Genomic DNA, 57671 nt, shown 5'->3' with positions numbered 1-57671 from the left:
TGTTTACACGCCCAGTCCACTAAAGCCCTAACAGGTGTTACAAGCCCGCGGCCTAAATCAGTCAGCGTATATTCTACCTTAGGAGGCACTACCGGGTATACCTTTCTATGGATCAGCCCATCTGCCTCCAGGGCCTTCAGGGTATTTGAAAGCACTTTCTGCGAAATGCCGTCTATCATGTTGTCAAACTCATGAAAACGAACCGTACCATGCTCGTCCAATAAAAGCAATACAATCATAGACCATTTCTCACCGATCCTTTCAAGCACAATACGGATAGATCGCTCGGATTTGTTATAACACTTTGCTAAATCTGTAATTGTGAATATCTTTTCTGTGTTCATAAGTGCTTTATTTTCAGTTAAACTAACCTGCCGGTAAGTGACTGATCTCCGGTTCAGTTCTTGTTAGAGGGTCATCCACCCGCTAATTTGCAGTAAAAATACAAATGAAAATAGGAATCATTGGATCCGGGAATATCGGAGGTATTCTCGCCAGAAAATTAAGAACACTCAATTACCCTGTGTTGCTGACAAACTCACGCGGGCCGCAGTCCTTAACTGCATTTGCGGAGGAAACAGGCGTATTACCTACTCCGCTGACTGAGTTAGTAGAACAAAGTGACCTGATCATTGTCACCATTCCTCAAAAAAGCATTCCTTTACTGCCTGCGGGGCTGTTTAAGGACTTAAAAGACAAAATTGTAATTGATACCTGCAATTACTATCCGGACTTAAGGGATGGACGTTTAAATGGGTTTTCTGAATATACAGTAGATAGTGAATGGGTGCAGGAGCAACTTGCTCATCCTGTAATAAAAGTGTTCAATAGTATTATGGCCCAAAGTCTGCAGGATAAAGGATTGCCCAATGGAGATCCCGGTCGTATCGGTTTACCGGTAGCAGGTGATGATCCACATGCAAAAAAAGTGGTCATGCAGTTAGTCGATGAACTAGGTTTTGACCCTGTAGATGCCGGGCCTGTCAAAGATTCATGGAAACAGCATCCTGGTTCACCTATCTATTGTGCCGACCTCCCGGCAACGGAGATTACGCGGATTCTGTCAGCGCTAACCATCGCTGACAGGCCCCGCTTAAATAAAGATCGGATCATTCGCGAAGAAGCCGCCATCGAAAAATATGGTCATTTATAATAATTGATTCCAGATCGATAAAACAGGAAAGGGACAATCATGCTGTTTGTGATAAGTCCCTTCCTTTTAATTCTCAACATGTACAAGGTTTTTGCAGCAATCACCTTTTGATCCGACCTGGTTTTTTAAATCTATTTGATAATAACCAGTTTACCTTTATAAACTTTCTTCCTCCCTTTCTCATTTACCTCAAGTATATAACTATACAAACCAGGACCGGCACCACGCCCATCCCAGCTATTATCATAGTTTTCCGACCTGTATACCAGTACACCTCCACGGAGCAGGTTGAAAATGGAAAGTCTCGATCCCGGGTAATTTTCCAGTCCCCGGATCACGAATAAATCATTCCTTCCGTCACCATTCGGTGTAAATACATTAGGTATACAAATTTTAGTATGAGTAGGATCATTATCCTCGATAGCAATAAGGACCACACTATCCGCACCCATAGGGTAACCATCTATCTGCAGGTTGATATATTCAGTAGACTCTGCCTGGTTATCATCTATAATGTTGATGGGAATGGTTGCGCTGTGCTGTCCCGCAGGAATGATCAATGGAGAAATAGTGTAATCAACACCCTCAGTCGCAGTAGTACCCGCCGCAAGGATATGATAATTCAACTGCAGATCTGTGGCTGATACGAGACTATCCGGATAAGATAATGTAAAACCTGCAGCCGGGCCGCCTTCTTTACCATTTGTCTTAGCTGAGATAGTAATCGACCTGTTATCGTAATCATCATCATAAAGCGGCACGCTGGCAGGGAAATTATTATACACAGTAATAGAGTCACCTGATGGTGTACTTGCACTTACGAGGATAGGATGAATAGATTCATCACCTTCAATGATGTTGTCGTCGATAGGATGGATAGGAACACTTACATAGCTGCCTACCCAAGGTACTATTGGAATCACCACACTATCCAACGGCAGGTAATCCACACCTTCAACTGCAGTTCCTTCCATTCTAATTTTAACAGTAATAGAATCCTCTACGGGATACGTACCGGCAGGTAAGGCTTCCACGTAAATGGAGCCGTCTAATTTGGGATTATTTTCCCTGGGGCTACCTACATAATGAATGTAAATATTGGCAGCCCTTAAAGGTTCAAGGGTGTCGTTATTATCATATATGTAAATGGGACCATAGGGGAGGGGATCGTAACGAAATTCAAAGTCGCCACTGACGATACTGGTAATTTCGTAGTATACCATTTCAGTATCTTCCCGGATTTTGTCGTCAAGGACATTGATATCGGCAACTACGCTATGTTGGCCGGAATCAATTCTTAAACTGGGATCATCAAGGTCACCATAACCTACCGTTGACTTATTGGTCATATTAGCACCAATCCAGATAGTTTTTCCTGCTATGTAGTCGCTGGACAGGCTGGCCGTGATAGTGGCATTCGGGCCGCCTTCTTTGCCGTTTGTTGAGCCGGTGAAACTTATAGATGCACTCTGATCGTCATCATAGATCCGGAGGGTAGTGGGTTCAGGGTCAAAATCAACAGTAGCTGACGAGGAGCTGCTGGCGCTTTGAATGATGAGGACGACGGCAGCATAGTCTTCTACGATTCTGTTTTGAACAGGAATGACAGGGAATGTAAAGCTGCCATTGCCTGCGTTGACGGGGATGCTGATCGTTTGTGGAAAGGCCTGGTAGTGTACACCAGGTACGGCGGTGCCGGTGGTTGAAAAATTCACGGTGATGGTATCGGTGCCGGTAGCTGTGCCGCTTACCGTGATAGTAAAACTGCCACCTGCAAGGCTTTCATTGGTGTTTGCATGGTTAGTGATGGCAACGTGATAGTCAGCGGCAGATACAGATGTGGCACCGACTACTAGCATAAGTAGTAATGGATTCATAATTGGGGATTTGGGTATATGAAAGAATTGCTTACAGTACGATATGGTTGCGTGCGAATTGTGCCTGTCTGATGAGGGGTAAGTTACAATATTAATAGGTGTTATGATAATGTTGGAGTCAAATAAACGGATGATTTTTTAGTGATTTAATTATTTGCCGTATAAGCTTATTATTAGATGTCTTCATATGCAATAATAATTCGGATCGAAAAAGGGCAAGGCTTATAAACGTTTCATTGTGAGATATGGTTTTTTCTTTTGTAAGTGTATGTAAATGTAAGTGAGTTTTAATATCACCAAAACCTAAAAAACAATAACTAATTAGTACATTTCATGTATCAAACAATTATCAGCGGATGACCGAAACCGAAATGCTTACTGCTTTTCATCTCCGAAGGGCGCATTACGATACCTACCTTCAGGCCAATGACCTTCAGCTATATACCTGCCCCGGCTGCGGCTTTCCTACCCTTACAGGCAGGAATGAATTCGATATCTGCGATCTCTGCAATTGGGAAGATGATGGTCAGGATGATAACGCAAACAGCATCCAGGATGTATTACAGGAACAGGGAATTTCCCTCGCCGGTCCGAATGGCCGCTTATCCCTGAAAGAAAACAGGATCAATATCGGTCGCATGCTGGAAAGCTACATGGAGTTGATAGATGGAGAGGTTGATTTTGATACAGCAAGGGTGCTGAAGACCATCGAATATTATCAGCAACGTAGAAGTGATATAAGAGATAGGATGACCGGAGATGAACTTCCCCAGGATCATATCTGGATAGAATGGAAGGAAGTTAGTAAAGATCTGCTGGCGGCACTTGTCGTACCTAAACTTCATTGACACCCTCATGAAAGAGGAAATTCACCAAAGGGGATGAAAACTATTTTCAGAAAAAAAGAGATGCTATCAACAGTAAATTGAATGCATAAGAATTACATTAACGCACATTCTCTACATTAACTACCGGTTTTGATCCCGGAATTTACTTTTTATAGCACCTCTTTTAAAATTATCTCCAGCCTAATCCTGGTGCCACATGCTCCAGAATAGACGACAGTACGTGTATATTGTATTCCACTCCCAGGGTATTAGGAATCGTCAAAAGCAGCGTATCTGCTTCCTGTATAGCCTCATCCTTCGCCAACTCCTTAATGAGCTGATCCGGCTCCCCTGCATAGCTTCTTCCAAAAATCGCACGTTTACCTTTTTCAATATTACCAATCTGGTCGGCTCCTTTCGTATCCTGACCAAAATAATACCTATCCTGGTCATTCATCAGGGCAAAGATGGACCGGCTCACAGAAACCCTTGGCACCCGCTGATGCCCTGCCTTCTTCCATGCCTCTTTATATAACCTGATCTGTTCCGCCTGTTGAACATGGAATGGCTTGCCGCTTTCATCCATTTTCAGGGTAGAACTCTGCAAATGCATACCGTTTTCCGCTGCCCATACAGCCGTGGCATTAGAAGCTGCGCCCCACCAGATGCGATCCCGCAATCCCTCGGAATGAGGTTCCAGTCTCAATAATCCTGGCGGATTAGGGAACATTGGGAACGGGTTAGGTTGTGCAAATCCTACCCCCTTGAGCTGATCCAGGAATTGCAGGGCTTTTTTACGCCCCATATCCGCATCCGTTTCTCCCTCATCAGGTGCATACCCAAAATAACGCCATCCATCTATTACCTGTTCTGGCGAACCCCTGCTGATTCCCAGTTGTAATCGCCCGCCCGAAATCAAATCGGCCGCTCCGGCATCTTCCACCATATAAAGGGGATTTTCATAACGCATGTCAATCACACCTGTTCCTATCTCAATTTTACTGGTTTTAGCACCAATGGCGGCCAGTAATGGAAATGGAGAGGCTAATTGAGCTGCAAAATGATGTACCCGAAAATATGCACCATCTAAGCCGATTTCTTCGGCAGCAACAGCCAGATCAATTGATTGAAGCAATGTGTCACTTGCCGTACGTGTCTTATAGGCTGGATGATTGGACCAATGTCCGAATGATAAAAATCCTATTTTCTTCATACGCCTGCAAAGATAGATATTATATTATTGTCCGGGTAGGGGAGGTGATTTTCACAAGCGGGAATAGCTTGCTATAACCGGTATAAGCAAATCGTCTCTTTTAACTTAGCACCCTGGCAAGGCTCACGAAATCCCCCTCAACACACCTGCTATCTCCCCTCAACACACCTGCAATCTCCCCTCAACACACCTGCAATCCCCCCTCAACACACCTGCAATCCCCACTTTCATTCAATCACCTGAGCACCGCCCACGCAATCACCGCAGCAGCTATCAGCAGTATGATCACCCACGTATAATTTATTTTCGGCTTAGCCTGCTCCTGGTATAAACTATCTATCCCCGTATTTCTACGACCAGCATACTGATCCAGTCGCTCCACATACTCCTTACTCTCAGCAAGACTTGCACCCGAATGATCTCTATACACCTTAATTGCCTCAATCTTATTGCCCTGTAATAACAACACACGTAGCTGATCATCGATATTCCCTGTAAAAGCAACCTTAGGCTGATCCAACTGATCAACATAATCCTTTGCCTCTTTCAGTGAGCAATTTGTCGCCCGCTTCACCAATGCTACTGCATGCACTTTTTTGTTTTGAGATAACAGGATTTCCACCTCTTGTAATATATCTGAAGGAATAATCATACAGTTAAGTTAAAGAAAAGATCCAAATCTGAAGGCCCTACCCCAATAATGTTTAGCATTCCCCCAAATCTGTTAAGTATCCCAAATCTGTGCATACGACCTTTGTTACATAAAGCGAATAACTCCAGACAATAAATTGATAATATGAAAAAAGTATTGATCACCGGTGCCAATAAAAGCATCGGCTTTGAAACAGCTCGCCAGTTATTACAACAAGGTTATTTTGTATTCCTCGGCTGTCGCGACCTGGCAAAAGGAAACCATGCTGTCGAAGAACTGAAGCATGAAGGCCTGAGCAATGTAGCAGCCGTCGAAATCGATGTAACCAGTGCTGATTCAGTAGCCGCTGCCCGCATAGAAATTGGTAAAAAGACAAACGTATTGGATGTGCTGATCAACAATGCCGGTATGAGCGGCGGTTTGCCACAAACAGCCCTGGGCGCTACTATGGATCAGTTCAAAACCGTGTATGATACCAATGTCTTTGGCGTAGTAAGAGTTACACAGGCTTTCATCGACCTCATGAAAAATGCTCCCGAACCGCGTATAGTAATTGTAAGTTCCAGCCAGGGCTCACTTACCCTGGCCAATGACCCAGGCAGTCAGTATTACCACTTCAAAGGTGCTGTATATCAGTCCTCAAAAGCAGCACTGAACATGTACACTACTGTACTGGCTTACGAATTACGCGATTCCGCCTTTAAAGTAAATGCGGTAGACCCCGGCTTTACCAAAACTGATTTCAACAATCATCGTGGCACAGGCACCGTTGAAGTAGCCGGCAATCGTATTGTAAAATATGCAGTACTGGGACAGGATGGTCCAACAGGCCTCTTTATAAGTGAAGAGCTTAATCCGGAGACAGGCATCATACCCTGGTAATTCATTTCCTTGCCGGGCATCTTCGGATGATCCCGGCATTTTAATCGTATCTTTCATAGATGGGAAAGTCTAATCAACCCGCTAAAATAAATTCAATTGCAGACGTTCATCGCCTATTCAGTCTGCCGAACCCGCAACACCCCTTGATCAGTCTGATCAATAATGTTGAGGGGCAACTGAATCTGCATCAATTACCTGATCCACATGTACTGCATTTCTATAAGATCTCCTACAAGAGCAAACTAAGTGGAAAAATGGGATATGGTCAGGGCTATTATGATTTTGACGAGGGAGGCCTGATGTTCGCTGCTCCTAACCAGGTCTTAAGTATGCCTGAAGATCCACAGGACCATGCTGGCTATACCTTATTGATCCATCCGGATTTTTTGCTCGGATTCCCGCTGTCAAGGAAGATCAAACAATACGGCTTCTTTTCTTACCAGGTAGCCGAGGCACTCTTTCTGTCAGACAAGGAAAGAGAAGTGATATTGTCCTTATTCAAAATAATGGAAGAAGAGTTGACAAGTCGCATTGACGATTTCAGCCAGACCGTCGTTATCGCCCAGATCGAATTGCTGCTCAGTTATGCAGAGCGTTTTTACAAACGGCAATTCATTACCAGGAAAGCTGTAAATAGTGAATTACTCGCCCGGCTGGAACAGATGATGGATGAATATTTCAATAGTGGCACAAGTATGGAAAATGGTATTCCCAGTGTGCAGTACTTTGCAGATCGTTTGAATTTATCGGCTAGTTATTTAAGTGATATGTTACGTTCATTGACAGGGCAGAATGCACAGCAACTCATACATCATAAGCTCATAGAAAAGGCGAAAGAGATGCTTTCAACATCGGAACTGTCAGTGGCGGAGGTTGCATTTCAATTGGGATTTGAGTATCCGCAGTCATTTAGTCGTTTGTTCAAAACCAAGACGGATTTTTCGCCGCTGGCGTTCCGGCGGAAATTCAATTAATATAAACACCATTCCTATTCTTAATTGAGCCTCCTTTGCCATATGCCTCCCTCAGTAAGGGAAACGTACCGGGAAGGATGAGCAGATTCGGCAACTCATCACGCAATTCAACGCCTTACATGATAATTACGATGATATGAATTTCACTGCACAAAGTCTATCCACTATCAAAGCCCGTACGCTCATCGTTCATGGCGACCGGGATAACTTTTTCCCGGTTGAAATTCCTGTGGATATGTACCGCGCCATCCCGGATTCAGCCTCGTGGATTATTCCCGGCGGTGATCATGTGCCAATTTATGATCGGAATGTACCTTTCACAGCCACAGCTCCGCGATTTCTCAAATAATATTATCAAAACAAATTTCCCCCTTCTTCCCTCCATTTCCACTAAAATAAAATCACTCCAGCCCAAAAATCCCAAAAACATTCAAAATTGACCTGAATTATTATAATCTTGGGGCGAAAATCATAAACTAAAAAATTCCGGTTATCTAATTTTAACCCGCTAAAATTCCAAACGATAATTACAAAAATCAAAAATGATTAAATTCAACAGGTTAAAAGGTCTCAGTGTACTAGCGTGCTTATTTTCCACCTGCCAGGTTCAGGCACAAAACAGAATAGCACCCTCATATCCACTCATCACTCACAATCCCAACTTTAGCATCTGGTCCAATACAGACGAATTAAACAATTCAACGACGACACACTGGACCGGAGCCGATCATTCCCTTCTTGGAATGATCAGTGTAGATGGAAAAGTCTATCGTTTTTTGGGAAAAGAGGAAACAAGATATAAAACCATCCTGGCTGCAGCCGATGAGCTTCCTTATAATGTAAATTATACCGAAACCCAGCCCGATGCCAACTGGTCCTCTCAAAATTACAAAGCCAGCAACTGGAAATCAGGCCCTGCACCATTTGGCGACGATGAGAAAAATGTAAAAACCTTATGGAAATCAGACAATATCTGGGTACGCAGAATTTTTACAATTAAAAACCCGGCCAGCATCAACGACTTATTACTAAAGCTCAACCACGACGACAATGTCGAAGTATTTTTAAATGGCAATAAGATTTATGAAGCTACCGGCTGGACCAATAATTTCAAATACCTGCCAGTAGATAAAAGTCTGCTGAAAACCGGAACCAATACAATTGCCATTCACCTGGCAAACACTGCCGGCGGCCGTTTCCTGGATTTCGGTTTAGTCGACAAACTAAAGGACGCTTCCGGCGAAACACAGCTCGCAAAGCAAACAAAAGTAGATATCACCGCTACACAAACCTCTTATGAGTTCACTGCCGGTGGTATCGATCTGCAACTCAAATTTACTTCACCACTCCTGCTGAATGACCTGAAGGTCCTGTCCCGGCCGGTATCCTACATTTCCTACGCCGTAAAAGCAAACGATGGTAAACAACACGCGGTGAAAGTTTTCTTAGGTGCCTCCTCAGACATTGCAGTGTACCAGCCTACTCAACCTGTCACTGCCCAACATTATGAAAAGGGCAACCTCTCTATATTAAAAGCAGGTACTGTAGAACAACCCGTACTCCAAAAAGGTGCGGATGATATGCGGATTGACTGGGGATACTTCTACGTAGCTGCGCAAAAGAATACCGGTGCCACCCAATTCATTACCAAAGGAGCGGATGCCGTAGATGCCTTTAAAAAAGGCCTCAATGTATCCTCTCCTGCAAAAGGGAAATCACTGTCTCTGAATACCGTGATCCCTTTCGGTACTGTAGGCAGCAATACGGTAGAACGCTTTGTAGAACTGGGATATGATGAAATCTATGCTATTCAGTACTTCAACACTAATTTAAGACCCTGGTGGAACGCTAATGGAAGCGAAACAATTGAAGGCCAGCTGACCAGTGCTGCCAATGAATACAGCACTATCATGCAAAGGTGCGCTGACCTGGACAAGGAAATCTATGCTACTGCATTAAAATCAGGCGGTGCAGAATACGCGCATATTTGTGTCCTGGCTTATCGCCAGAGCATTGCTGCACATACCCTGGTCAAAAGCCCTAATGGTGAAATCCTGTGGCTCTCAAAAGAAAACAACAGCGGTGGTTTCATCAACACTGTTGACGTAACCTATCCTTCAGCACCACTGTATCTGCTTTACAACCCTGAACTGATGCAGGGTATGTTAACCGGTATCTTCTACTTCAGTGAAAGCGGGAAATATCCTCACCCATGGGCCGCACATGACCTGGGTACATATCCTAAAGCAAATGGTCAGACCTACGGCGAACCGATGCCTGTAGAGGAATCAGGTAATATGATCATCTTATGTGCCGCTATTACCAGGGCACAGGGTAATACTGATTATGCTAAGAAACACTGGCAAACCCTGACTACCTGGGTCGATTACCTGACCAAAGAAGGTCTTGATCCAAAGACGCAATTGTGTACTGATGATTTTGCCGGACACCTGGCGCGCAATGCCAATTTATCCGTTAAAGCGATCGTTGGTATTGGTTGCTATGCCCAGATGGCCGAACAATTAGGTGATCATGAAACCGCTAAGAAATACCGTGCTATTGCAGAAAGCATGGTGCCTAAATGGATGGAAATGGCTGATGCAGGTGATCATTATGCACTTACATTCGATAATAAAAATACCTGGAGCCAGAAGTATAACCTGGTTTGGGACAAGGTATTAGACCTTCACCTCTTCCCACAAAAGGTATATGACACGGAAACAAAATACTACCTCACTAAGATCAATAAATTTGGTATACCACTGGATAGCCGTAAATCTTATACCAAGAATGACTGGATTGTGTGGACAGCATCCTTTGCTCCTGAGAAATCCCAGTTTGAAGCATTGATCCATCCGCTGTATATACACGCATTGGAAACACCTTCCCGTGTGCCGCTCAATGATTTTTACGATTCAGAAACCGGTATTCGTGAGAACTTCAAAGGCAGAAGCGTTGTCGGCGGTTTCTACATGAAAGTCCTGGAAGATAAATTGCATAGTAAATAAGGATATTAAACACAGGTCTATACAGCAACTGTCAATTGCACAATTGATAGTTGCTGTATTTCATTTTACAAGCGAACTGAATGAACAACAACGCTCTTCCTACGAAGCCTCACTACCAGATTTTAGATGGATTACGTGGAGTAGCGGCGCTAATAGTCGTATGGTTCCACCTCTGCGAGCCACATGCCAGCAGCCACCTTACCCAATATATCAATCATGGTTACCTTGCAGTAGATTTTTTCTTCCTGCTCTCCGGCTATGTCATAGGTTACGCTTATGATGACAGGTGGAATAAACTCAGCTTCGGCTCTTTTTTAATACGGCGTATTGAACGTTTGCAACCACTTGTTATCCTCGGTATGACATTGGGTGCACTGGGTTTCTATTGGACTGAATCAGCAATATGGCCACTCATTCATACCGTGCCGGTCTGGAAAATGCTGCTTGTTATGATCATAGGTTATACCATATTGCCAGTTCCCTTGTCCATGGATATCCGTGGCTGGCAGGAGATGCATCCCCTGAATAGTGTAGGATGGTCTTTATTCTTTGAATACATTGGGAATATCCTGTACGCAATAGGTATCAGAAGATTGTCAAATAAAGCATTAGCGGTATTGGTGGCCTTATCGGCAGCAGCCCTGGTGTATTTCGCAGTCACCAATTCAAATGGTGACGTGACCGGCGGCTGGACACTAACCCTTGAGCAGGTAAAGGTCGGTATGACCCGCATGATGTATCCATTCTTTGCAGGATTATTATTATCCCGCCTCGGGAAAAAGATCCATGTTAAAAATGCTTTCCGCTGGTGCTCTTTATTATTAGTGATCATTTTGTTTATGCCACGTATCGGTGGCGCTGATCATCTGTGGATGAATGGTCTGTATGAATCAATCAGTATCATCATTATTTTCCCAATAATAGTGTTAATGGGTGCTGGCGGACAAGTGAACAGCAGCAGCGGGCAGAAGGTCTGTAAGCTCCTGGGCGACATTTCCTATCCCCTCTACATGACCCATTATACCCTGGTTTATTTTTATGTAGGTTGGGTTAGCAACCATCCCGGAATAACACTCGCGCAATCCTGGCCATATGCCTTAAGTACCTTTATCGCGGCTATTATAGTAGCATATGCCAGCTTAAAACTCTTTGACGAACCGGTACGCGCCTGGCTGCGCAAAAAAATGAAAGCCTTTTGAACACAAAAACGCCTTCAGATCTTTTAATCTGAAGGCGTTCTGGTTACGAAAAATCCTATAATCTTATTAACCCATCATAGGTTAAGGAGTGCAAATGGCACCCTCACCGCTCTTGGCCGATAAATATCCGGATCAAACTTATTATTATTACATGGTGCTACACAAGGTTGATAAGTGTTAATACAATAAGTAAACAAGAACTCATTATTAGCATTGAATTCCGGATGAATGCAGGGGGTATAAAAGAATGGTGTATGGCCCTGCAACCTGTCCGGAATATTATAAATAACATTCGTAGCAATAGCATCCCAGCCGCTGGTTGGACTACTGCTGGCAGCTCCGTAAATAGCCGTTCCACCATCGCATTGCATGTTAAAATTAGTTGAGATCATTACATACTTTGTATTCACATAGCTGACGCTGATTCCGCCTGACGGAGCCGTGGTTATCACAGCAGCCGCTGCTGCGGAATTCCCCCAGGTAGAACCGTTCCAGAACGTCCAGTTACCAACACTATTCTGCGGGAACCGTGCTACATACACATCACATTGCCCAATAGTATTCGGCCTTAATTTACCACCCCAGATATACACATATCCATCCAGGTTCTTCACCATCCCTTTTGTAAAGTCAATGCCATTCAAATCAGGTATTGCGGTATAGGAGACAGTATTATCAGACTCATTCAAGCCTGCCATAATCTCATTGACCAGTTGCCCTGTGGAACTACTCATTTCCAGGCAAACGGTGTACACTGTATTACCGATTTCCACACCGGCAGAAGGCCAGTAATAATTACCTGGGGTAATAGACTGGAACAGGTCAGGGTTGCCATAAAGCAACAGGTTGCTTGTCTGCGCCGGATCCCAGCTATGGTTGGCGGGTTGTAACAATACGGTATTATGCTTGTTGAAAATACAGGGGACGGTGCCGTCTGCATTCATGTCATCATAAAAAGTGTCGTTAAAGAGCCATACGACTTTCCCATTGGACAGCGGTACAGACAGCGCGCCGTCAAAAGCAATAGAGCCGGTAGTCCGCCGGAAGAACGCGGTGGCATTAGCGTCCTGGTATGCCGCAGTGGCAGCATTTGAGATGGCGACACTGACTTTTTCAGTCTGTAGGGTAGAGGAAGATGTTTTAGTACATGCATGGAATAGCGGTAATGCTATTATTGCGGCAATACAAATTGGTAAGTGGGTTTTCATAATGTGGAATTTTATAGGTTAAACAATTATGTTTTTTCAAAACACACGTTTCTTACTTTTGGACTGCTAAATTTCAATTGAAGTACTTTTCCGTCAGCATTTTTTTCAAATACTACTTTGATCCTGGAATTTTCTATTTTAAATTCCTGGTCAGAAACAGGTTGCAGCGTAAAGATATCTCCTTTAATCCGCTTTATTTTTATGGTGGTTCCAGTCAATACTATTTCCAATGAACTTTCCACTTCAGAAGATCTGTAATTGCCCTCATACACCTGGAGTGCCTCCTTGTTCAGGACAATATTCTTCGCAGGCATTTCGGAACCGGAGGATTTGCCTTTTGAAATAACAGCCACCTTATTTTCTTTAGCAGGAGTTTTTTCACCCAGGAGCAGGCTTCTCAGTGCATCCAGACCATCGTCTTTTCCATCAAATTCCGAGGTGTTTGCCAGCCATGCAATTCCCAGATCAAGTTCAGGATAGTACTCTAATATGGATCGGTATGCCGCTGTTGCGCCGTCATGGACGATGGCGTTAAATCCTTTAATATTGACCAGGCGAAGTCCGGCAGCATAATTATTGGGTTGTCCATTATTCAACGGAATAGTGTCGAGCTGCTCTTTTAAAAAGCCTGGCCCGTCAAGATTAGCATGAGTATAATAATCGTTCCACTTTAGGAGATCTTCAGCGGTGGTCAGCAAGCCGCCATTACCATATACATTTTCGTAGGGCATATCAGTAAAGTACAAATCTCCTTCCTTCGAATATGCAATAGCCCTGCCAGGAACCACACGGCGGATATCGTTTCTCCATTGGGTGGAATTCATCTGTAGAGGGCGAAATATTTTCAGGCTGGTGAACTCAGCGAGGGATTGACCACTTACTCTTTGCACGATGATTGCCAACAGTACATAATTGGTATTGCTATAAAGAAATTCTTCGCCTGGGTTATGATTAAGTGATTTCTGCCTGATGATGATGCGTAGCACATCTTCATTCGAATAGATTTTAGTTCCCCGGGGCCAGTCAGAAAACGCCATCAGGCTTCCCCAATCTTTTAGTCCGCTCGTATGATGAATCATGTCTTTCAACGTTATTATTTTCCCATAGTCTGGTAGTTCAGGCAGGTACTTCCGGACATCGTCATTAAGGGAGAGTTTTCCTGCTGATTGTAAGAGCAATATGGCGGCGGCGGTGAACTGTTTTGACACTGATCCTGCTTCTATGATGCTGGATGTAGAGAGTGGTGTGGAGTGCTCCAGGTCGGAAAGGCCCCATGCCCTGGAATAGATTATTTTACCGTGACGGCTAATGGCTAGTTGACAGCCGGGATGCCCGGGTTGGTAACGGCTGAAAATTTCCCCGATTAGCTTCGTTGTATCCTGCCAATTCTGGGCCAACGAATGGATGGAGAAGATAAAAACAAAAGCCAGGGTAAGAGAGGTCTTCATAAGCTAAATCTTCCGGTTATATGTTTGGTTTCGGCGTTTATTACATGTTGGATTCTCTTATTACTTCAAAAAATACGTTAATTATTTTTTAAAGTAAAGCATACGGGAGGATTTTTGGAAGCTGCGAATGAGAGTTTGTTAAAAGGCGGGCTTCCGGCTGTTTTATAAATGGCATCAGCATTGAAAATGTCGCCACGGTATCTAAATTATACATTAAAGCTGGGGGCGGGAAAAAAAGGACTCATTATTATAGCTCATGAAAAACCTTCAGTTACGATGAAAATTGAACATAAAGGCTGATAGTTGCTTGTGCTATTTTCCAGGTGATAACTCAATTACTTGATTGAAATTCAATGTCTTATTACATTTTAAATCGTTTGACGAGATTTGTTATGTAGTAATTTTACATGCACTTATATATTCATCCGAAATTATCTCAGATTCTAAATAAGCATACTTATCGGTAATAAAAGCGATAATTTAAATTATCGCTTTTATTACCGATAAAATCAAAATAGGCTCAGAAAAGAGCACATTATGACGAAATATTGGATTTAGTCTCATTTTATGAGAAATGCATCATAGAAAAAATCAGTTGATATGATTCTGCTACTTCAATTCTTTTTAGCCCATATTCTTGGTGACTTTTTTTTCAAACCAGCAAATGGGTGGCCAATAAAGAGTTAAAGAAATGGCGCTCTCATTATTTATATATTCACGTATGCATCCACTTTATACTTATTCTATTAGTTACGTGGAACCTTGGTTTGTGGAGAGTAGCCTTAGTGATTAGCTTTTTACATCTACTTATTGATGCGATAAAATTGCAATATCAACGGCCTTCTACCCAAAGAGCATGGTTTTTTAGATCAAATCGCGCATTTAGTCGTTTTTATTTTGCGTATGGCCTTTCCATGTAAAAGTATCGTGGAGCTATATGGCAATAGCTAGCCCTAAAGCACTTTTTATTAGCACCGCTATTCTATTCATATTAAAACAGGCATCCCTCACAGGCATTCGGTAGAGCTGATCTGTTAGTACTAATACTGCATCCTTATTAGAGAAATTTATAATAATCTAATATCATTATAAATTAATCCCGTATTACCCAATTTATTGCTCTAACTTTAGCACGGTTGCATTTGGCCCCATCTGAATTGTTTTGGGTTTCTTTTTCTTCCTAAGTCGATGGTTTTTAGCATTATGTGTGTTTAATTAAAATTATAATTGTGAATATTTTTGTAGGTAATTTAAGTGACAGAACAACTGAAGATGAAATATGGTCTTTATTTGACCCATATGGAGTTGTATATAGTATAAATGTTGCTTATGATAAGTATAGTGGCCGTTCTAAGGGCTTTGCATTCGTTGAAATGCCAGACGATTCCAATGCAGGGCAGGCAATCCAGGAATTGAATAATTCAGTTGTTGCTGGCCAGACAATAGTAGTGTATGAGGCTCGTCCCAAACCTGAAAGACCAGAAAATAATCGTTTCTCCAGATCCGGCCCAAGACCAGGATTTAGACCCAGATACTAATAATTGGATGTTTTAAAAACGTCGATTACCTTTATCTGTTAAGGGAGCAGAAGAGCAAAGCCGCAAAATACGTTAAGTATTTTGAAGCTTTGCTTTTACTGTTCTATGTACCAAATAGTAGCAACCCAGGCTGAACTTCCCACTTAATTTTCTGATTATACCCTCAATAAACCTCCAGGGTGGGATATAGTAACTGGAACTGTCAGCAATTGCGTTCGGCCTATGAGGTGATGATGAGATTTTATTTTCTGCAACCATTATTTTTGCTTTATGACTCCGTTATCATCAACCTAACTGTTACTCCAAAAAGCAAAACTGAAGTGATCAGCAAAAAAGTACAGCTAAGATCCGGTCATATAGACAAACGTTCCTATAAAAAATGGACTATTGGTAACGATGACACCAGTCACTGCGTACGGTGATTTCTATCAGGCAGCGAATGCATTCCTGAAGCATGACAGATTACCAGAAAATAAGTACTTTAAACTGGTTTTCTAATTGTAAAAGATAACCCGCAAAATAAGATGAGCACTTCCCTGAGTTCCGTTATACAGCAATATAAAGCAGACAAAGAGTCTGTTTATAATACCTGGTTTGTAAATAATGAAGAGCGGTTAAAGGCGTTCCGTTCTATTCGCCGGGGTGTGCAACAGGTAGTGGATGATATTAAATGCGGGCGCTTCCCCAATGATTTTAAAGGCACATCCCTGGAGTTTGTACTAACCTGCATTACGGAACAAAAACAGGTTTTTGAAGGTGCGGCACATCCCTTTTACTGGAAACCCAAACTGCGTATTCCAGATATTTATGAACATGAAGGCAACAAACAGGCCTTCGGGCAATTTCTTGAAAATTGTTTGCATGCAAAATCGGAAGACCAGGTTATTAAAGAAATCATTAAGCTGGATGCGTATAAAATAAAAGGATTAGGACCTGCCGTTGCCAGTATTTTATATTTTCTGCACCCCACTATTATTCCTCCTTTCAATACAGCCATTATCAATGGATTCAATTTTTTGTTCAAAGACAAAAAGAAACTGGGCAGTTGGACTGAATACCTCAAACTAAGGGAGGTGGTGCTGGATGCCAATCTGCAATACCGCCAGGAACTGTCATCGGATTTAGGTGCTATCGCCGGGCTGCTGTTTGAAATTGGTGCACAAAAAATAATACTTGGCACGGATGAATACCTGTCGGAAGCAGAAAGACAGAAACTGGAGAAGGCCATTGAAAAACGCCATAAAGAAGTAAATGAAGAGCGGGCAGAAGAAAACCTTCATACCGAAATGCAATATCATTTATTAAAAATCGGCAGCGCCCTGGGATATGATGTGATAGCTGCCGCTAATGACCGGTCAAAGAGCTGTAACGGTCAAAATTTTTCTTTCATAAGTCTCCAGTCATTCCCTGCTATGAACTGTGAGAAGGACGTGCTGAATACCATCCGGCTCATTGATGTGCTTTGGTTTCAGAAAGGTACCAATAATGTAGTAGCCGCGTTTGAAGTGGAAAAAAGCACCAGTATTTATTCGGGCATATTGAGGTTAACGGATTTAAGCTATACGATTGCTGACGGCGATGAGGTGCTTTATCTGATTGTGCCGGATAGCAGGGAGAAGGATGTGAAGCTGCAACTGTCCAGGCCGGCCATCAAAGGCAGCAACATTCCGATTAAGTATATTCTTTTTTCCGAACTGCGGCAACACTGCGATGCGCTTTGCAGGTTTGGCGACAGCTATCGTATTATGGAGAAAATAGCCAGGGTGGTATAAATAAAAGCGTCATCTGCTATCTGCCGGTCCGGAACCCATGTTAAACAATCCGGAAATTATATAACGGTTCAACGCACTGTTCACAGTAAATTGCAACCAAAGCTTTCGTTATGGAACATCATCCCCATGAACATTCCCAGCATGAAATGAAAAAAGAAACTTCGGCTCATACTCATCATTAAATGCATGATGCAAACCCGCCAATGGGGCACGCCGGCCATGACCATCATGCGATGATGATTGAAGATTTCAGGAAAAGATTTTACGTGGTGCTGGTGTTAACTGTACCCACCATGCTGCTTTCTGAAATGATACAACACTGGCTGGGTATCCATATAAGCTTTCCGGGTTCAAAGTATGTGTTGCTTTTATTGTCGTCCGTTATTTTCTTTTATGGGGGTATGCCTTTTTTGAAGGGCTGGATCAATGAAATGAAAGCGAAGAACCCACGCATGATGACACTGATTGGTTTTCCCATAACTGTTGCTTACATCTACAGTGTGGCCACAGTATTTGGATTAACACTGTTAGGCGTTATTTGGGTCACCCGGACCTTTATTCCTTACTTCCGGGAAAGAGGGAAGGGACTATTTATACATCTCAGTTCTACTATAAGTCTGAATTTTATTCCCGGTAAAATGATCCGGCAGAGGGAGAGTTGTGCGGGTTATCGCCCCGCACAACTTAAATTTATCAGTTTTTCATCAGCTTAAAGGAGGATTCAGTATTACCTGTCCGCAGTTTAAGCAGATAAAGTCCTTTCCCATTATTATCGAGGTCAATAGAGATAACACCGGAGACGTTATTATAACTACGGTTATAGATCAGCTGTCCGGTGGAATTATAGATCGATATCAATGCCGAAGGCACATTTTCATTACCCAGGTTGAGGTATACTTTATCGTTAAACGGATTGGGGTAAGGTAATCTGTTTTTACCAATCACGATACTTTTAGTAATGGTTCCCTGGCATTCTTTATCCGTCATGACCACAATCGTGTTTACACCATCTTTCAACTTCAGGGACAATTTGTTTTCCGTAGTTGTAATGGTGGAATCATTCAGGAGAATATGATAGACGGCGGCACCGGTCAGCTGAATGTCCAGCTCAAGTCCTGACGGGTTCATTGCAATATAGGCTGACAATGGTGCAGGTTCAGTAATAATCACTGTATAGATCTGTTTATAATCCGGCTGACCATCTACGGATATCTCCAACTGGTAGGTGCCGGCAGGAAAACTGGTAATGTTCAGACTATCGGTAAAATGATACACAGAGCCTCCGTCGGAGATCAGTACTGCCGTATAGTTTCCGGGCTGATCTGCTTTTACTATCACAGACCCAATGCCCCCCTTGCAGTAAGCGCTTTGTACTGCCACTTTAAAATAATCTGCCGGTAAATAGAAGGAATAAGTAAATCCTGCCAGAGAAGCGGTGGTTTCAGGGGTGGTCACTGATACAGCACCACTGGCACCTTCGCCTACGACTGCCCTGATCACAGAGTCAGATAAAACCTGGAAGAATCCTGCCGGTTTGTGGCCGAAGCTAACAGCGGTGGCACCTGTAAAAGCCACGCCTTTAATAATAACGGTCATGCCTGTTCTGGCTGTATCAGGGAAGAACGAATTGATCTTGGGCAATTGGATACCAAAAGGAATGTTATACCTGTACAGGTTACCCTGAAGCGCCAGGTAAAACTCACCATTCACAAAATATACCTGGCCATGCGTACCAGAAACTGCCTTTCCAGTATTAACACTATCAGTATAGTATCTGGTATCGCCGGTGTAATAGAGCACACGGCTTCTGTCTCCCAGGCGTTCTATATTCCCGTTAGCTGTGAGCTGACTTACTTTCTGGATCTTTTTCTTATCAGGATAACGCAGGTATACTTGTTTCTGATTCTTGCCATCCATAATGGCGTATAGTATATATTGATCTTTCAATTGATAAAAGACAAATGGATATTCGCTATCAGTATTTACACCAAACTTCAGATCGTTGGTACCTTCCTTAATATGTATTTCTCCCTGGTGATTATATGCGATCGTATTGCCGTCTACCATCGAATAGAAGTTAGATCCGGTGGTGGTAATCTGACTATTCGTGCCACTTTCTACATCATAGGTGAACACTTCTGATGTGCCGGCAGACAGTGCACTGTATGAAATCTTTTTGCCGTCTGGCTGCAGATAGCCATCTATAATATTCCCGGTCCCTACTGTTGTAGTAGACAAAGAGGATAGGTTCGTCACGCCTAATCTGGCGTTAGAACCACCGTTCTGTTGCCATAACAGGGTATTCCCACTACTTAGCATACCAAAGGTACCCTGGAATGGAGTCGTATTTGTTGGCGCGGAAATGTCGGTGTAACTTGTCTCATTCCAATAGTAGAGATGATCCCGGAAAGGTGGGGAAGGTAGCCCCAAAGTGTATACGACAATTGCTGCGCCTGTATCACAAAGTATTGCCTGGGTAATCATGGTATTTGATGCCGTATCCGGGAGCATCACGCTTGTCGAGGAGTCCTGTATATTAATAATGCTATATACGGGCTTGATATCAGTGCCTGTGCGCACCAGCACCCGATGATCCCTGAAATCCACAATCCTGCCAGCTGTGGAAAATACAGGCATCAGGAAAGGACTGTTCTCGCGGTACACCATCACCTTCGCATTTGAGGTTTGGCCGGCGCTATCGATGGCCTGTACGATCAGGTTATTATCGGTATAGAGGACGCCTGGAGCGGGATCTATTAAAGTATCAATATTATTGACGAACGAAAAGGAATAACTACCAAAGCTCACCTTGCCGGCACAATTCGCGCTGCCAGGATCACTCACATGTGCTTTTACATGGAGCAGGTCCGAAAAAACAGTATTAGGGGATGGTGCATCAATTGTGACGAGGGGCAGCCTGTCATAAATAAATTGTTGTGTATCCTTTGCAACGTCTACGAGCTGTTTTCTGACGGTGATAATTACCTGCTGAGGCCCCTGTGTAAGACCTGTGAGATCAATGTATCCCTGGTAGCCAAAATAAATACTGCTGTATGAGAGTTGGGTGATGCGATCTCCCACAGCTGCCCATACTGTATCTATCGGTACGGTGGAATTGACGAAAGCAACAACTTCCATATTTTCCGACGCGACTCCATTTGCAGCGGGCTTATAGATCGATACAGAGGTCTGCGCATTTGCTTTGATGATGGCAAGCAAACATATAAAGAGGAGTATTGTAAAGTTTTTCACATAATAGGAGTTTATTGTACAAAAAATTGGAATTGATCAGACATAGAGGTATTGCCTTTAGCGTCATGTGTTACAATCTTCCAATAGTAAGTTGTATTTGCTACTATGGCCAGTCCGTTGAGGTACATATTGGTAACATTACTTTGCAATAAAGGAGGAGTGAGTGTTGTACCAAAATAGACATCATAACTACTGATGTCATTATCCGGGTCGTTACCTGTCCAGGTGAGGTCTACAGTTCCGGCATCCACTTTTGCACCGAATAGGGGTGCTGTTAATGCTGCGGGGTAAGGTGCATATGTGATTGCTCCTGGTCCTTCCATATAGAATTTCCACACATCGCTTTTGGTGGTTACAGGTGTCTCACTTGATTTTGATACTACATACCATGAGTAGGGCTGTCCTCTGCGAAGGAGTACAGCTGCCATGTTACTGTTGACTATTATAGATGTAGAGTCCCGCGAGATGAGATTTTTATAATGCAGCTCGTAATTGCTGGTATTTAGAGAGTTCTCCCACGTGAAGATCAGGGTGGTGGTGGAATCAGATTGCAGTATTCCGTTTGTACAGATCTTATCCTGTTCTGGAAATGTTAGTATGGCTCTTCCTGGAGCAGGCCCATTATGGTCTTTGGAGCAACCGAAGGCAGTTAACATACATAATAATGCGAATTTGCGTGTCATTGTCATTTAGGGATTAATCGTTTTTCATAATATTTACATGATACCTGTAAGTGCTGAATGCGGCAGTACTTATTTAAGAGACGACCCTGAAAGATTCACATGCATCAACTATTGAGTATTAAAATGGGGTAGGGGTCGTTTATTAAAGGTAGGGTTTAAAAATAGGATTCAGCCCAATGCTGTTATATATATTAAATATTCATTTGTTGGGAGTGGGGGAGTGGTGAGGGACGGTGGTTGGGCGATTGTGTTTCTTTTTTGGGGTAAAGAATGGATGAATTTAGTTTGATGGATGTGGACGTGTGAAAAATTGAATTTTATAATGATTTAAAACCTGACGGAAAAATTTGATCTGAAATTTCCAAAATGCAAAATCGATGGAAATAATTGAAATCTCTAAACTTGTTATTATAACATTAGATAGAAGAACAAATTAGCTGATAAAGCCAGATTTTGAATCATGAAATTCAATTCGAAAACCAATTAAATTGAAGAAAAACAGTTTATGCATTTATGAGTGTTCATATAAAGATTAAAACCCGTGCTTAGCGCGGGTTTAATTCCTTGCGGACCAGACGGGATTCGAACCCGCGACCGATGGATCGACAATCCACAATTCTACCAACTGAACTACCGGTCCGTTGAGAGATATCACCATATACCTCCCTGGGGAAACTAACAATACAATGGACGCTTCAGGGTCAACTTACATCCCAATGGATGCTTCGGGTGTCAACAACATCCAAATGGATGCTTCAGGGGCAACTTACATCCCAATGGATGCTTCGGGTGTCAACAACATCCAAATGGATGCTTCAGGGTCAACTTACATCCCAATGGATGCTTCGGGTGTCAACAACATCCAAATGGATGCTTCAAGGTCAACTTTCAACACAATGGACGCTTTGGGTGTCAACTCCAACACAATGGACACCTCAAGGTCAACAAATCACAACGGACGCTTTCCGGGTCTCAACATCACAATGAATACCATTGGGGCTAACAATAAACACAATGGATGCTTTCAGGGCTAACATTATCCAGTTATAGCCATCTGCGCCTTTTGCTACAAATGCTGTCCCTATAACTTTCAAAACTAAGGTTACAAACAAAAAAAAATAACTTAAACTTCAGGGTTAAATCCCCGGGAGATTCAATCTTTCATTCCCTCTCCCGTTGATAAAACAAAATTACTACCGTGCTGCGCAGTCTTTCTACGCAGTAAAAAAAGAACAAAAAAAAACTTCAGAAATTATCTGAAGTTCCTCATATCCAACACCTAAGACATCGAATCAAAATATTCCATCACCCGCTCTTCACTCTCCCTGCGCAATTCCACCTCACCCGTATACAACTCCCTCCGCAAATCCCTATACATCCTCACCACCTCCCTCAATGCCGCCAACATCGCCTCCCTGTCATACCCCGCCAAAGTCCTCTTCAATCCCATCACCTCCTCCGGTCTGCACAACATCTCCACCCTCCTCAACCTCCTCGGTTCATTCCCATTCCTAATATGCAACAAAGGCCCCAACACCACATTCCGCATAAACCCAATAGACTCCAACACCTCAAAATACTCTCCCCGCCCCACCTTCAGCAAGGTATAATGTACCCAAATCCAAAACCTGTCCTCTATCCATTGATACTCCGGATAAGGAAATTGCGCGGTAGTCCGATCCAGTATCTCCTGCAAGATCCCTCCCTTATCCAATAATAAAACCGGATTCTCCACCCGCTGCCCAAACTCCTCCACCGTTACAAACTTTATATCAACATGCAACAAAGGCTTATCATACAGACAAATCAATAACCTCGGCTCCCCCACATGCTCTCCCGTAAACGCATTGAGCAAATGCCCAAACCGTTCCGCATACCCCATCATCTTCCCCTTATCCCCTCCAATCCCCTTTCTTGTCACCATTACAAAATCAATATCAGAATATTCATCCAGCTGTCCGCCAATCCACGAACCACCAGCAGCCAACCCTACCACAAAATCGTCCGTCGATAATATACCTACTACCCGGTCAGCAAATTGTTGAAATGTTGTTTGTTTTTCCATAAGAGGAAGTTACAAACATATATCCAACTCCCGTCACTGCAAATACAATCCCACACACGATTAATTGTACTGGTGGCAACTCCTTCACAAATTCCGGATCCACCAAAGCCGTACCCGGAAAGAAATACGCCCCCACCTGTCCCAGCCAGTAAAAGCTCACTATCGCCACCGTTATCCTAAAATCAATGAGTGTTTTTACACGCTTACCCCATATCATCCACAAGCTCATTAAGCCCAGCATTGTCCCCAGCAACATCGTCTGCGCATTATGAAACTTTGCATGCGGTGGCCAATGCGCATTATAAATATGCGTATGATTCCAGTCAAAAATATAAGACCCAAATGCGGTATACAAACCTGCAAGCGTTAAAATAATCTTCCCCGTTTTCATCACTTATATATTTATAAACAATTCCTCTACCGGTTTCCTCACCTTAATAAATCGCTGAAAATGATCCTGCTCATGTCTATATCCAATACCCGCAATCACCACAGTATGCAGGTCTTTCAGGCCCAATACCTCATCATATTTTGCCGCTACAAATCCTTCCATCGGATTCGCATCAATCCCCAACTGCGCCGCGGCAAACAATAAATTACCCAAAGCGATATAAGCCTGGTTTGTAGCCCAATGTTGTTTTTCTACAGCCGTCATCATTTGTAGATTGGCTGCCACATTGTTTTTATGATGCAGTAAATTCCCTTCCAGCTGCATATTTCTTACCTTACACACATGATCAAAATAATGGTCCACATCTACCATTGTCTCAATGGCAAATACCACCAGCACGGCAGCATCCGTCACCTGCGACTGATTAAATGATACAGCCCGCAGTCGTTCCCTTACTACCGGGTCACTAATAAATAATACCTTATACGGCTGCAATCCATGTGAAGAAGGAGAGAGGCGAATCACCTCCTGTAACAATGCAATCTGTTCGTCATCCACTTTTTTCGACGAATCATATTTCTTTACGGCATAGCGCCATTTCAATTGTTCAATCATCACCCAAAAGTAAACCAGCCTTAAAATTGCAAAAAGGCAGAAAGACGGGCTTATTGTGCAAAAAGGCGGATTATGAAGTCTGCCGGTATTCCAATGGAGATAAGCCGGTCAGGTTCTTGAAGTACCTTCCAAATCTTGACTGGTCGGAGAAATAGAGCATATCTGCAATCTGTGCAATACTATAGGTGGGGTTTAATAATAATACCTTTGCTTCCAAAACGACGGTAGCATCTATCCACTCTCCGGCAGTTTTCCCGGTAATCTCTTTCACTGTCTCTGATAAATGTTTCCGGCTTACAAACAATTTCTCTGCATAAAAACGCACACTTCGTTCAGTATAAAAATACTGCTGTACGAGCTTTTTAAAATCAGCGCTTAGCAACTGACTCCGGCCAGGTGTATTTACAACAAAGCTTTGCTGATTATACAACACTGTCATCTCATACAATAAAACCTTTGCCAGGGATTGTAAAATCTCATTCCTAAACCCCGCAGCCTTCTCATATTTCTGCTGAATAAATTTCAATGAAGCAATAATTCCTTTCGCCTCCGCAGCACTCACCGCAAACACATGATTGGCTACGCGCTCAAAAAAAGGGAACTGTTCATTTCCTGCAAGGAACAGGTCTGTGAAGAATATCGTCAGGGTTGTAAAGTCTGCCGACATATAATGCCATTGCTTGATGACATGTGGAGACATCGTCACCACACAGCCCGATTGTATTTTATAACTCTCCAGGTTAGCATGCAGCAATGCCTCTCCCTGCACACAAATGCCTACACCATAATAGCTGCTCCTGTAAGGAAGATCAATTGGCACCTGGGGCGTTTCAATCTTCTGATGAACAAATAAAAAATCCAACTGATCAGCTGCATCCTGCTTCAGAATATTCAAGGGGTAAGTAGGAATGTTTTTGCTCATTGCATTCATTCTAAACAATTCATTCTAAACAATTCATTCTAAACAATTCATTCTAAACAATTCATTCTAAACAATTCATTCTAAACAATTCGTTCTAAACAATTCGTTCTAAACGATTCGTTCTAAACGATTCGTTCTAAACGATTCGTTCTAAACGATTCGTTCTAAACAATTCGTTCTAAACAATTCATTCTAAACAATTCATTCTAAACAATTCATTCTAAACAATTCATTCTAAACAATTCATTCTAAACAATTCGTTCTAAACAATTCGTTCTAAACGATTCGTTCTAAACGATTCGTTCTAAACGATTCGTTCTAAACAATTCGTTCTAAACAATTCATTCTAAACAATTCATTCTAAACAATTCATTCTAAACAATTCATTCTAAACAATTCATTCTAAACAATTCATTCTACAATTAAAAATAAATAAGCTATAGCAAAAACACAAAAATAGCGGGCTTTTTAGGGCCCGCTATTTGTATATTAATAAGCAATCGTATGCCTGGGTCTTATATTGCATAATCAAACAGCAATATATTATCTGCAAAGTCATTCCTTGCACGATCATTTACCTTAATGCAAAAGGAAATTACCTGGCCAGCATCAGCTTCTTACTTTCCACCACACGACCATCCAGCTCCAGGCTATACACATACGTACCCGCTGTAGCACCATCCAGTGACAGGTTTACGCTGTTACCACCATTTGTTTTCAAATCAACTCTCTTCACCTGCCTGCCATTCAGATCAGTTACAGTCAGGTAAGCATGCTCCACAGTACCAGGGTATGTATACCTGATAATCGTGCTGCCAGAAGTAGGATTCGGTGCGCTTGACAGTGAATAAGATGTAGTTGCATTGTTGTTGCCTGTCACCTGCAGACTCCCGCTTTTCAGCGCAGCCAGTTGTGCCTGTACATCTGCCAATGCCTGTTTTAATTCATTCACCTGCTGTTGCAGTGCATCATCTGTATCCGCTACACGAGCACTCTGCGTAGCACTTCTATACACGTTACCATTTGCATCCACTACAAGTACACTACCAGTACCAGTTGTCAGTCCCTGAAAACGTACCGTACCATTTACGTGCAACTTAGCAGTAGGTGCGGTCGTATTAATACCGAAATTACCGGCAGGAGAGAGCCGTGCTTTTTCCAGGCCATTTGTGCCAATAGAATCAACACCGGTACCTAACAATAAGCTACCTGTGGATGTCAATGCCTGCAGGACGAAGTCACCCGCAACAGAAGTAGTTACGAAAGCTCCGCTCCTGGAAGCAAGCCCGAATCTCGCAAACGGAGTGGAAATTTGTCCGCTCGCAGGTTGCGTTGGATTCTGTGAGAACCAGATAGAAGGAGATCGGCCGGAAATCATCATGGTATTGTCTTCAACAGAGGTGCTGGAACTGTGAATGTGCAATAATTTAATGGGCGTACTCAGACCTATACCTGTGTTGCCACTGGAGAGAATCGTTGCTTTCTCTACATTGTTAGTTCTGAAAACGAGTCTGGCAGTATCTTTAGTCCCCACGAAGTTGGATGCCGGGTTAGTACCTGCATTACCAGTTAACAACCAGTCATTGCTGCTGCCAATGGTAGCCGCATCTTTCCAGAAAACGCTGCCGCTGCTGTCTTGGACCAGAAAACGAGGTGCAGCATTGAACTGTGTGAGACCGGTGAAACGTACAGAACCTGTGGTGTGTAACTGGGAGGTAGGTGTGTTTGTGCCAATACCTACAAATAAACTACCGTACCTGAGGGAATCATTTACAGCGATCAGGCGCTGTCCGGGAGTGCCAACCCAGCCTTGGGCGTTGGCGAATTGAATGGTTAACATGCTGCAAAAACTGATAAGTATCAGCTTCCAGCTTTGGGTCTGTGTCATTTTTTATGATTAGGGTTTAAAAAAACATAGGTATTACTGTGGCGAATATGTGTCTTATTCCATGGGTTAATTTTATGGCGCTAATATAGGGGAAATTATAACATGCAAAAGTTAATGATTGAAAAAAATACCCGCTTTTGTTTTATGCAAAAACGGGTATTGATAAAAGGTATTATTATAGTTTGCATTCTGGTTATTGGCTATTATTATTACAAAATAATAGTGGCTGACAACTGTATGTAAAACCTTTAATCATTATTCGAAGCTACCGGCATTGTTGCAGTTCTCAATGCAGCCATCTGTGCCCGCAACTCTTCCAGTTCTTTCTTCAGTTCTTTTACCTCCGCTTCCAGACTGGCCACATCATTCGCTGTATTCACAGGCACTGCTACCAGACTATTACTCTTGCAGACGTATCCATTTTCATCCAGTACGAGTACTGTACCTGGCCTTGTAGGCAATCCCTGAAAACGTACGTCTCCATACACATGTAATTTGGCGGTAGGAGAAGTTACATTGATGCCAAGATTTCCTTTTGCAGATAAACGCATTCTTTCTACACCATTTGTACCTGCATCATCCATGCCGGTTCCAAACAGGATATTACCGCCTGTAGTAACATTATGAATGACAAAATCACCACTTTGTGCAGTCAGCAAAAAAGCCGCGGTTCTTGAAGCCAGGCCTATTCTACCAAAAGGATAACTGTAATTCTTCGGCAAAGTAGGAAGTTCGGTAAACCAGATAGAAGCAGAACGGCCTGATACGAGAATGTTATTGTCCTCTGTTCTGTTGTTGTGTACCTGAAACAGTTTTTTGGGGCTGCTTGTTCCAACGCCAAAACTGCCATCGGCCTGCCAGCCTTCACGATCCTGTGCAAATACAAATTGACCGATTAAAATACTGCATACTGTAAGTAGCATAGGTCTTAGGGAAAGGGTTTTCTTCATTGTTTCTTTGTATGTAAAAAATAATATACGTGAAGGTAGGTAAAAAAACTTCTTAGAAAGTGCAACCTTTTTTACTGAAACGGAACTAATATATGTAAACCATTTAGCCATGATCAGGATCATCATTATTACATTATTGTTATTGCAGCTGCAAAGTCTTGTTGCCCAGTCTTTACCGGATACTATTCCTTTTACTTTGGGTGGTTCAAAAGTATTCCTGAAAGGGAAGCTCAATGATACGAGTGATGTAACGATTGAATTAGATATGGGTGCTGGCACCCAGGCTGTGAATAAACATTCATCTGGCAGACTACAGCTGAATTTCGATGATAAGATAACGGTGAATAACACAGAGGGTGTGAATGAGGTGCGGAAGAGTAACCGGAATAAACTGGCAATCGGTCATTTGGAATGGGCAGATTTACCATTTGCAGAGGTAGGGAATATGCGGCCGGAGGAAGATTTGATTGTTGGTAATGGTTTGTTTTTGGATAAAGTCATTGAATTGGATTATGACCTGAAAATCCTGATCGTACGGGATCGTTTGCCTGCAAAAGCAAAGGATTATAAGGGCCAGCCCATAAGCTATGTGCAAAACAGACCAATACTGGAGGTGTCATTCTATCATGATGGACAGACGTTTACCTGGTGGACCTTGTTTGATACGGGAAGGGATGGTACGATGCTGATAGGAGAGGATTTTACCGGGAGGGATGGGAATTGGGGGAAACTACATGAATTGATGATGCTGAATGGGAAGAAGATTGTGAGGTTGGATGCGGAGCTGGCTGGTTATCGGTTTAAGGATATAGTGACGAATGCTGCAGATCCGGAAAAGCCGGGGGGTAGGGCGACTTTGTTGGGGAACCAGGTGTTGAATCATTTTAATATGATATTGGATAATCGGGAGAAGAGGATTTATTTGAAGTTGAATGGCAGGAGGGGGGAGAGGTATTCGGATTATAAGAGTTATGAGGAGCAGATGAGGCATTAGGACGCTTCTACTCCCTTACAAGGTAGGGGAGCTTTCCTACTCCCGTTTGAATTTTACGCTGTCGCCTACTTTAAATTTGCCAGCAATATTCAATCTGTCGTCCTGGTTTTTGCGGCTGTTCTCATTCATTTTGTCGTTCTCATTACCAGGCACGTCTATCTTGCCATCTTCGTCCATTTTACCATGCACGTCTATCTTGCCGTCCTCGTTTATCTTGCCATGCACGTCTATCTTACCGTCCTCGTCTATCTTGGTATGCACGTCTATCTTACCGTCCTCGTCTATCTTGCCACGCAGGTCTATCTTGCTATCCTCGTCCATTTTACCATGCAGATTCATCTTACCATGCACATCCATCCCATCACCCGCTTTCCACCCGTCATTCTTCACCAGCACCGTCACATATGTCTTATCACCTTCCTGCCTCACATCTACCACATCCCCTTTTTGCAAATCAAAAAACGCCGCAGGCGAATTATACTCAATACCTTTCCCATTCTCAATATGCACCACTTTATCCGACAATTTCACAATCTCCTCCACATCATGACTCACCATCACAGTCGTCAGGTGGTACCTCCGGTGCACTTCCTGCAAAGTTCCCTGCAAGGCTCTCCGCATCTCCCTGTCAATTGCCGACAATGGCTCATCTAATAACAACAATGCTGGCCGCTGTGCGATCGCCCTTGCCAGCGCAACCCTTTGCTTTTGTCCGCCGGAAAGGCCTTGTGGTTTTCTCAATGCCAGCTTCATCAAGCCCGTCACCTCCAGTAATTCATCTACTATTCCAGGCGGATCCTGCTTCTTCAAAGCAAATGCTATATTCTCCCGTACATTCATATTGGGGAACAATGCATAATCCTGGAATACCATTCCTACATTTCTCCGCTGCGGACTTACATTGATTTTTCTTTCACTGTCAAACCAGGATGATTCTTCTACTTTGATCCTCCCATTATCAGGTGACATAAATCCTGCCAGCATACGGAGGATGCTCGTCTTGCCAACACCTGAAGCCCCGTATAAGCTGATGAATTCTCCTTTATTTAATGTAAGATCAAGATGAAGGAGCATGTCCCCATCAGCAGTATGTAAATGCTTTTCTAATGATAACTGAATCATACAAGGAAATAATTAGACAGTTGGTTCTGTCCTGCAGAGGAAATACATTGATATCCTATTGATGAAGAACCCTCACCTATCTTCATAATTGAAATAATCAGACAGCTGGTTTTTTCCTACAAAGAAAATACATTGATATCCTATTGATAAAGAAACCTCAACTATCCTCATAATTGAAATAATTAGATTGTTGGTTCTGTCCTGCAGAGAAAATACATTGATATCCTATCGATAAAGACCCCTCAACTATTCTCATAATTGAAATAATCAGACAGCTGTGTTTATCCTACAAAGAAAATACATTGATATCCTATCTATAAAAGAAACATCTCCCATCCTCATACTAAAAATAATTATCCCGCTGGATCCGCCTGTTAATAAAATACATCGAAAACAACACCACAAATGAAATCCCTATCAACACCAATGCATACCTGTTAGCTATATCATAATGAAACTGATCATTCTCATCATAAATCGCAATCGCCGCCGTCCTTGTCTTCCCAGGAATATTCCCCCCTACCATCAGCACGATTCCAAACTCGCCCACAGTATGTGCAAAAGTCAAAATAATCCCCGTTAATAAAGAAGGCTTGATATTCGGCAACAACACTCTCACCAGGGTCTCCCATTTTGATTTCCCCAATGAATAAGAAGCCTCTTTCAAACTCCCCGGCAAGGAAGCCAGTCCTGATTGTATTGGGTGCACCATAAAAGGCAGGCTATATAATAAAGATCCTAACAATAGCCCTTCAAAAGTAAACGCTAACCTGATATGCATATACTTTGCTAAAAATGCTTCCGGCCGGAATGCCATTAATAGGTAAAACCCAATCACAGAAGGAGGCAATACCAATGGCATACTTACTATCACCTCCATAATTGTTTTAAAGATGGAGGGCTTTTGAGTAAGCCACCATGCTATTGGTATGGCGATCAGGAATAAGATCACTGTCGTGAACAGTGCCAGTTGTAAAGTAAGTAATATGGGAGCAGTCTCAATCATTTCAAAATAGATGTAACTAATAAAAGGTGGAAATAAGTAGTCGCATCACCTCACAATATATCCAAACTCCTCAAACACCCGCTTCGCCTGCGCGGAAAACAAAAATCCATAAAACTCATTCGCCGCCGCATTATCCTTCAACAAGACGGCCGCCTGCTTAATCGGCGCATAATCCTCCTGCCTGATCTCCACCCAATGCCCTTTCCCCTTCATCGCATCAGCTATCACAATAGACTTCGCAGTAAACCCGATCTCCGCATTCCCGGAAGCAATGTACTGACTCGCCTGGGTGATACTCTCCCCCCTCACCAGTTTCGCTGCCACTTTTTCATACAATTTATACTTCTTCATCACATTCACTGCCGCCGTTCCATAAGGAGCCGTAGCCGGATTGGCAATGGCAATATGACTAATCTTATTACCCGTTAATAACTGTATGTCAGGCTTTATATCCGCTCTTGCGGTCCATAAGACCAGGATGCCCTGTGCATAAGTCTTTGGTCCGGCCACTGCCATACCAGCAGCCTGTACCTTCGCCGGAAAAGCAGTATCTGCAGAAATAAAAATATCAAATGGTGCTCCTGCAATAATCTGCTGGGTCAATTTGCCAGAAGCTCCTAAAACAACATCAATCTGAACTTTATGCTGCTTATTAAAAGCCGACTTCAGCGCCTCAATGGCATACTGCATGTTAGCCGCTACAGCCACTGTAATCTTGTTTTGTGCATTCATCCCTATATACAGGAAGAGAGCGCAGACAAGTAGAAGCAATCTCTGTTTCATCCTTAAATTTACAAATACTTATCGCTTTTATCGATAAATACTATCGAAAATAACCTTATGACATTTTGTACTGTAGCATAACTTTTGTGCAGAGAAGGCAAAGAAACATCAGCAAAATGAAAACGTTAAAAATTGTTGCGAAGTTTAAAGTAACTCCCGATACCAGAGAGGAAGTATTGGCAAGTATCCTGAAATGTGCCGAACTCTCAAGGGCTGAGGAAGGGAATATATACTACGACGTGACAGCGAATGTGTCAAATCCTGATATTATTGTGATCCTTGAAGGATGGAAGTCACAGGCAGCTATTGATTTTCATAATTCTACTGCACATTTTAAGGAATTGGTGCAAAATGTAACGGGCAAGGCGGAAATTGAAATTGATGTGCTGAGCCAGATCAACTAACGGACAGGCTGACTAAAGCCACCTCGAACCCCGCAATCCCGTGGGGTTCAAAAATTCACTATTTTAGCAGAAATCCCTGTTATAATGGACAATCAAGCATACCCTAATGTGAAGGACCTCCTTATACTATTCCTGATACTATTACTCTTCATGATTGGAATAGGTGCAGTCGCCGGGCTTTACCAGCTTATTCCCAATGTTCCTACATCACCCCTGATACAATCATTTCAAAACCTGGTCGCTTATACGATATCCCTGCTGGCAACGATCTGGTATGCCTCCAGGAAAAGTAAGAAAAGTCAGCCAGACTCCTTTAGCCTGGGCTTCAATCCATTTCCCGCATGGCTGATTCCTGTATTAATCATTACCACCTTAGCAATGACAGTAGGTATGGATCGCCTTGCGTCATTGATTCCAATGCCCGATAGTATCGCCAGGTTTTTTGATAGCCTCTTTAATAATGATATCTTCTCAATCATCATGATTTCAGTGGCAGCGCCAATACTGGAAGAAATGCTTTGCAGAGGGATCGTATTGAAAGGATTGCTGCAACATTACCCGGCACGCAGGGCGATTATATATTCAGCATTGTTCTTTGCATTGATCCACCTTAATCCATGGCAGTCAATCCCTGCATTTTTTGCAGGATTGTTCCTTGGCTGGGTGTATTATAAAACAAAGTCAGTCATCCCCGGAATCATTGTACATGCCGTGAGTAATACAACTGCCGTATTGTTTATGTTTTTGCCGAAGGAGCAGCAGGATTATTTAGGCTGGCTGGGAATGCCGGTTTATATTGTGGTGTATATAATAGCGATGGTGGTGTTTATAGCAGGGTGCTGGTATATTGAAAAGAGAATGCCAGCTAATACCCGTTAAGTTTTTCATCGCTGTTGACAGCTTTGTCTAACTCATATAGTATTCTATCTGATTCTCTGAAAGGTATATTAAGCGCAAGGCATTTTTCCTTTAGCTTATCTATATAATCAAAGTATGTTCTAATTTTATCTTCAATTAATCTAGGCAATTTAAAGGTATCCCCAACAAGGATCCGGTAGGCCCTTTGATCGAGAATTTGCAACTCATCAGGAACTGCAAATCGGAGTATTGTGGAAGCCATTGGCAAGTCAATTCCCCGACAAGCCAATAATTTTCCCAATACTTCTTTTGCCTGCTCTGTAGAATATTCTTTCTTTAATTCATTAATAGCAGTAATTAAATCATGCTTTACATCCACATATCGGTTTAGTTTCCACAGCACGATCTTTAGAATATCCACTTCAGAGAAATCTCCAGTTAGTTGATCCAACTCGTCCGTAAGATCTTTTTGATAGTTATAACTTTTCTGCGCCATTTCAACTTTGGCCGCCAGATTTTCGATATCGTCTAATTTTTTCATAGTACGGGAATTTAATAAGTATTTAAGAGAATTCAAATCATCGGACCCTTATTCCTGGCTATCCATACATCAACTCCAGATTGTTTAGTATCTTCCATCTCTTTTACATGAAGAGATGCAGGTAAGACAAGTAAAAATATAAATACTTCTAAACCAAATGTAAGTAATTTATGCAACCCATCACCATCCGCCAGGCCCTCCATATTGACCTGACCGAAATGCGTCAACTCTTTGCAAACACAATCAACGCCATTTGTAAAGAAAACTACAACCCTGAACAACTCTCCGTATGGGCGGCCGGCGCAGAAAACCCTGACCGCTGGGAACAAGTATTCGCCACACAACTCATTTTTGTCGCCGAACAAGATCACCACATCACCGGGTTTTCTACCCTCTGTAATGGCAATTACATCGACCTTTTTTACGTCCATAAAGACCACCAGCGACAAGGTATCGCCACTGCCCTTTATAACAAAACCGAACAAGCCGCAATATCCTTACATCAAAATCAGATCACCGCAGATGTAAGCATCACTGCCAAGCCGTTTTTCCAAAAGATGGGTTTTACCATCCAAAACAAACAACATGTAAATGTAAAAGGAATAGAACTGATCAATTTCAAAATGCTCAAAACCCTGGCTTGATTAAAAATCTACTATCCATACTATCCCGCAATTAAACCAAGGAGAAAGCAATAACCTTTTTATATCCCAACAAACTGTTTCATCAAAGCCACCAGATCCGTCGTCACCCTTGTCTTATCATAAGCCAAATACAGCGTATTCTCCGCCGCTACATGCCCATTCCAGATAACCTTCACCTCATCATCCACCAGGTAATCCGCCGCTATTGTCAATGCATGCCCATACCTCAGCGACTTCAAAATAATATTCATATCCGGTATCACACAATAAGGCTTTATCGCCGGTCGCTTCGCAAAATTCTTCTGCCAAAACCGCCTGATGATCGCCAGGTCCGCACTGTAAGCAAACCATTGCTGCGACAACAACCACGCCTCCGCACGACCCCAATCCTCATCACGCACATACTGGTCAAACTCAGTCGTATCAATCCCCTCACTCCCCGCAATCACAAACCGCTCCTGTCGTATCGGTTCAAAAACAATATTCTTATAATCCGTCAGCTTCGTCGCCACCACAAAATCCAAAGTGCCTTTATGCAACCTGCCCAACAAATCATGTGTACGCCCAAAAGCAATAACCAGGTTCGCCTCAAGATCCGAAATATGCGCCGCTAACACCGCCTGGAAATATTCCTGCACAGCTCCCAACCTGATAAGCGGCCATTGCGTCTTCAGACAAGCCGCATTAAAACTCGCCTCCACCTTTTCCAGCTTTTCCAACGGCTCCACTATCTGCGTATAAAATAACTTCCCATACTCCGTTGGTACAATCCTCGGCTTCCGCTCAAACAACGTCTTCCCCACATGCGCCTCCAATGATGACAAATGCTGACTCACATTCGGCTGCGATATGAACAACGCCTTCGCCGCCGCGGTTAGAGACCCCGTTTGATAAACAGCTTTAAAAGTCCTGTACCATTCCAGATTTACCATAAATTAAAGGTATAAATATTTTTATGATAGCTACGAGCCCCATTCTTTTATTTATAGGATCAGGAAAAATTTCAATTCTGAAATGATTGTTTCAGAAAAAGCATTACATTTGCCTCATAATTGGTAATCACTCATGGCAAGAAGCGTAGAGTTTAACGAAGAAGAGGCAATCGAAAAAGCAATGGAAGTCTTTTGGGAAAAAGGCTACAGCGCCGCCTCTATGCGTGATCTCACCAATGCCATGAAGATAAATAGCAGCAGCCTCTATAACACCATCGGCGATAAACACGCCCTCTTTGTAAAGTGTATCACACACTACACCCACTCCCACATGGAACTGGCAAAGAAAAATGCACAGGCTGCCCGCTCCCCCCTCAATGCCGTCGTCAATCTGATCAACAACTCCGTCAATGATATCATCAACAAGGCGAATAGTTGTATGATCATCAAAACCACTTTTGAAATAGCCAACGATGACGAAGAAATCCTGGCTATCCTTAAGTACAACGGCGATGCCACCCATCAATTAATCGGATCTCTGCTCCAAAAAGCCAAAGAACAGGGCGAACTCGCAGCAGATGCCGACCCGGTCCTCCTCACTGATTATTTACTCAGTCTGATCACCGGCTGGCACGAATCCTACATCCTTCACCAGGATCCACATAGGCTCAAACAGATGGCCCAGTTCGCCATCAAACAACTTGCGCGCTAGCGCATTTTTTTTCTCCAATTCTGAAACGATCAATTCAGAATTAGAAGGCTTGTATTTTATTTTGAAACAATCATTTCACAATAAATAATAAACAATGAAAGTACTCGTCACAGGCGGAACAAAAGGAATCGGGAAAGCAATTGCCGATAAACTATCACAGGAAGGCGCTGAAGTAATCGTAACAGCCAGGAACCCATCCCCGGACATGAATCCAAAACACCAATTCATTGCCGCTGATCTTTCTAAACCTGAAGAGATTGACCGGCTTGCCAATATAGTGAAGGACGTAGACGTCCTTGTTAATAACATCGGTGGTAATAATGCCCCAGGCGGCGGTTTTAGTGCCCTCACAAATGAGCACTGGCTGAATTCATTACAACTGAATTTACTCACCTCCATTCACCTCGACAGGGCCTTACTACCCGCTATGATCGAACGAAAAAGTGGAGTGATCATTCACATCTCCTCCGTCAGCGCATTGCAACCTTTCTGGGATGCGAATATGGCCTACGGTATCTCCAAAGCAGCCCTGAATGCTTACAGCAAAACCCTGGCAACGGAAGTCGCCACCAAAGGTATCAGGGTAGTCACCGTTTCTCCGGGTTTGACCAAAACAGAACCTATGAAAGCATTTATAGAAGACATCGCCGCTGCTTCCAACATTAGCTTCGACCAGGCCTTCGCTGCCATCAGTGCCAGGATAGGCGGCGTGCCCCTGGGCAGAATGGCGGAACCAGCTGAAGTAGCAGAACTGGTCAGCTTCCTGGTATCACCCAAAGCCTCATACATCACAGGTGCTAACTACGTTGTAGACGGGGGCACTACACCCGTCGTACGATAAGACAGGAAGAGGTTGTATCAAAACTAAGAGCATGTAAAAAAGCATTCTTCCCCCACAGGTATCCGATTTAATTACCGGAAATTTAATTTTGATACAACCTCTTTTTGTTACCTTAATACCATGAAAACTACATGGGACGATAAAGAAGAAAAGTTTTACGAAAGAGAGGTATTCTCGTCAATTGATTTCACTGAAACGCCACTGAAAAATTGGGAATTCTATAAATGTAAATTCGAGAAATGCATTTTTAGTAATTGTGATCTTTCTAATATCACTTTCGAGGACTGCACCTTCGATGGCTGCGATTTTTCAATGGCCTCCGTAAAGAACAGCGGCTTCAGAAATGCAGTCTTCACTGAATGCAAACTCCTCGGTGTCAACTTCTCGCCCTGTAGTAAACTCATGTTCTCTTTTCAGTTCGAAAAGTGTAACCTGAACTACGCCGTCTTCTTAGGCAGGAACCTGAAAAACACACCTTTTATTGATTGCTCTTTGAAAGAAGCTGACTTCTCAGATGCCGACCTCACAGCATGTAAATTCACACAATCCGATTTAACACTCACCCGTTTCTCTAATACAAACCTGGAAAAAGCAGACTTCAGAGGAGCACTCAACTTCTCTATCGAACCAGAATATAATAAAATGAAAAAGGCAAAATTCAACGTATTTCAGTTGGAAGCACTGCTCTATAAATACCAGCTGGATGTAGACTAAGTCTTTTTCCTGAATTCAGCCGGCGTAAACCCTGTATTCTTCTTGAAAAATAGGTTGAACCCCGGCTGGTCGGCAAACCCTATACTATAACTGATGTCCTGCAGACTCCAGTCAGTTTGTAATAACAATGTTTTCGCTTCGTCTAAGATCCGGTTACGGATATGCGTACTCGCATTTTCACCCGTATGTTTTTTCAGCAAGGCATTCAGGTAATTGGGGTGCATATCCATGCTTCTTGCAAACTCCTTCGCTGTTCTGATCCGGATAGGCGTAGCGTAGTTAATCACTGCTGTCTCCTTTTCCAGCAGGTCAAAAAACTGGTGAATCTGCCTGTAATCGCCTGTTACCTCATCGGGTTTCGGATGCCTGGATATCTTCATACTCTCCACCATCAGCAGTTGCAACAACGCCTGGATCGCATCTTCTTTGTAGACAGTTTCCGCCAGTTCCTCTTCCTTCATCTTCTCATAATACTCACTCACACGGGATACTTCATCCTCATTCAGGCGGATCACACTTTTCATCTTCTGAGAGAAAAGCCCAAACTTATCAATCACCGTTTTCAACTGCACATGCTGATTAATGAAATCCTTCTTAAAGAGTACATAATAACCGGCTGCTTCTGTAGAAAGATTGCGCCATGAAATAATATCATTGGGATGAATAAACAGCAGGGTGGGCTCATCAATATAATACGTATGCAAGCCCATCGTAAATACCCCCGCACCCCTGGAGATCAGCAATGCCTTGTAAAAATCCCGCCGGTTAGGCGACAGGTAATTACTGCAATCCTGCTCCTCCCGGTTAAATACCCGGATGTTCCAGTCCGGATATGACTCCCGCAACATCGGGATCATATCCGGCAGGTGACGAAGTGTATCTATAATTTTGCTGTCCACAATCATAAATCTATTACTTTTTTGCCACATCATCATGATCGGTGCCGGTAGTCGTTTCATACCAGTTCTCAATATCGTTTTCCAGGGCCTTTGTCTTTTCACGGTACATTGCCAGTGTATCATTCCCCAGTAAAAGATGTACCGGCGGGTTAGCTGAGCTGGCCAGCTGAACGAATGCCAGTGCCAGCTTCTGCGGATCACCGGGTTGCTTGTAATTGATCTGTGCAGCGAAATCACGGACTGCACCAACAGTCTTTTTGTAATCCCCAATCTGTTGGGCACTGCTGATCAATGAACTCTGATCCAGGAAATTGGTCCGGAAAAATCCCGGTGATACCACCGTCGCTTTTATGCCCAGCGGTGCTACTTCCAGTGCCAGTGCTTCCGTAATTCCTTCTATTGCAAATTTGGTGGAACAATACAATCCCCATCCCGGGAAAGCACCGCTAAGCCCACCTACAGATGAGATATTGATAATATGCCCTGCACCTGCTTTACGCATGAATGGCAATACCGCCCTGATCACATTCAAGGTACCAAATACATTGACTTCATAATTGGCTTTTACTTCTGCATCCGTTGCCTCTTCCACACCGGAAAGCAAACCATATCCCGCATTATTCACCAATACATCGATTTTCCCAAACTTGTCAATCCCGGTTTGAATACCCGCCTGCACCTGTGCTTCATTCGTCACATCCAGGGTAACCACGAGCAATCCCGGGTGCTTGTCAAACTGCCGGGCCAGTTCTTCCCCTTTACTGCGAACAGTGGCGATGACCTGGTCGCCCGTAGCCAGTACAGCCTTTGTAATGTCTAAACCGAAACCTCTTGAAGCCCCGGTGATGAACCATGTTTTTTTGTGTGCCATGTTGTAAATCGTTTTTGTTTGATACCTCAAAATTGACAAATTGCAACAGGGCAAACTATACTAATACCACCTCTTTAATTACTAAAATCAAAGATGCCGCTCATGGGCTATTTTCATTAGATTTGCTGATATCTTTTTTTGGAAATCAATAGATTAATAATGTATAGAGATTCAGTTTATGATGAAATCCTCCAAAAAGTCAACGAAGAGGTAACCCACTACGAAAGGAAATTAGAAAAAGACCCTACTGATGCAGCAACAGCATATAGATTGTCATTAATTTACAAAGATGGTCTGGGTGTGACTAAAGATTATGAAAAGGCCTACCAACTGGTACTGCAATCATACGATACTGATCAGAATCCACTGGCGGCAAATGTGCTGGGTACCATGTACTACAATGGTATGCATGTAGAGAAGAATAAGGAGCAGGGCCTGCAGCTCATGCAATATGCTCACCAGATGGGAAATATCGCTGCCACATTCAATATCGGTTTACATATACTGGTCAATTCAGATGGTGATACGGAGGAGGAAGAGCAGGGCCTGGAAATGGTCAGAACTGCGGCCGAAAAAGGCAATCACTTTGCCCAGTTCTCCTATGCAGGCTTCTTTGATGATGGCCGCCTGGGACAGGATTATGCCACTGCTTTTGAATGGTACCTCAGGGCTGCCAACAACGGTTCTTCCGGTGCTGCGGTCAACCTGGGCTTTATGTACAGGAATGGCATCGTGAATGCAGAACATCCGGATGACAAGGCTTTTGAGTATTTCAGGCAATCAGCCTACATGCATAATCCCCATGGCATGTACAACCTGGGTTCTATGTACGACAATGGCATCGGTGTGGAAGAAAACCAGCATGCTGCCTTTTACTGGTTTACAAAAGCGGCCTCCAAAGGATCTGCGAATGCAATGTATGCCCTGCACAGGTACTATAACGAGGGTGTATATACGGACTATGATCCGGAACTGGCAATGGAACTGCTGGAACAGGCAGCGGTGAATGGCGTAGTAGCAGCACAGCGGGACCTGGGCAATATCTTGTCCGATGAAGAGAGTGAATACCTGGATTATGAAAAGGCCATTTACTGGTTTGAACAGGCAGCTGAAGAAGATGATGTGATCGCTATCAATAACCTGGGCTGGATCTATGAAAACGGTTTTGGTGTGGAACAGGATTATGCAACAGCACTCAATTATTTCTACAGGGCAGCAGAAGCCGGGTATGCAGTCGCACAGTGTAATGTAGGCAGGTATTATATAGAACAACGTGGCGGTATGCCAAATGATATAGACCATGCAAAGCACTGGTTGCAGTTGTCTGCTGATCAGGGCTATGAGCGGGCCGTACAATTGCTGGAAGAGCTGCGCGATAAGCCGGCATCCGGCGATGGCGGATTCTGGAAGAAGTTATTCTCCTAAAATAATAAGCGCCGCCGGCTACCGGTGGCGCTTATTATTACAAAACAAAGGGTGTATAATTATTGCAAACAGCGTGTATTGTTAGCCCGGTCTACATCCGCATCATAATCATCGCCAAGCTGTATACAGGCTACTTTTTTCTTAGCTGTAAAAGGTAACGTAAGCTTACGCTTCCCGTCTTTCCAGCAATCAACAGGTCTGCTGATCCGTTCTTTACTACCATCAGTATAAGTGACTTCCACATGCACAGGCACCATACCGGCACCCACTCTTGCAATGACTACACTATTCCCGGTCACCTGGTCTATTCCCAGGTCAGGTACATTCTTTTCAAAATACCAGTTCTGCCAGAACCAATCCAGGTTTATACCTGCTCCCTTATTCATACACGCAAAGAAATCATATGGGGTTGGATGCTTTCCATTCCATTGACTGACATAATACCTGAGTGCTTTGTTCAACAGGGCATCACCCAGCAATTCATGCAGGTACCTGAAGCCCAGGGCCGGTTTCAGATCCTTGTTTGAAAACCGCGCAGCCCCGTACAACTGTGCAGTCGGTGTCATAATGGGCATATCAATATCTGTACCCGCACTTTCGTTGATTGAACGCAGGTCATACTCATCCCTGAAATCAGTACCCATCTCTTTCAATAACATAAACTCTGAATAAGTAGCCCAGCCTTCATCCATAAATGAATACTTGGTTTCGTTTGAGCCTACATAAAATGGAAACAGGGTGTGATATACTTCGTGAATCGTAAACTGCACCGCTTCTAAACCTTCAAATGGAAGGTTATTTACCATCATAGGGTATTCCATGGCATCCAGGCCTTCGAAGACCGTTTCGTGCGGATAGGGGAAAGGAACCCCCGGCGTGTGATGACTAATCACATCAATTGTCTTCCTGATATAATTGACTACCGGCTCAAAACTGTGATGTAAAGGATTGTATACGGCATTTGCCTGTACGCGTCTGTTTTCCTCTACCTGCACGCCTGCAGCTTTCCATATATAATGTCTGCTTAATGCAAATGCAAAATCAGTCACGTTCTTTGCCTCAAACAGCCAGTGATGTGAAGCGCCGGGTACTAATACCTCATCATTGTCCCAGTTTGCAGAGCTGATAATATCAATCACGCTGTCAGCTGCAAGCGCCTGCTGTATTCTTTGTATAATGCCAGGTTGATATACCTTTGTGGCATTTTGCAGTTCACCTGTAGCCCACACCACATAATTGCCGGGCACAGTAAGGTCCACTGAAAAATCACAATAGTCATTGTAGAACTCTTCTTTCCCCATATAAGGGTATTCATTCCATCCATCTATATCATCATACACGGCAATACGGGGAAAGAAATAGGCGATCATAAAAGCCCCGGTATCCACCTGCCCGGTGCGTATAAAAGAAGTCTTATTAAGGGTATAATTGAAGTCCACATCAAAATGTACATGCTGACCGGGTAAAATGCGCAGCCCTGTTACATACATATTCGTACCCCTGATCACCCGTTTCTTTTCGGCAATGCTTACACTATCCAGCTGCATGTTTTGTATACTTACCCCCTTTGTCAGATCATCAGCCGCTATTGGCACATTCCGCATGGCCTGGGCCTGGTACAAATTAGGATAGAGCTTGAAAACGACTTTCTTTAAGGTATCCGGGCTATTATTATAATAGTCGATGCCTTCAGAACCAGCCAGTGCCCTGGTATCCGGGTTGAAGTTCACGCGGATGGCGTACTTCGCCCCGTTCTGCCAGTAGTTCTTACCAGGACTACCATCAATACTCCTTGATTGTTGCTGATATGATTTTTGAAAATTGACAGCGACGGGTAAGTGCTGTCCGCGTACCCTTCCATAAAGGAAGCTAATGATCACTAAAGCCAGGCTGAATTTTGACATGGAGGCAATGTACATTGTTTTCCCCTGTTGATAAAATCGGATCCCGGATTTGGGTACAAGTACACAGGATTTGGTTACACGTTCTTTTATAGCACGTCCATAAACTTCGGATCCGTCTTCAATACCTTTTCCAGATCCTGTCTATGTGCTTCTCCCCATTGCTCTATCGTGATAATAAGCGGCAATAAGTCCCTGCCTAAATCAGTCAGTTCATATTCTACCTTAGGTACCTTGGTATTAAACACTTTCTTATTCAGGAAGCCATGGTTCACAAGTTCCCCCAGTTGCTTATCCAATACCCTGCGGTCGCCGTTCGGTATTTTCTCCTGCAGCTGACCGGGTCTCCGGAATCCCTGTGAAATATAATAAACCAACATCAGCTTCCATTTACCATTCAATAATTCCTTGAAAAAATGTAAACCGCAATTAATCTGAACAGGTACCTTTTTCTTATACATAAACAATAAAATAAGGTGAAAACAATTGTACTGCAAATATCCGCATAAAATTGTGCGGGTATTGCCATCCGCTTTCCCAAAAAATAGCTTTGCAGGCAAAATAAAGATATGCTGAAATTTACATTTTTAATTCACCGGCTGGAAGGCATGAGCAGGGAAGACTTTGTTCAATATCACAGGAACATTCATGCGCCTTTGTTTATGTCTATTCCTGAAACAGAAAAGTACGTGAGGAAATATGTGGTGTCTCATCCTGTTGATGTAGCCGGTTTTCCTCCTGCCACTTACGATGCAATTACTGATATCTATTTCTCTTCTATGGATGATTATAATTCCTTTTTCGCCAGTGAAAATTATCAATTAAAAGTACATCCGGATGAGAAGAATTTTTTTAAACTGGATGAAGTAATTAGCCAGGTAAGTGATGAAAAGATAGTGAAATAACCGAAAGCCTTCAGATTTTATGTCTGGAGGCTTTTAACCTTAATCTTACATACTGCTGCATGAAAACAGGATATACATTATACCCAATATTGCAGACCAATATTACAAGTATCCAATACCAATTCCGGGCATGAAAGGTAAGAATCAGCAACGCAAGGAAAAGCCCATAATGGAACCGCTCAAACATATAGGTCTCTTCCACCTTTCTATGAATGGTCTCACTGTTATAGATGATCCTGTACCCAGGGTAGCGTTTCCTGATCATCCCATTTACCAGCTTCCCATGCTGCACAAATTTCAGTAGTCCCCGCACACCTATCCGTTCATAAAACCCTGTTGAAGCATAATGGTTCAGCCAACTCTTCGGTACAAAATAAGGCAGCAGTGAAGCAGCACCTGGCACCCAGAGCCAGCCAGGCGGCACATACAAATAACAATACCAGGCGGCCGGCCCCAGGCACAGCACTGTCCAGAACAAACTGACAAATAGATTGAACCGGGCAGCCATTTGCCGGGCCTTAATGAATGGAGCTGTCGCCATACAATGAATATAATGATTAAAAACTGTATGCTGGTGCTAATGCTTTGATATAGAATTGACTGTACTGGATATCATTCAGCACTTATTACATTCTTCTTTAAGGTATTGAAAATATTTATTATTTTTCGCCCATTATTCTTAACTGTACATTGCAAGAAGCGCGAACCCTGGCATAATGCCATACCTATGAAAAAGACCCGGACAATAATCATCTTCCTGTTCATCCTGGCCCATGCTGCTATCGGACAAACCAGCAACCCGGAATCCTATAAAAACGCATTCGCTGAACAAGTACAAATGCTCAAAGGAGAAAAGCCAATCAATTTTAAACGGGCAGTCTTCCTCACTGAAAACGTTTTTTACAATGGAGGACTGAGTTACCAGGAATTCTGCGATTCCATCGCCAGCACTGGCCGAAAGCTAAAGGACCTGATTAAACAGCGGGGGCTTGAAAAATACAAAACCGCGCCTAACTGGGCAGTGTACACCTACATGATGGACAGCACAGCCCTGAACAATTACAAGCCTTTTACCTACGACTTCACCGATTTTATGGGTGACGAAGACTGGAGCAAGATGTTCGTAACCAAATTGATGAAAACCAGGAGCGGGAATTGTAATTCTCTCCCCACTTACTATAAGATCCTCTGCGAGGAAATAGGTGCCAGTGCCAGCCTGGCATTAGCACCCAATCATCTTTATATAAAGCATATTGATGAAAAGGGTCAATGGACAAATGTCGAACTGACAAATGCGGGGTTCCCGAGAGATCAATGGATTATCAAGGAACTGGGCATTTCAGTAGAAGCGATCAGACAGGGCACTTACATGAGTCCTTTAAGTCCAAAGGAATCCATTGCCTTAACGATGCTCAACCTGGCCAGTGCCTATCAGTTTCAGCATGGCTATGATGCCTTTGTATTAAAAGTAGTCAATACTGCACTCAGCTATTATCCCAGGTGTATCCCATTGTTGATGACCCGGGCAAATTATTATAAGTCTATCTGTCTTGCAGAGGCCAAAAAGCCAAAGCCGGACCAGGCTGTCATAGACAAAAACTATGGCCATTACCAGGAGAACATGAAGAAAATAGATCAGCTGGGCTATAAGGAATTGCCTGCCGAACTATATGAAGAATGGGTGCAATCCGTAGAAAAGGAAAAGAAGAAAAGAGCTGTCGTGGCTACTAAATAAACATTGAAATAATCCAACATGAAGAAGCATATATTGCTGTATGGCTTACTAATATTTTCTGTAAGCACGTATTGCCAGGATACAGGTAAAGACCCCTACGCCGTCTTTGGCCATCAATCAGATACAAGGTATGAAACGGGGATAAAAGAACTGCTGTATGTGAGCAACTGGGATACTACATCACCTGTCAAAGCCATGGCATTCGATGCAGAAAAGAACATCGTACTGATGCTGGGTGCACATGACAGCATACTGGCTACCAAGGACCTGAAACCGGAGCAATTACTCAAATTTATGTCCAGTGACCCGCTGTCGGGCAAGCATCCCGGTTCATCGCCCTATAACTTCACCGATAACAATCCTATATCAAGGGTTGACCCGGATGGCAGAGACTGGGTGGTGTCATCATTTACGGACCATGATAACATACAACACTTTGAATTGAAATTTAAAGGAGCGATCCTGAGTTCAGGTAAAACAAAGGCGGAGGATGTGGAGAAATTTAAGAAAGCTGCAATCGCCCAGATTCAAACAGCGTATTCCCGTCATATCAAGGAAACAGAGAACATCAGTAAGATCCCCGGTGTTCCCCTGAACGTCACCTATGCTGATGCCCCCGAGGCTTATGTGACTATAGACATCGATATCAGGGTGATAAACAGTAAAAAGGAACTGGCCAAAGACGATCACCTGATCGAAATCGTACCCGCATCCGCATTGCCCAGCGATGAGGACAAAGGTATTACGCTGGGAAGAGCGCCTATAGGAGGGAAACATGTCATGATCAATGAACTGGCCGTGAAAAATATCATTAATGGGAAAAATCAAAAAACAGTGCCGCACGAATTAGGACATACATTAGGACTCCGGCACCCTAACGAAAAAAGTGCTCCTTCCGGTCTGCAGCTGAAAGACGATACACATAATGATAACCTGATGTATCAGACAGGCTACCAGTTTAGCACTTTGAAGTACTTCTCACCGGGCAATAATTTGCTGGTAAATCAACTTAAATTTGCGGAGAACCAGTATAAGGGGGGCAGCCTGAACCGGAATAATATACCTACTGCTAATACTCCCAAAAAATGAGCATAAATTTTTCAGTGATTATACTGTTATCAGCCATGTTGTGCGCCTGCCATACGCAGCATGATCACATCGTGTCTGTAAAGTATGCGGTGGACTCGCTGCCGGAAGTCTATGGAAACTATATCATATTAGAGCAGTTTCCTCAAAAAGATTCCAGTCGTAATGATTTGCTCGTTCCCTCTTCTGCATATGTATGCATTGAAAACGATACGGGAGATACGGTATGGATCCTCTCTCCTAAAACCAGCTTTACTTACGATAAGAATAGTGGTGCGGGCTTGTATAATGAGGAAGGCGTGAATATAGGAGATACCCTGTTGTTAAGGATCAACAGCGCATATTATACCGCTTTCCTTCGGCAAAAAAAACTAGTCGGTACGCTTTTAATTGGGGATGACTGACATAAAAGTTTAAAAAAGATAAAAACTTAAAAGGTGTCTCGTAAGGGACACCTTTTTTGATATACCTTTATATCCATACCTACATCATACCTACATCATAAGTATATCATAAGTCCACCATAAGTCCACGTTTATATCGATTCGATATCGAAGTGAACATATGATGGTGTATTAGTACTCATTTACTGATCTTATAGCACTAAAGCCGGGCTATTAATTGTAACTTAATATCAACACCACAAATTGTTTGTTATGGCACTGATAAAAGACAATATTTTATTACAGATGGTCACAGGTACAATCGGCGACCAGATTACGATTTACAGGAGGAACGGTCAGATGATTATGGCCAAAAAACGTGGCCCCTCGAAGAAGAAACCCACACAGAAGCAGCTGGAAGCACGGTATAGACTACAGGAAGCGGCCGCTTACGCCAAAACGATCCTGAAGGATCCCGAATTAAAGGCTTATTATCAATCAAAAGCAGGTCCGGGGCAGAATGCCTACAACATGGCGATAAAAGATGCTTTTAAGGCCCCTGAGGTGCAAAATATCCGTTTTGAAGACACGACAGTAGTCGTGACGGCAAAAGACGAATTTAGGGTAGCAGCAGTCGAAATACGGGTGTCTGATTCGGCAGGCAGGATCCTGGAAAAGGGGAAAGCTGTATTGGGGCGCAATGGTGTGGATTGGTTTTATAAAGCAGCCGTTTTGCCGCCCGGGACCACGGTGGCTATTATTGCCGTTGACCTGCCGGGCAATGAAACGCTGAAAACCCGGTTAATTGAATGATGCCCTGAATTCCAAAGGCGACAGGTTCGTCTTCGTTTTAAACAATTTACTGAAGGATTGCAGGTGTTCAAACCCCAGTTCGTAAGCGATTTCGCTGACGGACAGGTTCGTCGTGGACAATTTTTCCTTCGCCTTTTCAATCAGCTTCTCATGTATGTGCTGCTGGGTATTTTGACCCGTCAGCACCTTGAGCAGACTGCTTAAATATTTAGGCGATAGGTTTAAAGACTGGGCTACCTGTGCTACAGTGGGGAGGCCTTTTGATAGTAAATCATCACTGTTGAAATAGGCATTCAGTATTTGTTCCAGGCGCTCCAGTACCTGGTGATTTTGTTTTTCTCTGGTGATAAACTGACGGTGATAAAATCGGTCAGAATAGCTCAGGAATGTTTCAAGATGGGCAACGATGATGCTTTTGCTAAACTGGTCAATATTGGATGTGCATTCCTGCCGGATATGCTTCATGATGCCAATGAGGAGCTCTTCTTCTTTTTCTGAAAGGAAGAGGGCTTCGCGCACGGAGTAATCCCAGAAATCGTATTGTTTAATTGTTTTGGCCAGCGTGGTATTCCACAGGAAATCGGGATGGACCATTAAGAGCCATCCCGATTGTTGAATGCTTTGATCATCTTCTTCAAAAGATAAACTTAATACCTGGTTAGGTGCTACGAAAGACATGATGCCTTCATTGAAGTCATATGCCTGTTGCCCGTATTTTAATTTTACCTTTTGGGAATTCACCACTTTTTTCAGCCCAATACAATAGAAGTCATACAGCCAGCTCATTTCTTCCTGAAGACCTTCCCGGGTGGCAGATGCTACTTCGAATACGCTGATCAAAGGATGATCCGGTTTAGGCAGATGCCTGAACTGCTGAAATTCACTGATTGTTCTGAAACGCTTTACCTCCATTAGTTTTCTTTTCTGATTTCAATCACTAATTTGCCACGTACATGTTTTGTCTCACTTTCCCTGTGCGCATCGGCTACATTTGCCAGTGGATAAACCTTGCTTACCACTGATCTTACCTTACCAGCTTCGATCAGTTGGGTAGTACCAGCCAGGGAAGAGGTGTAACTGATACTGCCTCCGCCTACCATGGAGCAGGTAGCGCCTTTTGCCTGGTACGCTGCTTTCGTCTCCTCGTTAAAAGGACTATCCAGCTGGGAGCAAACAAAGGTACCACCTTCTTTGATGATTGCGGCCGACTTCAGTCTTATACTTTGATCGCGTACCGGGGAGGCATTAAAGATCAGATCGATGTCCTGCAGCAGCTGTGCAAAATCCTGTGTATTGTAGTCAATCACCTCATCGGCACCCAGTGCTTTCAGAAAGTCGAAATTATGCGGAGAGGCGGTGCCGCTTACATAAGCACCCCTGGCTTTGGCAAACTGTACAGCCAGGTTGCCAACACCACCGGCAGCACCGTGGATGAGAACTTTTTGCCCTGCCTTCACCCTGCCCAGGTCCACGATCGCATTCCAGGCAATGAGGGCACAGGAGGGAAGGGCACCCGCTTCATTAAAACTGATGTTGGCAGGCATGGGGGCAAACTGGATAGCCTTTGCCGCCAGGTATTCAGCATAGCTGCCATCGCCCGGGAAGTTCGGCACGCCGTATACCTTGTCGCCAACTTTGAAATCCTTCACATCAGCACCTACGGAAGCTACCACCCCAGCGGCATCCAATCCCAGGCCTAAAGGTAATTTTAAGAGTGGTCTCAGCAGCTCGTTTCCCCCCTGACGAATAATGTAGTCTGCAGGGTTTACGCTGGAGGCGTAGACTTTTACCAGGATCTCATCGGCAGCGGGAACAGGAACCGGTAATTCATCCAGTTGCATGACTTCCGGGCCGCCAAAGGCGTGAACTCTGATTGCTTTCATTGTTTTTTTTTACAAAAGTCAGGGAATCCGGGAAGGAAGATTTAGCTGAATTACGCTTTGGCTTAGTCAAAATTCAGGTGTTTCTGATCAAAGTCCTGGTTTTCTATAAAAAGTTGGCGTATCATAGCAGAAATATCCCTGTCTCAATGAAGAAAGTATGCTTCCTGCTCCTGGTATTGGGCTTAAGTGCCTGTAAACATGGCATTCAATCCGTTATCAATAATAAGAAGACCAGTCAACATGTGAATATACCCGGTACAAGATTGTATGTCGTACTGCCGCCGGATGCTAAAATAGGAGAAGGCTTTGTAGGTCTTGAGATTAGTGATAGTGCAGCGATGGTGGTACATGATCTGCCGGGTAAGAGTTTTGCGACCGATAGTGAGATCTTTACAAAGGAAGGATTTGAGCAGAAAGGTTTGAAAGTACTTGAATACAAAGAAATCAAAGTGAATGGCTATAATGCAAAATATGTAGCAGTTCAGCAGGGTGAGGAGCTGAAGGGGTATGCCGTATTGTTTGGCGATACGACATTTTCCACGATGGTACTGACCACATATCCGAAGAATAATGAGCAGAGAGGGAAGGAAATTTTAGCAGCGCTGAATAGTATGTATTATGAAAGGGATAAGAAAATGGATCCTTTTGAAACGGCTCTTTTTTCAATAGATGAGAAGGATTCAAAATTTCGGTTTTATAATTACGAAGGCGGACTGTATACCTATACACCGGATGGTAAAGCAATTCCTAAAGAAGAGGAGAACCCTTATATATTGATGGCACAAATGCCGATAAATGATTCCATGTCGCTTGACAAATTTGCTGAAATTTTAATAGGCGGGGCACAGGAATATGGATTTACCGGAACGGAAGTAAAAAACAATCATTGGGAAAATATAAATGGACACAATGCCTATGAAACAGAAGTGTATGATGAAAAAAGTGAGCAGCGAAGCCTGTTATATATATGCATTTTGGAGCGAAATGGCAGCTCAGTGTTTATAGAGTGTTTTGCAAAAAAAGACCTGGCGGCCAACCTGGAAGAGTTTAAAGAATTTGCACGTGCACTTCACCTGAAATAGCGATTATACTCAGTAATATACCCCTTTTACTCAATAAACGGTACTCATCCTTTCAGGGGAATGATACTCTTATACTTATACCCTGCTTACTCATTTTAATCCACGCCATTGTCCTGCTTTTTAAGGTCCAGCGCTACTTTTATTAGTAATCCTTGTTAAGATATTCTATAATATTACATATTGTCATTATAGAATACTGTGGCCATCGAAGTGAATTCCTATATCCCTTAAAATCGACACCCTTGAAATTCCAACACATCCAAATGCAAAAGCATTGCATGCTTTTCATTGCAGTTATTTTTTTATTTGTACGAACATCTGTATTTGCAAGTCCTGCATGCCCGATTATCTCCGGTACATTTTCGGGGGCAAATGGCACTACTGTAGACAATTCATCTACCGGCTGGTACCTGGATGCGTCGAAAGTATTGAGCACAGGTTATTTTGCTGTGAAATCAAATCGTCTGACTGCGCAGGAGTTGGGTGGAGAAGGTGTGTGGTATTCGCAAGTCTTTTCTACTGCCGGGTATACAGACTGGCAGGCAGCGGTCAAGATCACGGCGGAGGGTGATATGAATAGCTCCGAATATGTGAAGATCTACTACAAAATCAATGGCGGGGCGGAGACATTGTTAGATTCCAGGACGGGGAATTTTGGTACACTGGATTTTACTTCTGGTTTACTGAATGGTAGTAGTGTGCAATTGGTAGTGAGAATCTACAATTATAATAATGGAGGTACCCAGACTTCAAAGTATTACATAGAACAATACCGGGTTTTCAAAGAAAAAGGTCCCTGTGCCGGCACGGGTATTACAGTGACGGCTACAGCTGCCAACAGCGGTGTGCTGACCTGTTCTTCTCCTTCACTAACACTTTCTGCAAGCTCCTCAGCAAGTAGTACTACCTATAGTTGGACTGGCCCCAATGGGTTTACATCTACATCACAAAATCCTACTGTCAGCACGGCGGGTACTTATACTGTCACAGGGACTAGCAGTGCAGGTACAGGTACTGCTTCCGTAACCGTGACGGAGAATAAGACACCCCCAGATCTGACGGCAACGGGTGGTTCATTGGCTTGTGCTTCCAGTGTAGTATTATCAGCTTCATCCTCTTTGGCGAATGCAACGTATAGCTGGACTGGACCTTCCGGGTTTACCTCAACTTTGCAGCAACCTACGGTGAGTACAGCGGGAGATTATACAGTGACGGTGACCAATCCTGCGAATGGATGTAAAACATCACAGACAGTGTCAGTAACGGCGGGCAATGCCGTGGCGACCACCTGGGAGGAGAACTTTACTTTATCAGGTGGAACAACGGTAGATAATGGAACTACTGCGTGGAGTGTGACATCTCCTTCAGGGAGCCTTTTTTCTGTGCTGAATAATGAATTCAGGGTAAGTGGGATTGGTACAACAGGAGAAGGTGTCTGGACATCCGGAAGTATGACGATGACAGGGAAGACGGGAGTGACCATATCAGGCGCGGTAAGAAGTTCAGTTACAGGTGGAGCGGTAATGAATGATACGGGGGAATATGCGGATTACCTGCGGTTCTATTATAAATTGAATGGCGGGGCAGAGGTCTTGTTTTATGAAAAGAAATCTGCGATCAATAATCATAGTACCACGAATACTACCTTCTCAGTATCCATCCCTACGGGCAATACCTTGCAGATAGTAGTAAGGGCAAGGGCGACAGGTACGGATGAGTTTTATTATTTCGACAATGTAAAGGTAAGTGCAATAAATCCGGCAGTCACCCTGGCCACAGCGGTGAGTGGACCGGTGACTTGTGTGAGCAATGCAACGATAACGGTTACACCCAGTGGAACGGTTTCATCTTATGCATGGACAGGACCTAATGGATTTACGTCAACAACGCAGAATCCTACTGTGTCCGCGGCGGGTGTCTATACGGTAATAGCAACATTGCCTACGGGGTGTACGGTTTCCGCCACGGCAACAGTGACAGAGAATAAGGTGATTCCGGATCTGGATGCAAGTGGAGCTGTATTGGGATGTTTGACAAGTGTGACGTTGAGCGCAGGTTCAACGGTGGCGAATGCAACGTACAGCTGGACAGGACCTTCGGGGTATACCTCTACCTTACAAAAGCCATCAGTAAATGTGGCAGGCACGTATACGGTGACGGTGAAGAATCCGGTGAATGGATGCACCGCTTCGAAGTCAGTAGTGGTGGAGTCAGTATCAACAACACCGGCAGTGTTTTGGCTGGAGGATTTCACATTTGCGAATGGGGTCATAGCTGATACTGGTAGTACGCCATGGACGATTGTAAGCAATGGTACGGGAACGGCATCGGTACAAAATAATGAGTTTAAGGTAGCTTATACGGGCGCTGGGGAAACGACCTGGTCTTCTGGTGTGGTGGATATTTCGGGGAAGACGAATGTGGTGATAGCGGCGGATCTGAGGAGTGAGACGGCGAGTACGAATGATGCGTTTGAGAGTGACGATTACATGAGGGTGTATTATAAATTGAATGGTGGGGCAGAGGTATTGGTGTATGAGGATTATGCGGGGATAGGAAATACGACTACGGGGACAGCGCAGGTGACAATTAGTTCAGCGGCATTGAATGGAAGTAGTTTACAGGTGATCATCAGGGCTAGAAATTCTGATCCTACGGAGCGGTATTTCTTTGATAATGTAAGTTTGACAGGAGCAAATGTGATGAGCTATCCAACGGCACTGGCATCGGTGAAAGATTCGCTGACTTGTAGTGTGACATCCGTGACATTGTCAGGTAGTTCAGCTACGGCGGGTGTGACGTATAGTTGGAGTGGGCCTGCAGGGTTTACGTCTACATTACAGAATCCTTCTGTGAGTGTGGCGGGGGATTATATTCTGACGGTGACGAATCCATCAACAGGATGTAAGGGCAAGGATACGGTGACAGTGAAACAGTCTGTAACAGTGCCAGTTGTGACGGCTGGCGTGAGTGGGCCATTGTCCTGCGGATCGGCTACAGTGATATTGACTGCGAGTTCAGCTACAGCAGGAGTGACTTATAAGTGGGTGGGGCCTGCAGGGTATACTTCTACCTTACAAAATCCATCTGTGAGTGTGGCGGGGGATTATACGGTGACGGTGACGAATCCTGTGAATGGGTGTACTGCTAGTCAGACGGTGACGGTGGTGAATAATGTATCTACAACGGCAACGATCTGGAATGAGGACTTTACTTTGACGAGTGGGACTACGAGTGATAATGGGCCCACATCCTGGAGTGTGACCTATCCGTCTGGTAGTTTATTTTCAGTGTTGAATAACGAGTTTAGGATAAGTGGTATTGGAACCTCCGGAGAGGGGGTGTGGACATCAGGGGTGATAGATATTTCGGGGAAGACGAATGTAAGTATAGGTGCGAATGTGAGGAGTGGTGTGACGGGAGGAGCGGTGATGAATGATGCGGGAGTGTATGCGGATTACCTGCGGTTTTATTATAAATTGAATGGTGGGGCAGAGGTGCTTTTTGCGGAGAAGAAGTCGGATATTAATGGGCATAGCACGACGTATTCTTATGTGTCTACATCTACTTTGCTGAGTGGGAGTACTTTGCAGTTGGTGGTTCGTGCCAGGGCAACGGGAACGGATGAATTTTATTATGTGGACAATGTGAAGGTGAATGCGGCGGCTGCAGGGACATTAACGGCGATAGCAACGGTGAAGGATTCATTGACTTGTGCAGTGACGGCGGTTACCTTGTCAGGTAGTTCAACAACGGCGGGAGTGGCATTTAGTTGGACTGGGCCTGCAGGATATACGTCTACATTACAGAATCCATCTGTGAGTGTGGCGGGTGATTATATCCTGACGGTGACGAATCCGGCTACGGGGTGTACGGGGATGGATACTTTGACGGTGAGGCAGTCATTGGTGGCACCGGTTGCGACAGCAGTGGTGAGTGGAGGGCTTTCATGTAGTGTGACATCGGTTACTTTGTCAGGTAGTTCAACAATGGCGGGAGTGGGGTATAGTTGGACGGGGCCTGCAGGATTTACATCTACATTGCAGAATCCTTCCGTGAGTGTGGCGGGTGCGTATATACTGACGGTGACGAATCCGGTTACGGGGTGTAAGGGGAGTAGTCAGGTGGTGGTGATGCAGGATGTTACTAAACCTGCTTTGTCCGTAACTGCACCATCTGTTTTAAGTTGTAATACTACTTCCGTAGCGCTTACGGCTAGCTCAAATGGTACAATAACATGGTCTGGTTATAATGCAGGTGTGAATCCGATTACAGTAACAGCTCCTGGCAAATATTACGTAACTGCGCGCGGCGCGAATGGTTGTACTATTTCAGATAGTGTAACGGTGACACAGGATATTGCTAGACCAACTATGACAATAACTACACCTGCTGTGTTAAATTGTACAACTACTTCCGTAGCGCTTACTGCTAGCTCAAATGGTACAATAACATGGTCTGGATATAATGCGGGTGTGAATCCAATTACAGTAACAACTCCTGGCAAGTATTACGTAACTGCGCGCGGCACAAATGGTTGTACTATTTCAGATAGTGTAACAGTAGCACAGGATATTACTAAACCTACCTTGTCAGTAACGACACCTGCTGTTTTAAATTGTACTACTACTTCAGTAGCGCTTACTGCCAGCTCAAATGGTACAATAATCTGGTCCGGTTATAATGCAGGCTTGAATCCGATCACAGTAACAGCACCTGGCAAGTATTACGTAACTGCGCGCGGCGCGAATGGTTGTACTATTTCAGATAGTGTAACGGTGACACAGGATATTGCTAGACCAACTATGACAATAACTACACCTGCTGTGTTAAATTGTACTACCACTTCCGTTGCGCTTACTGCCAGCTCCAATGGTACAATAACATGGTCTGGATATAATGCGGGTGTGAATCCAATTACAGTAACAGCTCCTGGCAAGTATTACGTAACTGCGCGCGGCGCGAATGGTTGTACTATTTCAGATAGCGTAACGGTGACACAGGATATTACTAGACCAACTATGACAATAACTACACCTGCTGTGTTAAATTGTACTACCACTTCTGTTGCGCTTACTGCCAGCTCAAATGGTACAATAACATGGTCCGGTTATAATGCAGGTGTGAATCCGATCACAGTAACAGCACCAGGCAAGTATTACGTAACTGCGCGCGGCGCGAATGGTTGTACTATTTCAGATAGTGTAACGGTGACACAGGATATTGCTAGACCTACCTTGTCAGTAACTACACCTGCTGTCTTAAATTGTACCACTATGTCAGTTGCGCTTACTGCCAGCTCAAATGGTACAATAACCTGGTCTGGTTTTAATGCAGGTGTGAATCCGATTACAGTAACAGCTCCTGGCAAATATTACGTAACTGCGCGCGGCACAAATGGTTGTACTATTTCAGATAGTGTAACGGTGACACAGAATATTGCTAGACCAACTTTGACAGTAACTACACCTGCTGTCTTAAATTGTACCACTACGTCAGTTGCGCTTACTGCCAGCTCAAATGGTACAATAACATGGTCCGGTTATAATGCAGGTGTGAATCCGATCACAGTAACAGCACCAGGCAAGTATTACGTAACTGCGCGCGGCGCGAATGGTTGTACTATTTCAGATAGTGTAACGGTGACACAGGATATTGCTAGACCTACCTTGTCAGTAACTACACCTGCTGTCTTAAATTGTACCACTACTTCCGTTGCGCTTACTGCCAGCTCAAATGGTACTATAACATGGTCTGGTTTTAATGCAGGTGTGAATCCAATTACAGTAACAGCTGCAGGCAAGTATTACGTAACTGCAAAAGGAGCCAATGGTTGTACTATTTCAGATAGTGTAACTGTGGCACAGGATATTGCTAGACCTACCTTGTCAGTAACTACACCTGCTGTTTTAAGTTGTACCACTACTTCCGTTGCGCTTACTGCCAGCTCAAATGGTACAATAACATGGTCTGGGTTTAATGTGGGGGTAAATCCGATCACAGTAACAGCTCCAGGCAAGTATTATGTAACTGCAAAAGGAGCCAATGGTTGTACAAGCACAGATAGCATAACTGTAAATCAAGATATTTCTACACCGACATTATCTGTAACCGTTCTGGGAACATTGACCTGCACTACTACCTCTATTAACCTTGTCGCTTCTTCCAACGGTACAATTACATGGACAGGTTACAATGAAGGATTAAATCAAATCTCAGTTTCAACCGCAGGTAAATATTATGTTACCGGCCGCGGTACGAATGGTTGTACTAAAACAGATAGTGTATCAGTTACTCAGGATATCACCAAGCCAACATTGTTAATAGCTACACCAGCTGTTCTAACCTGTTCTAATACCTCCGTCAACCTTAGCGCCACATCAAACGGTACGATTACATGGTCAGGTTATAATGCAGGAGTGAACCCAATCACAGTATCTGCCGCTGGCAAATATTACGTAACCACGAAAGGCACGAATGGTTGTACTACAACGGATAGTGTAACAGTCACTCAGGACGGTACTAAACCGACATTGTCAATATCAACACCAGCTGTTCTGACTTGTGCTACTACCTCCATCAACCTTAGCGCCTCATCAAACGGTACTATTACATGGTCA

General features: G+C 43.5%; 52 protein-coding genes, 1 tRNA gene and 1 pseudogene (1 of these 54 running past the window's edge). 27 read left to right on the top strand and 27 right to left on the bottom strand.

Annotated features, from left to right (window positions below):
* On the bottom strand, positions 1 to 344 hold the 5' portion of the coding sequence (locus DXN04_RS12280) for a winged helix-turn-helix transcriptional regulator (RefSeq protein WP_116853657.1). Its footprint begins 49 nt before the window's first position; only the first 344 of its 393 coding nucleotides appear in the window; it begins with the start codon at positions 342 to 344; its stop codon lies beyond the left edge, outside the window.
* A gap of 104 nt (positions 345 to 448) precedes the next feature.
* On the opposite strand from DXN04_RS12280, the gene DXN04_RS12275 reads away from it, so the two are divergent.
* Complete coding sequence (locus DXN04_RS12275; protein ID WP_116853656.1) at positions 449 to 1153, top strand: NADPH-dependent F420 reductase; 705 nt, start codon at positions 449 to 451, stop codon at positions 1151 to 1153.
* 131 nt (positions 1154 to 1284) lie between these two features.
* On the opposite strand, the gene DXN04_RS12270 is transcribed toward DXN04_RS12275, so the two are convergent.
* A complete protein-coding gene (locus DXN04_RS12270) occupies positions 1285 to 3030 on the bottom strand; it encodes a T9SS type B sorting domain-containing protein (protein ID WP_116853655.1) in 1746 nt (581 codons plus the stop codon).
* A 356-nt stretch (positions 3031 to 3386) separates the two neighbouring features.
* Between DXN04_RS12270 and DXN04_RS12265 the strand changes: the two genes are divergently transcribed.
* Positions 3387 to 3878 (top strand): CPCC family cysteine-rich protein, encoded by a 492-nt coding sequence (locus DXN04_RS12265; RefSeq protein WP_199415032.1) that lies wholly within the window; start codon positions 3387 to 3389, stop codon positions 3876 to 3878.
* 169 nt (positions 3879 to 4047) lie between these two features.
* On the opposite strand, the gene DXN04_RS12260 is transcribed toward DXN04_RS12265, so the two are convergent.
* Both DXN04_RS12260 and DXN04_RS12255 read right to left on the bottom strand, forming a co-directional pair.
* Complete coding sequence (locus DXN04_RS12260) at positions 4048 to 5070, bottom strand: LLM class flavin-dependent oxidoreductase (RefSeq protein WP_116853654.1); 1023 nt, start codon at positions 5068 to 5070, stop codon at positions 4048 to 4050.
* 235 nt (positions 5071 to 5305) lie between these two features.
* Positions 5306 to 5722, bottom strand: coding sequence for a hypothetical protein (locus DXN04_RS12255; RefSeq protein ID WP_116853653.1), 417 nt, complete (start codon positions 5720 to 5722; stop codon positions 5306 to 5308).
* A gap of 144 nt (positions 5723 to 5866) precedes the next feature.
* Here DXN04_RS12255 and DXN04_RS12250 point away from each other — a divergent pair, with 144 nt between their 5' ends.
* From DXN04_RS12250 to DXN04_RS12230, 5 genes are all read left to right on the top strand, one after another.
* A complete protein-coding gene (locus DXN04_RS12250; protein ID WP_116853652.1) occupies positions 5867 to 6604 on the top strand; it encodes an SDR family oxidoreductase in 738 nt (245 codons plus the stop codon).
* Positions 6605 to 6663: 59 nt separating this feature from the next.
* Positions 6664 to 7578 (top strand): helix-turn-helix domain-containing protein, encoded by a 915-nt coding sequence (locus DXN04_RS12245; protein WP_116853651.1) that lies wholly within the window; start codon positions 6664 to 6666, stop codon positions 7576 to 7578.
* Positions 7579 to 7714: 136 nt separating this feature from the next.
* Positions 7715 to 7927, top strand: a complete 213-nt coding sequence (locus tag DXN04_RS12240; RefSeq protein WP_199415031.1) for an alpha/beta fold hydrolase — start codon at positions 7715 to 7717, stop codon at positions 7925 to 7927.
* 193 nt (positions 7928 to 8120) lie between these two features.
* On the top strand, positions 8121 to 10586 hold the full coding sequence (locus DXN04_RS12235; protein WP_116853650.1) for a glutaminase family protein: 2466 nt from the start codon (positions 8121 to 8123) through the stop codon (positions 10584 to 10586).
* A gap of 80 nt (positions 10587 to 10666) precedes the next feature.
* Positions 10667 to 11785 (top strand): acyltransferase family protein, encoded by a 1119-nt coding sequence (locus DXN04_RS12230; protein WP_116853649.1) that lies wholly within the window; start codon positions 10667 to 10669, stop codon positions 11783 to 11785.
* Positions 11786 to 11859: 74 nt separating this feature from the next.
* On the opposite strand, the gene DXN04_RS12225 is transcribed toward DXN04_RS12230, so the two are convergent.
* Positions 11860 to 12993, bottom strand: coding sequence for a DUF4185 domain-containing protein (locus tag DXN04_RS12225; RefSeq protein ID WP_116853648.1), 1134 nt, complete (start codon positions 12991 to 12993; stop codon positions 11860 to 11862).
* Between the two features lie 26 nt (positions 12994 to 13019).
* Positions 13020 to 14441 carry a serine hydrolase domain-containing protein gene (locus DXN04_RS12220; RefSeq protein WP_116853647.1) on the bottom strand — a complete coding sequence of 474 codons (1422 nt, stop codon included), beginning with the start codon at positions 14439 to 14441 and terminating at the stop codon, positions 13020 to 13022.
* Between the two features lie 662 nt (positions 14442 to 15103).
* Here DXN04_RS12220 and DXN04_RS35770 point away from each other — a divergent pair.
* The 4 genes and pseudogenes from DXN04_RS35770 to DXN04_RS35190 all read left to right on the top strand — a co-directional run.
* Positions 15104 to 15361 (top strand): annotated as a pseudogene (locus tag DXN04_RS35770) (DUF3307 domain-containing protein); the annotation flags it as partial.
* Positions 15362 to 15670: 309 nt separating this feature from the next.
* Positions 15671 to 15979, top strand: a complete 309-nt coding sequence (locus tag DXN04_RS12210; RefSeq protein ID WP_116854301.1) for an RNA recognition motif domain-containing protein — start codon at positions 15671 to 15673, stop codon at positions 15977 to 15979.
* A 524-nt stretch (positions 15980 to 16503) separates the two neighbouring features.
* Positions 16504 to 17751 carry a hypothetical protein gene (locus DXN04_RS12205; protein ID WP_116853645.1) on the top strand — a complete coding sequence of 416 codons (1248 nt, stop codon included), beginning with the start codon at positions 16504 to 16506 and terminating at the stop codon, positions 17749 to 17751.
* A 182-nt stretch (positions 17752 to 17933) separates the two neighbouring features.
* Positions 17934 to 18464, top strand: coding sequence for a hypothetical protein (locus DXN04_RS35190; RefSeq protein WP_199415030.1), 531 nt, complete (start codon positions 17934 to 17936; stop codon positions 18462 to 18464).
* On the opposite strand, the gene DXN04_RS12195 is transcribed toward DXN04_RS35190, so the two are convergent.
* The 3 genes from DXN04_RS12195 to DXN04_RS12185 form a co-directional block, all read right to left on the bottom strand.
* On the bottom strand, positions 18445 to 21003 hold the full coding sequence (locus DXN04_RS12195; RefSeq protein WP_147319912.1) for a T9SS type A sorting domain-containing protein: 2559 nt from the start codon (positions 21001 to 21003) through the stop codon (positions 18445 to 18447). The genes DXN04_RS35190 and DXN04_RS12195 overlap by 20 nt on opposite strands.
* 11 nt (positions 21004 to 21014) lie before the next feature.
* On the bottom strand, positions 21015 to 21686 hold the full coding sequence (locus DXN04_RS12190) for a hypothetical protein (protein ID WP_147319911.1): 672 nt from the start codon (positions 21684 to 21686) through the stop codon (positions 21015 to 21017).
* Positions 21687 to 22253: 567 nt separating this feature from the next.
* Positions 22254 to 22326 (bottom strand) — tRNA-Asp (locus tag DXN04_RS12185).
* Between the two features lie 46 nt (positions 22327 to 22372).
* On the opposite strand from DXN04_RS12185, the gene DXN04_RS12180 reads away from it, so the two are divergent.
* A complete protein-coding gene (locus DXN04_RS12180; RefSeq protein WP_147319910.1) occupies positions 22373 to 22720 on the top strand; it encodes a hypothetical protein in 348 nt (115 codons plus the stop codon).
* Between the two features lie 245 nt (positions 22721 to 22965).
* Here DXN04_RS12180 and DXN04_RS12175 read toward each other — a convergent pair whose 3' ends face one another.
* The 6 genes from DXN04_RS12175 to DXN04_RS12150 form a co-directional block, all read right to left on the bottom strand.
* Positions 22966 to 23751: a nucleotidyltransferase domain-containing protein gene (locus DXN04_RS12175; protein ID WP_116853641.1), complete on the bottom strand. Its 786-nt coding sequence runs from the start codon at positions 23749 to 23751 to the stop codon at positions 22966 to 22968.
* Complete coding sequence (locus DXN04_RS12170; RefSeq protein WP_116853640.1) at positions 23717 to 24142, bottom strand: DUF6640 family protein; 426 nt, start codon at positions 24140 to 24142, stop codon at positions 23717 to 23719. The genes DXN04_RS12175 and DXN04_RS12170 overlap by 35 nt, the downstream gene beginning before the upstream one ends.
* Before the next feature lie 3 nt (positions 24143 to 24145).
* Complete coding sequence (locus DXN04_RS12165) at positions 24146 to 24757, bottom strand: NAD(P)H-dependent oxidoreductase (protein WP_116853639.1); 612 nt, start codon at positions 24755 to 24757, stop codon at positions 24146 to 24148.
* A 70-nt stretch (positions 24758 to 24827) separates the two neighbouring features.
* On the bottom strand, positions 24828 to 25679 hold the full coding sequence (locus tag DXN04_RS12160; RefSeq protein WP_158568981.1) for an AraC family transcriptional regulator: 852 nt from the start codon (positions 25677 to 25679) through the stop codon (positions 24828 to 24830).
* A 595-nt stretch (positions 25680 to 26274) separates the two neighbouring features.
* Entirely contained in the window at positions 26275 to 27567 is a 1293-nt protein-coding gene (locus DXN04_RS12155) for a T9SS type A sorting domain-containing protein (protein WP_116853637.1), read from the bottom strand.
* 248 nt (positions 27568 to 27815) lie between these two features.
* Complete coding sequence (locus DXN04_RS12150; RefSeq protein ID WP_147319909.1) at positions 27816 to 28517, bottom strand: hypothetical protein; 702 nt, start codon at positions 28515 to 28517, stop codon at positions 27816 to 27818.
* Between the two features lie 109 nt (positions 28518 to 28626).
* Here DXN04_RS12150 and DXN04_RS12145 point away from each other — a divergent pair, with 109 nt between their 5' ends.
* A complete protein-coding gene (locus DXN04_RS12145; RefSeq protein ID WP_116853635.1) occupies positions 28627 to 29511 on the top strand; it encodes a hypothetical protein in 885 nt (294 codons plus the stop codon).
* A 36-nt stretch (positions 29512 to 29547) separates the two neighbouring features.
* On the opposite strand, the gene DXN04_RS12140 is transcribed toward DXN04_RS12145, so the two are convergent.
* From DXN04_RS12140 to modA, 3 genes are all read right to left on the bottom strand, one after another.
* A complete protein-coding gene (locus tag DXN04_RS12140) occupies positions 29548 to 30633 on the bottom strand; it encodes an ABC transporter ATP-binding protein (protein ID WP_116853634.1) in 1086 nt (361 codons plus the stop codon).
* A gap of 343 nt (positions 30634 to 30976) precedes the next feature.
* Positions 30977 to 31639: a molybdate ABC transporter permease subunit gene (gene modB / locus DXN04_RS12135; RefSeq protein WP_116853633.1), complete on the bottom strand. Its 663-nt coding sequence runs from the start codon at positions 31637 to 31639 to the stop codon at positions 30977 to 30979.
* A 45-nt stretch (positions 31640 to 31684) separates the two neighbouring features.
* Positions 31685 to 32422 (bottom strand): molybdate ABC transporter substrate-binding protein, encoded by a 738-nt coding sequence (modA, locus tag DXN04_RS12130; RefSeq protein ID WP_116853632.1) that lies wholly within the window; start codon positions 32420 to 32422, stop codon positions 31685 to 31687.
* Between the two features lie 116 nt (positions 32423 to 32538).
* Between modA and DXN04_RS12125 the strand changes: the two genes are divergently transcribed.
* Both DXN04_RS12125 and DXN04_RS12120 read left to right on the top strand, forming a co-directional pair.
* Positions 32539 to 32826, top strand: a complete 288-nt coding sequence (locus DXN04_RS12125) for a putative quinol monooxygenase (RefSeq protein ID WP_116853631.1) — start codon at positions 32539 to 32541, stop codon at positions 32824 to 32826.
* A gap of 84 nt (positions 32827 to 32910) precedes the next feature.
* The gene (locus DXN04_RS12120) at positions 32911 to 33705 is read left to right on the top strand and encodes a CPBP family intramembrane glutamic endopeptidase (protein WP_116853630.1); all 795 of its coding nucleotides are present in this window, start codon (positions 32911 to 32913) and stop codon (positions 33703 to 33705) included.
* Here DXN04_RS12120 and DXN04_RS12115 read toward each other — a convergent pair.
* Complete coding sequence (locus DXN04_RS12115) at positions 33692 to 34225, bottom strand: hypothetical protein (RefSeq protein ID WP_116853629.1); 534 nt, start codon at positions 34223 to 34225, stop codon at positions 33692 to 33694. The two genes, DXN04_RS12120 and DXN04_RS12115, sit on opposite strands and share 14 nt — an antisense overlap.
* A 170-nt stretch (positions 34226 to 34395) precedes the next feature.
* Here DXN04_RS12115 and DXN04_RS12110 point away from each other — a divergent pair, with 170 nt between their 5' ends.
* Positions 34396 to 34869: a GNAT family N-acetyltransferase gene (locus tag DXN04_RS12110; RefSeq protein ID WP_199415029.1), complete on the top strand. Its 474-nt coding sequence runs from the start codon at positions 34396 to 34398 to the stop codon at positions 34867 to 34869.
* 59 nt (positions 34870 to 34928) lie between these two features.
* On the opposite strand, the gene DXN04_RS12105 is transcribed toward DXN04_RS12110, so the two are convergent.
* Positions 34929 to 35801, bottom strand: a complete 873-nt coding sequence (locus DXN04_RS12105; protein WP_116853628.1) for a LysR family transcriptional regulator — start codon at positions 35799 to 35801, stop codon at positions 34929 to 34931.
* Between the two features lie 133 nt (positions 35802 to 35934).
* Between DXN04_RS12105 and DXN04_RS12100 the strand changes: the two genes are divergently transcribed.
* From DXN04_RS12100 to DXN04_RS12090, 3 genes are all read left to right on the top strand, one after another.
* On the top strand, positions 35935 to 36513 hold the full coding sequence (locus DXN04_RS12100; RefSeq protein ID WP_116853627.1) for a TetR/AcrR family transcriptional regulator: 579 nt from the start codon (positions 35935 to 35937) through the stop codon (positions 36511 to 36513).
* Between the two features lie 94 nt (positions 36514 to 36607).
* The gene (locus DXN04_RS12095; RefSeq protein ID WP_116853626.1) at positions 36608 to 37354 is read left to right on the top strand and encodes an SDR family oxidoreductase; all 747 of its coding nucleotides are present in this window, start codon (positions 36608 to 36610) and stop codon (positions 37352 to 37354) included.
* A 120-nt stretch (positions 37355 to 37474) separates the two neighbouring features.
* Positions 37475 to 38068 carry a pentapeptide repeat-containing protein gene (locus DXN04_RS12090; protein ID WP_116853625.1) on the top strand — a complete coding sequence of 198 codons (594 nt, stop codon included), beginning with the start codon at positions 37475 to 37477 and terminating at the stop codon, positions 38066 to 38068.
* On the opposite strand, the gene DXN04_RS12085 is transcribed toward DXN04_RS12090, so the two are convergent.
* Together DXN04_RS12085 and DXN04_RS12080 are read right to left on the bottom strand one after the other, a co-directional pair.
* Complete coding sequence (locus DXN04_RS12085; protein ID WP_233525574.1) at positions 38065 to 39027, bottom strand: helix-turn-helix domain-containing protein; 963 nt, start codon at positions 39025 to 39027, stop codon at positions 38065 to 38067. The two genes, DXN04_RS12090 and DXN04_RS12085, sit on opposite strands and share 4 nt — an antisense overlap.
* Complete coding sequence (locus tag DXN04_RS12080; protein ID WP_116853624.1) at positions 38981 to 39838, bottom strand: oxidoreductase; 858 nt, start codon at positions 39836 to 39838, stop codon at positions 38981 to 38983. The genes DXN04_RS12085 and DXN04_RS12080 overlap by 47 nt, the downstream gene beginning before the upstream one ends.
* Positions 39839 to 39997: 159 nt before the next feature.
* Between DXN04_RS12080 and DXN04_RS12075 the strand changes: the two genes are divergently transcribed.
* On the top strand, positions 39998 to 41263 hold the full coding sequence (locus DXN04_RS12075; RefSeq protein ID WP_116853623.1) for a tetratricopeptide repeat protein: 1266 nt from the start codon (positions 39998 to 40000) through the stop codon (positions 41261 to 41263).
* 59 nt (positions 41264 to 41322) lie between these two features.
* Here the strand turns inward: DXN04_RS12075 and DXN04_RS12070 are convergent, their stop codons facing one another.
* Both DXN04_RS12070 and DXN04_RS12065 read right to left on the bottom strand, forming a co-directional pair.
* Positions 41323 to 43167, bottom strand: coding sequence for a M1 family metallopeptidase (locus tag DXN04_RS12070; RefSeq protein WP_116853622.1), 1845 nt, complete (start codon positions 43165 to 43167; stop codon positions 41323 to 41325).
* An 86-nt stretch (positions 43168 to 43253) separates the two neighbouring features.
* On the bottom strand, positions 43254 to 43625 hold the full coding sequence (locus DXN04_RS12065) for a winged helix-turn-helix transcriptional regulator (RefSeq protein ID WP_116853621.1): 372 nt from the start codon (positions 43623 to 43625) through the stop codon (positions 43254 to 43256).
* Positions 43626 to 43733: 108 nt separating this feature from the next.
* Here DXN04_RS12065 and DXN04_RS12060 point away from each other — a divergent pair, with 108 nt between their 5' ends.
* On the top strand, positions 43734 to 44069 hold the full coding sequence (locus DXN04_RS12060; protein WP_116853620.1) for an EthD domain-containing protein: 336 nt from the start codon (positions 43734 to 43736) through the stop codon (positions 44067 to 44069).
* Between the two features lie 10 nt (positions 44070 to 44079).
* Here DXN04_RS12060 and DXN04_RS12055 read toward each other — a convergent pair whose 3' ends face one another.
* Positions 44080 to 44610, bottom strand: coding sequence for a glycosyl-4,4'-diaponeurosporenoate acyltransferase CrtO family protein (locus DXN04_RS12055; RefSeq protein ID WP_116853619.1), 531 nt, complete (start codon positions 44608 to 44610; stop codon positions 44080 to 44082).
* Positions 44611 to 44796: 186 nt separating this feature from the next.
* Between DXN04_RS12055 and DXN04_RS12050 the strand changes: the two genes are divergently transcribed.
* From DXN04_RS12050 to DXN04_RS12035, 4 genes are all read left to right on the top strand, one after another.
* Entirely contained in the window at positions 44797 to 45804 is a 1008-nt protein-coding gene (locus DXN04_RS12050; RefSeq protein ID WP_116853618.1) for a hypothetical protein, read from the top strand.
* A gap of 18 nt (positions 45805 to 45822) precedes the next feature.
* On the top strand, positions 45823 to 46893 hold the full coding sequence (locus tag DXN04_RS12045; RefSeq protein WP_116853617.1) for a hypothetical protein: 1071 nt from the start codon (positions 45823 to 45825) through the stop codon (positions 46891 to 46893).
* Complete coding sequence (locus DXN04_RS12040) at positions 46890 to 47294, top strand: hypothetical protein (RefSeq protein WP_147319908.1); 405 nt, start codon at positions 46890 to 46892, stop codon at positions 47292 to 47294. The genes DXN04_RS12045 and DXN04_RS12040 overlap by 4 nt, the downstream gene beginning before the upstream one ends.
* 252 nt (positions 47295 to 47546) lie before the next feature.
* Positions 47547 to 48086 carry a hypothetical protein gene (locus DXN04_RS12035; protein WP_116853615.1) on the top strand — a complete coding sequence of 180 codons (540 nt, stop codon included), beginning with the start codon at positions 47547 to 47549 and terminating at the stop codon, positions 48084 to 48086.
* On the opposite strand, the gene DXN04_RS12030 is transcribed toward DXN04_RS12035, so the two are convergent.
* Positions 48075 to 48998 (bottom strand): helix-turn-helix domain-containing protein, encoded by a 924-nt coding sequence (locus DXN04_RS12030; RefSeq protein WP_116853614.1) that lies wholly within the window; start codon positions 48996 to 48998, stop codon positions 48075 to 48077. The two genes, DXN04_RS12035 and DXN04_RS12030, sit on opposite strands and share 12 nt — an antisense overlap.
* The gene (locus tag DXN04_RS12025) at positions 48998 to 49969 is read right to left on the bottom strand and encodes an NADP-dependent oxidoreductase (RefSeq protein WP_116853613.1); all 972 of its coding nucleotides are present in this window, start codon (positions 49967 to 49969) and stop codon (positions 48998 to 49000) included. Before DXN04_RS12025 ends, DXN04_RS12030 begins: the two co-directional genes overlap by 1 nt.
* Before the next feature lie 146 nt (positions 49970 to 50115).
* Between DXN04_RS12025 and DXN04_RS12020 the strand changes: the two genes are divergently transcribed.
* On the top strand, positions 50116 to 51051 hold the full coding sequence (locus DXN04_RS12020) for a hypothetical protein (RefSeq protein WP_147319907.1): 936 nt from the start codon (positions 50116 to 50118) through the stop codon (positions 51049 to 51051).
* 263 nt (positions 51052 to 51314) lie between these two features.
* A partial coding sequence (locus DXN04_RS12015; protein WP_147319906.1) for a hypothetical protein occupies positions 51315 to 57671 on the top strand: 6357 nt, incomplete at its 3' end.

Source organism: Chitinophaga silvisoli (genome assembly GCF_003412465.1).
In the GTDB taxonomy this organism is placed as follows: domain Bacteria; phylum Bacteroidota; class Bacteroidia; order Chitinophagales; family Chitinophagaceae; genus Chitinophaga; species Chitinophaga silvisoli.
The sequence above is the reverse complement of the archived record's forward strand: the minus strand, read 5'-3'. Positions and strand labels throughout refer to the sequence as shown.

Bases quoted from the DNA above. Each gene is read 5' to 3' on its own strand.
- DXN04_RS12095 (WP_116853626.1), top strand. From the start codon at position 36,608: ATGAAAGTACTCGTCACAGGCGGAACAAAAGGAATCGGGAAAGCAATT.
- DXN04_RS12250 (WP_116853652.1), top strand. From the start codon at position 5,867: ATGAAAAAAGTATTGATCACCGGTGCCAATAAAAGCATCGGCTTTGAA.
- DXN04_RS12170 (WP_116853640.1), bottom strand. From the start codon at position 24,142: ATGAAAACGGGGAAGATTATTTTAACGCTTGCAGGTTTGTATACCGCA.
- DXN04_RS12140 (WP_116853634.1), bottom strand. From the start codon at position 30,633: ATGATTCAGTTATCATTAGAAAAGCATTTACATACTGCTGATGGGGAC.
- modB (WP_116853633.1), bottom strand. From the start codon at position 31,639: ATGATTGAGACTGCTCCCATATTACTTACTTTACAACTGGCACTGTTC.
- DXN04_RS12115 (WP_116853629.1), bottom strand. From the start codon at position 34,225: ATGAAAAAATTAGACGATATCGAAAATCTGGCGGCCAAAGTTGAAATG.
- DXN04_RS12225 (WP_116853648.1), bottom strand. From the start codon at position 12,993: ATGAAAACCCACTTACCAATTTGTATTGCCGCAATAATAGCATTACCG.
- DXN04_RS12270 (WP_116853655.1), bottom strand. From the start codon at position 3,030: ATGAATCCATTACTACTTATGCTAGTAGTCGGTGCCACATCTGTATCT.
- DXN04_RS12265 (WP_199415032.1), top strand. From the start codon at position 3,387: ATGACCGAAACCGAAATGCTTACTGCTTTTCATCTCCGAAGGGCGCAT.
- DXN04_RS12085 (WP_233525574.1), bottom strand. From the start codon at position 39,027: ATGAAACGACTACCGGCACCGATCATGATGATGTGGCAAAAAAGTAAT.
- DXN04_RS12165 (WP_116853639.1), bottom strand. From the start codon at position 24,757: ATGATTGAACAATTGAAATGGCGCTATGCCGTAAAGAAATATGATTCG.
- DXN04_RS12075 (WP_116853623.1), top strand. From the start codon at position 39,998: ATGTATAGAGATTCAGTTTATGATGAAATCCTCCAAAAAGTCAACGAA.
- DXN04_RS12055 (WP_116853619.1), bottom strand. From the start codon at position 44,610: ATGGCGACAGCTCCATTCATTAAGGCCCGGCAAATGGCTGCCCGGTTC.
- DXN04_RS12235 (WP_116853650.1), top strand. From the start codon at position 8,121: ATGATTAAATTCAACAGGTTAAAAGGTCTCAGTGTACTAGCGTGCTTA.
- DXN04_RS12220 (WP_116853647.1), bottom strand. From the start codon at position 14,441: ATGAAGACCTCTCTTACCCTGGCTTTTGTTTTTATCTTCTCCATCCAT.
- DXN04_RS12125 (WP_116853631.1), top strand. From the start codon at position 32,539: ATGAAAACGTTAAAAATTGTTGCGAAGTTTAAAGTAACTCCCGATACC.
- DXN04_RS12175 (WP_116853641.1), bottom strand. From the start codon at position 23,751: ATGGAAAAACAAACAACATTTCAACAATTTGCTGACCGGGTAGTAGGT.
- DXN04_RS12150 (WP_147319909.1), bottom strand. From the start codon at position 28,517: ATGAAGAAAACCCTTTCCCTAAGACCTATGCTACTTACAGTATGCAGT.
- DXN04_RS12205 (WP_116853645.1), top strand. From the start codon at position 16,504: ATGAGCACTTCCCTGAGTTCCGTTATACAGCAATATAAAGCAGACAAA.
- DXN04_RS12110 (WP_199415029.1), top strand. From the start codon at position 34,396: ATGCAACCCATCACCATCCGCCAGGCCCTCCATATTGACCTGACCGAA.
- DXN04_RS12100 (WP_116853627.1), top strand. From the start codon at position 35,935: ATGGCAAGAAGCGTAGAGTTTAACGAAGAAGAGGCAATCGAAAAAGCA.
- DXN04_RS12035 (WP_116853615.1), top strand. From the start codon at position 47,547: ATGGCACTGATAAAAGACAATATTTTATTACAGATGGTCACAGGTACA.
- DXN04_RS12155 (WP_116853637.1), bottom strand. From the start codon at position 27,567: ATGACACAGACCCAAAGCTGGAAGCTGATACTTATCAGTTTTTGCAGC.
- DXN04_RS12025 (WP_116853613.1), bottom strand. From the start codon at position 49,969: ATGAAAGCAATCAGAGTTCACGCCTTTGGCGGCCCGGAAGTCATGCAA.
- DXN04_RS12190 (WP_147319911.1), bottom strand. From the start codon at position 21,686: ATGACACGCAAATTCGCATTATTATGTATGTTAACTGCCTTCGGTTGC.
- DXN04_RS12050 (WP_116853618.1), top strand. From the start codon at position 44,797: ATGAAAAAGACCCGGACAATAATCATCTTCCTGTTCATCCTGGCCCAT.
- DXN04_RS12145 (WP_116853635.1), top strand. From the start codon at position 28,627: ATGATCAGGATCATCATTATTACATTATTGTTATTGCAGCTGCAAAGT.
- DXN04_RS12275 (WP_116853656.1), top strand. From the start codon at position 449: ATGAAAATAGGAATCATTGGATCCGGGAATATCGGAGGTATTCTCGCC.
- DXN04_RS12030 (WP_116853614.1), bottom strand. From the start codon at position 48,998: ATGGAGGTAAAGCGTTTCAGAACAATCAGTGAATTTCAGCAGTTCAGG.
- DXN04_RS12240 (WP_199415031.1), top strand. From the start codon at position 7,715: ATGAATTTCACTGCACAAAGTCTATCCACTATCAAAGCCCGTACGCTC.
- DXN04_RS12065 (WP_116853621.1), bottom strand. From the start codon at position 43,625: ATGTATAAGAAAAAGGTACCTGTTCAGATTAATTGCGGTTTACATTTT.
- DXN04_RS12245 (WP_116853651.1), top strand. From the start codon at position 6,664: ATGGGAAAGTCTAATCAACCCGCTAAAATAAATTCAATTGCAGACGTT.
- DXN04_RS35190 (WP_199415030.1), top strand. From the start codon at position 17,934: ATGCATGATGCAAACCCGCCAATGGGGCACGCCGGCCATGACCATCAT.
- DXN04_RS12160 (WP_158568981.1), bottom strand. From the start codon at position 25,679: ATGAGCAAAAACATTCCTACTTACCCCTTGAATATTCTGAAGCAGGAT.
- DXN04_RS12020 (WP_147319907.1), top strand. From the start codon at position 50,116: ATGAAGAAAGTATGCTTCCTGCTCCTGGTATTGGGCTTAAGTGCCTGT.
- DXN04_RS12180 (WP_147319910.1), top strand. From the start codon at position 22,373: ATGGACGCTTCAGGGTCAACTTACATCCCAATGGATGCTTCGGGTGTC.
- DXN04_RS12230 (WP_116853649.1), top strand. From the start codon at position 10,667: ATGAACAACAACGCTCTTCCTACGAAGCCTCACTACCAGATTTTAGAT.
- DXN04_RS12040 (WP_147319908.1), top strand. From the start codon at position 46,890: ATGAGCATAAATTTTTCAGTGATTATACTGTTATCAGCCATGTTGTGC.
- DXN04_RS12080 (WP_116853624.1), bottom strand. From the start codon at position 39,838: ATGGCACACAAAAAAACATGGTTCATCACCGGGGCTTCAAGAGGTTTC.
- DXN04_RS12045 (WP_116853617.1), top strand. From the start codon at position 45,823: ATGAAGAAGCATATATTGCTGTATGGCTTACTAATATTTTCTGTAAGC.
- DXN04_RS12090 (WP_116853625.1), top strand. From the start codon at position 37,475: ATGAAAACTACATGGGACGATAAAGAAGAAAAGTTTTACGAAAGAGAG.
- DXN04_RS12120 (WP_116853630.1), top strand. From the start codon at position 32,911: ATGGACAATCAAGCATACCCTAATGTGAAGGACCTCCTTATACTATTC.
- DXN04_RS12070 (WP_116853622.1), bottom strand. From the start codon at position 43,167: ATGTCAAAATTCAGCCTGGCTTTAGTGATCATTAGCTTCCTTTATGGA.
- DXN04_RS12060 (WP_116853620.1), top strand. From the start codon at position 43,734: ATGCTGAAATTTACATTTTTAATTCACCGGCTGGAAGGCATGAGCAGG.
- DXN04_RS12105 (WP_116853628.1), bottom strand. From the start codon at position 35,801: ATGGTAAATCTGGAATGGTACAGGACTTTTAAAGCTGTTTATCAAACG.
- modA (WP_116853632.1), bottom strand. From the start codon at position 32,422: ATGAAACAGAGATTGCTTCTACTTGTCTGCGCTCTCTTCCTGTATATA.
- DXN04_RS12260 (WP_116853654.1), bottom strand. From the start codon at position 5,070: ATGAAGAAAATAGGATTTTTATCATTCGGACATTGGTCCAATCATCCA.
- DXN04_RS12255 (WP_116853653.1), bottom strand. From the start codon at position 5,722: ATGATTATTCCTTCAGATATATTACAAGAGGTGGAAATCCTGTTATCT.